Raw genomic sequence first — 57,671 nt, 5'->3', positions numbered from 1 at the left:
TAACAGTTTTTAGAAGCCTTTCGATATGCTTTGCTCCTGACGGGTGTGAACTCGGCAGGACTAATAAAAAAGTTTTCATCAATGGCTCATAAAAACCTCTTTAACATGGCGTCCCCCTCTTGTAGCGAGAGGGGGACGTTTTTTCCATTAAATCATTTCACATCAATATTTCGCTGTTATAACGGCTTTTGTTAAAAAACGCCGCATTTTTGTTATAATTAATAGTTATTTCATTGACATTGCGCAGTAAATATGGTATAATAAAACAAATATAAATAATATATAATGTAGAAAGAAGGCGGTAATATGGCAGATAAGGAAGTTCAGACCACAGTCGGCGGTTTACGGGCTGTTGAGCTTAATTACCGCAGTATCAGGGAGATATCCAGCGGTCAGACTGCTTTTTTTCAGTCCCGTACAATGCTCAATTCTCCCAAGCTGGGAGTGCTTTCTCCCGACAAGTACCGCGACGTATGCGAGATGACCAATCAGGCTGACCAGCTTTTCCGACTGGAGCTTGTACAGGCTCTTGAGGCAAATGCCACATTTGCGGAACGAGATTTGAATTTCGGCTGGCTTTCGGTGTATCTTCCCGTGAGAATGCTCAGAGAGAAGCGTACATCCAAGCTTGCGTCTGATTATGCGTCACGGCATCAGATACCGACGACGCGCATTTGCTTCGAGCTCTCTGAGAAGCTTCTCATGGAGAATGACGAGCAGGTGCCCTCAACTATACAGATAATGCGCAATCTGGGCTTTCACTTTATGCTGACCAATTTCGGTGCAAGCAACTGCCCGCTCATGCGCCTTTCTGATTTCCCCGTTGATTTTGTTATGCTCAGTCCCGAGGTCACAAACTACATCGGCAAGGGAGAGCGTTCGGACAACGCGGTCAGATCAATAATTTCATTCGTCAACGATATCGGCTCCGAGCCTGTTGCTGACGGAGTTTTCAACAGCCGACAGGCGGAAACGCTGTATTCATTTGAATGCTCGTACTGCGCAGGAAGCCTTTCGGGCAAGTATATGACGGAAAGATATGTCAGAAGGAGATCAGATTCTTGAAAAAATTAATAATGGATTGGAGAGTTCAGTGTGGATAAAAAGGTAATTGATGTCCTTGAACTCAGAAGAACCGCGAAAGAGGTCAAGCGCCATACCGTGCTTATGCGAGTCCTTGGACTGCTGGCGATAATACTTATACTGATCGTCGCCATAGCTTACGGAATATCGTATTTCTACGATAAATTCGGAAGCTTTACGGTAAAGGTCAACAAGTACGATATGGTAAAGCAGGGACTTTCCCTTTCGGAAGCGCCTGAATATGATAAGTCGATATCGGTGCTGAATGCTGATATCGTCTATGATATGACAAATATAAGCGGAGAAGACCTCCCCGATAATATAGATAAGGTAAACGGCAGTCATAACGGCGATAACTTCATCGCCTATACCTTCTACCTGATCAATTCGGGAGATGATACCCTGACTTATACAGGCGAGATGCTCATTGAGAACGTCACGAAAAACGTCGATGAAGCAGTCCGAGTCGCTGTTTATAAAAACGGCGTCAAGACTGTTTACGGCAAGACTAAATCAAACGGCGGCGGCAAGGAGAGCGACTGCGACAGTGAATTCCTGACTTCAAGCGTTGTTATGAGAACTTCTACGGAAGGCTTCAAGGCAAAGGATAAGGACAAGTATACCGTTGTGATATGGCTGGAGGGAAACGATCCCGACTGTATCGACGACATAATCGGCGGAACACTAAAGCTGAGTATGAGCTTTAAGATAACTGAATCTACGTAATAAAGGAGTAAAAACAATATGAAAAAGGTACTAAGAGTGACTGCAAATGTGCTTGCATGGATCGTGCTTATAATCGCATTCCTTGTCACTATAATAGTTTTCTCATCGGGAAAAAACAACGGAGTTGCAAATATCTTCGGATTTATCCCCATGACAGTAGAGTCGGACTCAATGAAGCCTACATTCAGCAAAAATGACCTCATCATCTGTAAGGAGATCGACGACATCAACAGTCTTAAATCGGGCGATGTCATCACTTTCTGGACCGTCATCGACGGCAGAAGAGTCAAGAACACCCATAGAATCGTAGAGGTCGAGGACACAGACGGTTCAAAGAGCTTCATCACACGAGGCGATAACAACCCCATAAACGATACAGCTCCTGCTTATTCGGGAGACCTTATCGGTAAGTGGACAGAAACAAAGATAGGCGGAGTAGGCAAGTTCCTCAACTTCATGCGTACAAAGAAGGGCTTCTTCATTTGTATCGTTATACCGATGGCTCTGTTTTTCCTGTTCGAGCTTTACAAGTTCATCGTTACTCTCATCGAGGCAAAGCGCCCCGAACCTGCCGAGCAGCTTGACGAGGAAGAGATAAAGAGACGTGCTATCGAGGAGTACCTTGCAAGCAAGGGTGAATCTGCCGAGAATGCGGCGGCAAAAGCCTCCGAGGCTGTGAGCGGTGCTGCCGAAAAGGCTGAGGATACTGCCGAAAAAGCCGCAGAAAATTTTGAGGAGGCAAAGAAAGAAGCCTTTGAAAAATTTGAAGCAGTAAAGCAAGAGGCTGAAAAACTTGAAAAAAAAGCAGCAGATGACGCCAAGAATATTGCGGAAAATGCGGCTGAGACCGCTGGGGCAGCAGCTGAAAAAGCAGGTGAGGCTGCCGAATAATACGCGATATATGGGAAAGCATTTGACTTTCGGAGTATATTATGAATGAATTCTTGAAATGGTTTTTTGCATTTATTTCTGAAATGCTCAAGGGCTATGCGGATATCGTAAAGGGCTTCGGGCACGGAATAAAGCAGATATTCAATATCAAAAACTATATAAATATCTTTAAGGAGCATTCTCAGGATTACAGCGCACTCAGCTGGGTGCTGTCGATACTGGCTATCATCATAGTCATCGCTATCTATGTGCTGATATTCATGATGATATTCCTCGGAATAAGGAAGTATATCCGTTTCCGTCATTCTATCGTCAGCAACGAGGACCTTCTCGAAGAGATAGGCGAGCTCCAGCGCAAGGTGCTGAAGATGACCAAGGAAAAGGACGAGATAATGGCTATGAAGGTCGCTCAGATGGGACTTCCTGCCGGTTCTGGCGCTCTTTCCCTTGCGGACGGCACTATGGCTGCTGAGGGCGCAGAGGGCGGCGGAGATGCTGCGGCTCCTGCTGTTGTGGAGAGCGGCGTTGTCCAGACCAACGAGCACAGATTCTCAAAGCTCATCGAGGTGGACACCTTCTACAAGACCTACGAGCCGCCTGCATATGACAATGAGATAGACCTTCCCGGCATTTGCGAGAACTTCCGCAATTTTGCCTGCTCGAGAATGCATCTTTACTACGAGCCCAAGATAATCTGGCTCTTTATGGCAGGTATGGCTTCCACGAAGCTCATTATCCTCCAGGGTATCTCAGGTACAGGTAAAACCTCGCTTCCTTACTCATTCGGTAAGTTTTTGCAGGTTGACACCACTATCGCTTCTGTACAGCCTTCATGGCGTGACAGAACGGAGCTTTTCGGATACTTCAACGAATTTACCAAGAACTTCAACGAGACCGAAGTTCTCAAGAGAATATATTCATCGGGCTATAACAACGATGTAAACCTTATCCTCCTCGATGAGATGAACATCGCCCGTGTCGAGTATTACTTCGCGGAAATGCTCTCTATCCTCGAAATGCCTAACGCTGACGAGTGGGAGCTGGATATCGTTCCAAACGTATGGAGCACCGATCCTGTAAAGCTCGATAAGGGCAAGATAGTTATCCCACAGAATATCTGGTATATAGGTACTGCTAATAACGACGATTCTACCTTTGCTATTTCAGATAAGGTATACGACCGTGCGCAGCCTATCAACCTTGACACCAAGGGCGTTGCATTTGACGCTCCCGATACACCGCCAATGAACCTCGGCTTCGATCATCTTGACAAGCTGTTCAAGGAGGCGTTCGACAAGTACCCGATCTCACAGGAAAATCTCAAGAAGATACAGCAGCTTGACCTCTGGGTAATCGAAAAGCTGAGAGTTGCCTTCGGTAACCGTATCCTCAAGCAGATGAACCTCTTTGTTCCTGTATATGTAGCCTGCGGCGGCGACGAGCTGGACGGCATCGACTACATTCTCGCAACAAAGATATTCCGAAAGTTTGAATCCCTCAACCTTGCAATGCTGAGAGAGGAGCTCCGCGAGCTCTGCGCTTACATGACCAAGACTTTCGGAAAGAATAAGATGAACGAATCTATAGCTTATCTCGAAAGACTCCAGAAGCTGTTCTGATTCGGATAAAGAGCAGGTGAGAAACAAGTGAACGACTTATACAGCAAATGGTACGAGCAGTTTGAGACTCTTTCCGAGACCTTCGGCAGCGATGAGTTATATCAGGCACTTGATTCTCTGCTGACCTCCAGCCGCAATACCTTCGCCTTTAACAGGAAGATAATGGAAAAGGCGATAGACGTATCATGGGTTGAGGCTATCGAAAACGGAATAAGCCATGTGGATAACTTCCTGAGAAATCCGCGTAAGACCATTGAGGACGTGGAGGAGATAGTGCCTATAGCGCTGTCGAGAAAAACTACAGTTGAATCGGTAAAGCACTTAGCACAGCATACCGACCTGATACAGAGCATTGACAAGAAAACGGGAAAGATAACTCCCTCAAAGATACTGAATGTCCATAAGGAGGAAAGTCTTTTCACCTATGAGAACAAGTTCGTCAATACTCTTATAGACAGACTTTACATATTCATAAATACAAGATACGAGAAGCTTGCGCAGGTATCCCGTGACGAGGAGGTATTCACCCTCGGATATGATACCGTCGTGGACGACGGCGCAGGCGGAAAAATGAAGATAGACGTAAAGATAGAGACCGTGGACAGCCTTGATACCTACGACGCCAACGGCTATACCGTATGGCAGCGAGTGGAAAAGCTGAAAACAGCTATTGAGGGCTACAAGGGCTCGGAGCTTTGCAGGGCTCTCGGAAACACCTATATCCGACCTCCTGTAATGCGTACAAACGCTATCATGAAAAACGTAGACCTGAAAGCTTGTCTTACTCTCTGGCAGTACATCGAGAGCTACGACAAGGTGGGCTACGAGATCAACGTGCAGAATACGGCAGTACAGCCCCAGCAGGACTATGTTGACGATTTCTACAAGCTGGTAGTTCTGAATCTCCTGCTTTTCCGTTCGTACATGAACAACGACAATGCGGATAAGCTGAAGGAGCTGAAATCCCACACCTCAAAACCAATGGCTCCTAAGTTCGTGAAGAAATTCGACAAGGAGCTGGCGGCGGACTACAGCGTATCATCGGAAACGGCGGCAGGCTATATCGCTGCCGAGGGAACATTCAGATTTGAAAAGCGACTTCCTGTTGACCTTAATGTAATGTTCGAGCAGCTGTCCGAGATCATAAAGATAGAAACGGCGTATCTTGCCGAGCTCGAACAGACAAGGGCAGAGGAGGAAAAGCGACGGCAGGAGGAGGAAGCAAGACTTGCCGAGCAGCAGCGTATCGAAGAAGCAAGACTGGCAGAGCTGGAGCGTATCCGAATCGAAAAGGAAGAGGAAGAACGCAGAGTTCAGGAAATGCTGGAAAAGAAACGCGCCGAGCAGGAAGCAGAGGAGCGGGAGCGCCAGCGGCTTGAAGAGGAGCGTCTTGCACGTCTGGAAGAGATACGGCTGCGAGAAGAAGAAAAGCGCCTGAAACGCGAGGAAGAAGAACGTATCGCTGCCGAGCGTGAGCGAATCAAGCAGAATAAGGAAATGGCTCGTAACGAGCTGGGCGAGGCGGAAGGTCTCGACGAAGAGGCTCTCCAGACCAGAGAGCCCGATCAGGAAGAGCTTGAAAAGCAGGCTTACAGCGAAGTCACTGATGAAGAGATCGCTGAGGCTAAGGCAGAAATGGAGACTGAGACAGAGGGCGAAGTCTTTGAGGATCCGAGAGCTGTTGCGGCACGAAAGAAGCTGGAGCAGCAGAGACTGGAAAAGGAACGAGCCGAGGCAGAACGGGCTCAGCGCCTGAAAGCCGAAAGAAAACGTCTCGAAAGCAAGCCTTTCAAGGAGATATACCGCGAATATTCGTGGAATCCTATATACGTTCTCATAAGACTTATACGGCATTTCTTAGCAGTGGTGCTGGGTATCGTGCCTGCGGACACGGATAACCCGAGGTACAGGCAGATACTTGCCGATAAGAAGAAAAAACAGGAACTCAAAGAGCGCGAAAAGCAGGAACGTCAGGACATGGAGGTCTACTACAAAAAGTATGCCCGCAGTGTTAAGTACGATTTACTGCGATTCATCAGCGATATGAAGTTCAAGCGCAGGAAGCGCAAGGCTGACAAGAACAAGCCGAAGCCTGCATATACTCCGCCTAACAGAACTCCGGAGGAGCAGAAGGCTATCGACCTTGAGATGAAGAGACTCTACAAGGAATATCACGTAAGCATCTTCAAGAAGATCGCACTTGCTGCTGCTGAACGCAAAAAGGAAAAGCTGGAGATAGAAAAGAGTATACGTGAGAGCGAAGCAAGCATAACCGGCGAGGGCGTAAATACAGCCGAAAAGGACGACGGATCAAACAGGATAGCAAATATCATAGTTGCTGTTATCACGGCAATAGCTCTTGTCTTTGTAATATACGTAATGGCTTGCTCGGCAAAGGGCAGGGCTGTAAACGTATTCGGCAAAAGTGTTCTTAAAGTCGTAACGGGAAGTATGGAGCCCTCGATACACGTGGGCGACTACATTGTCGTTGAAAAGACCGATACCAATGCGCTCTCAGAGGGCGATATAATCTCCTTCTATTCGGAGCAGAGCGATATAAAAGGACTTCTTGTGACTCATAGAATAGTGGGCAGGAATTCTGACGGAAGCTATATCACAAAGGGCGACGCAAATCCTGTTTCGGATACGGTAAGCGTATCGCAGGACAAGATAGTCGGAAAATATACAGGCAAGGCAAGGTTCTTTATCTGGGTGAACTCCTTTGTGAATGTAAAGAAGCTCCTTCTGCTGCTGGTAGTGATACCAATGCTGCTGATATCTATCTACGAGGCAAAGACCGTTGTGAAGATAGGCAGAGAGGCGGCGGAAAAGGATAAGCTCACTCCCGAGGAAAAACGCGAAGCCGCAATGCGTGAGGCTATCGAAAAGGAGAAGAAGCGCCTTGAGAAGATAGGCTTTGAGCCCGAAAACGAGGTGAATACGATTGAATCAAGAGAAACTGATGAAAAGGAGAATGATTAGAGCGATCATACTCTTTCTGATAACATTTGTAGCTCTTCTTGTATTCATCGCACTCTACATGGACGAGACTAAAAGAGTACAGGAAACATACCGCAAGCAGTACAAAGCGAATCTTACAAAGGTCGTTACCGACATAGATTCCTATACAAACGGCGAAGGCGATATGGAGCTGAGATATATGCGTATCGTCAGCGACATGAGCGCGGCAAATTCATTTGTATTCCTTATGGATTGTCCTGAAGAAAAAAAGAAAGCTATCAATGAAATAACCGCGTGCCTTATGAAGTATCCCGAGCAGATGAAAACAAAGCTTGAAGAGCTTAAAACGGCAGTCAATGATATCATTGACGAGCTGGACAAGGGCTACGACGAGGTCTCGGCAGTAGTCGGAGCGGTGGATAAACAAGGATATTAGTGCAGAGGAGGTTTTAAAATGGGTGAAAAAAGCCGTCTTAAAAAGGAAATAAAGCTCTGCATGAGCACTATTAAAGAGATCGAGCGAAAGCGTTCACGTTCACAGTCGGCTCTGGTACAGGCAATTCTTTTGCAGGAGCAGCCTGATGAAATGGACGTTGAGTGGTTCAACAAGTACACAGGCGAGATAACAGCCTGCCGTAATCATATGATAGAGCTTCAGAAGAAGCTTAAATCACTCGGATAAGCAAGGAAAAGCGGACGTCAGTGAAGAAACTGACGTCCGTTTTTTGTATAAGCGGCAAGCCGCCGCACCTTTTTTCACTGGAAATATTGCTATTTATGAGCTTATATGTTATAATATAGGCTGTAGAAAATTTTGGGTGGTGAATCTATGGCTGACGTAACAGTATACAAATGCCCTTCCTGCGGAGCTCCGCTGCATTTCGACATCAATGAGCAGCGTATGGTCTGCGGCTCTTGCTCAAACAGCTATGACCTTGAATATATACGTTCTAATTTCAATGAGGTAACTGACGAAAAGCCTGCTGATTTTAACTGGATAGAGCGTACAAAATATGTCTGGGAGCCAGATATGCTCGAACAGCTGGCGGAGTTCTCATGCTCCTCCTGCGGCGGAAACATCATTACAAAGAATACCTCGGCTTCGGCAAGGTGTCCGTTCTGTAATCATGAAGTAGTTATTTCCTCGAATTTTTCGGGAGATATTCGTCCCGACAAGGTAATACCGTTCAGAAAAAATGCTGAGGAATTTGCCGAAAAATACAGAGAGAAAATAGCAAGCGCAGGCTTTGCCCCCAAGGAGTTCAGAGATCCTGCTGTCACGGATAATATCGTGGGCTGTTATATCCCGATATGGCTTTACAGCTGTTCCTGCGGCTGCAAAGTGAATAATTACAGTGCAAAATATAAGGTGACCGATTATCCTATTCTGGGAACTGATATAAAAAAGGAGGCATTTTACTCCGTTGCACCCTTTTTGTATGATAAAGCCGAGGATTTCACCGAATCCTGTCTTACAGGCTTTTACGCAAGCAGGTACACCATAGGAGCTGAACACGTTCTGGATATTGTCGAAAAGGAAGTCAGACACGCCTGCTCTTCAAGGGCTTCTATTCTTGCAGGCGGAGACTATATCCCCGATTCACAGAACGCAGAAACTTCTCTCAGCGACTTGAAGCTTATGTATTATCTTGTGCCCGTATGGTTCCTGAACGTTACATATAAGGGCGAGGATTACACCTTTGCCATGAACGGTCAGACAGGTGAGTTCGCTTCTCCAAAAGTGCCTTTCAATTCCAAGAACAAGCTGCATTTCTGGGCTATTTTTCTTGTATGTGAAATTATAGCTTTCCTGCTCACATACTGTCTGGTAAAGGAAGACTATATGGATACATGGACAGGACTGTTTTTGACATTTCTGGTAACAGTATTCATATCAACTATCCCTGCTCACATAATAGCAAGTATCATACATCTGGTGCACTCTAAAAAGTACACCGGCGGACTGATGCCTGATAAGCCCTACAAAGTACAAAACGTAAACAGCTTTATCGAAGAGATGTAAGTCCGAACCGAATGAGCAGAAAATAAACGGCGAAAAGCTCCGCATTGCGGAGCTTTTTTCATGACTTCTGACAATATTAAGAAAAAATTAAGATTTTTGGCAGGGGAAAAATAAGAATAGCCATTTATAATATTGACAGAAGAACAGCAGAGCGGTAAAATATATAAGTACAATTAGTTTTTACTGCCGAAAGGACTTTTATCATGATAAATATCGAAAATTCTTCCATACTTGTGGTGGACGACGACCACGACATAGTAAACGCCATTGCGGCGCTTCTCTCACGGGAGGGGTATACTGTCTACAAGGCTTACAACGGACTTGAAGCCATAGACTCACTTATGCAGAACGACATACAGCTGATACTCATCGACGTTATGATGCCTAAGCTGGACGGCCTTTCGGCTATGATGAAAATACGCGCTACAAAGAATATCCCCATTATAGTGCTCTCAGCAAAGTCCGAGGACAGCGACAAGATACTGGGACTTTCCATGGGCGCCGATGACTACATCACCAAGCCCTATAATCCTATGGAGCTTGTGGCTCGCGTTAATTCCAATCTGCGCCGATATCTGAGCCTTGGTGCGGCAGACAGCGTCCAAAAGGAAAATGTGGTGCGCATAGGCGGTCTTGTTCTGGATAAGGACGCTAAACAGCTCTCTGTGGACGGCTCTCCCGTGAAGCTTACTGCTACCGAGTACAAGATAACGGAGCTTCTTATGACAAATGCAGGGCGTATATTCTCCGCAGAGGAGATATACTCCCGTGTATGGAATGAGGACTCCTATTCTATCGAGAACACCGTAATGGTACATATCCGACATATAAGAGAAAAAATAGAGATAAATCCCAGTGAACCGCGCTATTTAAAGGTAGTCTGGGGCATTGGCTATAAAGTGGAGAAACAATAGGAGTGATATAAATGATCCTTAAAAAGAGGCTGACGCGTATAATAGCGTTCATAATATCCTGCGTGCTTGTGGGAATATGTGCTTTTCAATGCGTATTCATTGTAAATGAGAACATGAAGCAGGTAGATTCACGCAGTAACCGCGATGATGTTATGGAAAGTCACGATTATACCCATGATATTAATCATCTGTTTGACCAGCTCTGGGCGGTAAGCAGCATATATCTGCGAAATACCGACAAGAACAGCAGATACACCTGCTCGAAGGAGTACGAAAAGTCAATAAAACAGGCAATGCAGGAGCTTGAGCTTATGGACATAAGCGGAAAGTTGACCATTGAAAACCCCCGTGATTTTGAATATTATGCAAGCTGCGGAGACAGAGTCCTCACCAATACCACAAAATCAGCAGAGGAACTTAAAAGTGACTACAGTATAGAATATATCAAGGGACAAACCAACTTTTTTCCTAAGGGAGTGAACTGGTATCATCAGGGCGAAAAGCGCTGGTATACTACAAATTATGGGCTGACTTACTATTTGATGTACGGCTCGCTGCCCAAGCAGGCAGTCGCACTGTATGACCTTGATACTACAGACTTAGAAAGCTATACCGACGACTTTGGGGCAGTTTTATATTATAAGACAGACGGAACTATGCCTGTTCCCGAGAATAATTACAGAAATAACGAAGAACTTGAATTCGAGCCTGCAAACAGAGAAGCATTCGAGCAGTTTGAACACGACGAGGAAAATGTATATTATGCACTTCCCGATGAAAGAAACGGATTTGAACCTAATGAAAGAGACATATGGTCAGAGGGAAAAAATGTGGAAAGTGTCGGAGATATGTCCGAGGTCACTGATACTGATATGTATATGTTCTTTGATGAGAACAGCCGAAACTGGATCAAAGTAAGCAAGGATAAATTTCAGAAATATGACGAAAAAAACAGCGATATAACAATTTATATCAAGCCTTCCGAAGCTCTTATCTCCGAGTATGAGCAGTATCAGACGATGCGCGGTAATATCGAGCAGGACTCTGTCCACAAGGCGATGCCGCTTATTCCCGTTGGCATAGCAGGCGCTATAATCGCGCTGCTTCTCCTTATTGCCTGCGGCTATGACGCAGAGAAAAAGAAATTCGTCCTTTCAATGCCTGACCGTATATTCGCAGAACTGCCTGTAGTATTCATCGCAGGGGCGGCAGCAGGCGTTTTTGCACTGCTTTATGGCATGGACGAGATCAGGACTGTCCTCGCGGAGTATTACACAAACGTGGATATGGGCGGGATAATCACAGGAAGTGCCTTAACAGCCTGTTATGCAATAGCACTTGGCTCACTGATAACACTTTCCACACGGCTTAAATGCGGAAGTGTCTTTAAAACTTCTCTCACAGGACGCATACTGGTTTTTGTATGGAAATACTTAAAAAAGCTTTTCTCTTTTATCCGTAAAAAGCTTGATCTTCGCAGTATAAGGCATATCGAGAAAAACTCCCTGAAAAAAGACATCTTTCTGCGAAGATTCCTTATCCGCACAGCCATAGCCGCTGCGGCAGAATTCTTTGTTTATATCGCAACTATCCCTTCAAGAGAGATCGAAGCGTTCCTTGTTTGCTCTGTATTTTTGCTTGTGCTGTATGTTATATTCAGTTTCCGCGACCATGCGGAGATAGCAGGCGTAGCAAAGCAGATAGCCGATATGAACGGCGGTGACTATTCACCGAGGACTGTTCCCGAGAAGTCTCCTGCATACGGCATGACAAATAACCTCAACAACATCTCCGACGGCATAAAAACAGCAGTTGACAAGCAGGTGCAGTCCGAGCGCATGAAGATAGAGCTTGTAACAAACGTATCCCACGATTTGAAAACTCCCCTTACGTCTATAATCAGCTACATCGACCTGCTTTCAGCAGAGGAGATGAGCCCTGCGGCAAGGGATTACGTGACTATCATCAGCCAGAAATCAGACCGCTTGAAAGCAATGGTATCAGACCTTTTCGACCTTGCAAAGGCTACAAGCCATACCGATGTAAGCAATGAGGAGATAGACGCAGTTATCCTCACTCAGCAGGTGATAGGTGATATGGCGGACAAGATAGCTCAGTCGGGTATGGAGGTCCGCACGGATATCAAGGCGCAGACTGCTCACATAATGGCAGAGGGCAGGAAGCTCTACCGCGTATTGCAGAACCTTATCGACAACGCGCTGAAATACTCGCTTGCAGGCACAAGAATATACGTAAATCTTGACAACGATGAGAAATTCACCCGTATTTCTGTCAAGAATATCTCCGCAGAGGAAATGGATTTCACTCCCGAGGAAATAATCGAGCGCTTTACCCGCGGCGATAAATCAAGAACTACCGAGGGCAACGGTCTCGGACTTTCCATAGCCAAGAGCTTCACCGAAGCCTGCGGCGGTAAGTTTGAGGTAGTCATCGACGGCGATATGTTCACAGCGAATGTGATACTGCCGCTTATAGAAAAATGATCTGTTTTGAATAAAATCAGAATACCTCTTGGGTTAACCGTGATACTCATATAGAAACTTATATTTATTTATCGGGGGAAACCTTTCTGAGGAAAGGTTCTCCCCCCATACCCCTTTCCAAAGACTTTTATCTGGTTTTTTCTCAGATAGGGCGCTCCATAAATGAAAAAATCCTGTAAAAATGCAGGTGCGCCCTATCTGAGAAAAAACAAAACGAAAGTTTTAGGGAGAGAGTTTGAGAGAAGCCCCTTTTTCAAAAGGGGTTCTCTCAATAATAAACATAAAACTTCTATATAAGTACTATGGTTAACCCGAGAGGTATTTTGCGTTTATCCGATAGAGTTTTTCGCCGCGGTTATTGCTATTTATATGCTGATATGTTATAATGAACTAAAAACATCGGGGAGCGTGAATCATGCATTTTGTGGAAGCAAAGGGGCTGTTGTCCTCAAAAAACGGAATGAATATCTACCGCGGCTGTACTCACGGCTGTATCTACTGCGACAGCCGCAGTCTTTGCTACAATATGACACACGCCTTTGAGGATATCGAGGTAAAAAGCAACGCTCCGCAGCTTCTGGAAAAGGCTCTGCGCTCAAAGCGCAGAAAATGCATGATAGGTACGGGCTCTATGTGCGATCCGTATCTGCCTATAGAGAGGGAGCTGAACCTTACGCGGAAATGTCTGGAGCTCATAGAGCAGTACCAGTTCGGAGCGGCTGTGCTTACTAAATCAGACCTTGTGCTGCGGGATACGGAGCTTCTTGCTTCAATCAATCAGCAGGCTAAGGCTGTCGTGCAGATGACCATGACTACCTATGATGACAGCCTTTGCAGTATCATCGAGCCTGCTGTCTGCAATACTCGCAGGCGCTTTGAAGTCCTCATGGAGATGAAACGGAATAATATCCCCACAGTTGCGTGGCTGACGCCCTTTCTGCCATATATAAACGACACAGAGGAGAATCTCCGCGGACTTCTTGATTACTGCGCCGAGGCAGGCGTAAAGGGCATAATATGCTTCGGAATTGGTCTCACCCTCCGCGACGGCAACAGGGAGTACTTCTATTCGGCGCTGGACAGGCATTTTCAGGGACTTTCCGACAGATACCGCAGGAAATACGGGCTCAGCTATGAGATAGTCAGCCCGAACCATGACAGACTAATGGGGATATTCCATGAGTTCTGCGAAAAATACGGCATTATGCGCAACAGGGAGTGCTTTGAGTATCTCAGTGAACTGCCAGAAAAGTACAGGCAGCTCACACTTTTCTGAGAAAGATGTGTGCAAAACGGCAAAATGGAAAATAGTACTTGATTTTCAAAAAATATGGTGATATAATAAGTTTACAGGGGAGCTTGTGGAACAGGCTGAGAGGAAGGTGATACCTTCGACCCTTCGACCTGATTTGGTTAATGCCAGCGTAGGGAGTATGCTTTATGAAATGCATTCGGGGAACTGCGTCAGGCGGTTTCCCGATTTTTGTTAGGAGGTAGCTATGGTAAAGATAAACGGAGAGCTTCTCGACAAGGACGGAAAAACTGTCACCGAAATGCTTGCTGATATGGATATAAGCGGTCAGCGCGTAGCTGTAGAGCTCAACGAGGAGATAGTCCCGAAGGCTAAGTACGGCGAGACTGTCCTCAAAGACGGCGACAAGATAGAGGTAGTGCGCTTTGTGGGAGGCGGCTGATACTGTGATACCCACAAGAGAAGAAATGTACAAGGCGCTTGAAGAGCGTCACGGTGCGGAGCTCCAAAGAAAGCTCAGTGCCGCTTCTGTAGCGGTATGCGGTCTGGGCGGTCTCGGCTCGAATATCGCGATTGCCCTTGCAAGGGCAGGCGTGGGAAAGCTCCACATACTGGACTTTGACAGAGTAGATATCTCAAACCTCAACAGACAGCAGTATTTTCCCGAACAGCTTGGACAGTTCAAGGCAGACGCCATGTACGATACACTAAAGCGTATCGCGCCATACTGTGATATTGTCAAGGAGCAGGTAAGGCTTGACGAGGAAAATATCCCGAAGCTTCTTGCTGAGGACGATATCATAGTCGAAGCCTTTGACAAAGCCGACCAGAAAGCAATGCTGGTGAACTGTGTGCTGGAGAATATGCCTGAGAAGTACCTTGTTTCAGGCTCGGGAATGGCTGGCATAGCGTCCTCAAATATGATAACCACAAAGCGCGTGACCAAGCGCTTTTACCTTTGCGGCGACGGAGTAAGCGACGTTGAAGACGGCATGGGACTTGTTTCGTCGAGAGTCCTTATCTGCGCAGGTCATCAGGCTCACGCAGTTATAAGGATGATCGCAGGAGAATTTGATATATAAGGAGAAAGAAAATGAAAGACGATAAACTTGTAATCGGAGGACATGAGTTCTCCTCACGTTTTATACTTGGCTCGGGAAAGTATTCCCTCAGTCTTATCGAAGCGGCTGTAAAGTACGCTGGCGCTGAGATAATCACTCTCGCTGTACGTCGTACAAACTCCAAGGAGCATGAGAATATCCTTGACTATATCCCGAAGAACGTAACTCTGCTCCCCAATACATCGGGCGCAAGAAATGCAGACGAGGCTGTACGTATTGCCCGTCTTGCAAGAGAGCTTGGCTGCGGAGACTTCGTAAAGATAGAGATAATGCGTGATACAAAGTATCTTCTCCCCGACAATCAGGAGACTGTCCGCGCTACGGAGATACTTGCAAAGGAGGGCTTCATCGTAATGCCCTATATGTATCCCGACCTCAATACAGCCCGTGACCTCGTGAATGCAGGTGCGGCTTCTGTAATGCCTCTTGCTTCGCCTATAGGCTCAAACAAAGGACTTGCTACAAGAGATTTCATACAGATACTTATTGATGAGATAGACCTGCCAATCATCGTTGACGCAGGTATCGGCAGACCTTCACAGGCTTGCGAAGCTATGGAAATGGGAGCTGCCGCTGTTATGTCCAATACAGCCCTTGCTACAGCAGGCGACCTGCCTGTAATGGCTGAGGCTTTCAAGCAGGCAATAGAAGCAGGAAGAAAGGCTTATCTGGCAGGTCTGGGACGTGTTCTTACAAGAGGAGCGTCGCCCTCGGATACGCTGACGGGATTCCTGCGCGACTGATAAGACGAAAATGAAAAAAAGAAATACCTGCTCTAAAAGAATCAGCGTAGCTTCAGATATATGTGCGGTATTAAATCTGATGACAGTATTGCTCATGACTGTAGGTTCAGGCTTTATAATACATTTTATCGGATTTGATATCGTTTCTGTATTTATTGGCTGTTTTGTTCTGTTCTGGGTTTATGCATGGATAGAGGAGCATTATCTTTCACGCTTCATTAATGCTGCCGTTGAAAAAATAATGAAGGTAGATATCAAAAGTAATAAAGGAAAGTGATACTGATGGACAATAATTATTTCGTGGATTCGGACAAGCTCTCCGAGGCTGCACTTAAAAAGAAGCATACCCTTGAGACTGATCCGTCCTCCCGTTCAAATCACATGGAGTACATGGAGGGCATGGAGCGTATCAAGTCCGATATCATGGACAAGGTTCTTACGGAGATGAATAATTACGATTATTCGCAGTATACCGCCCGTGACGTAAATGCTGCCCTTAATCACGATATCTGTACTGTTGAGGACTTCAAGGCACTGCTTTCTCCTGCCGCAGAGCCATTCCTTGAAAAAATGGCTGCAAAGGCAAGACTTGAAACGCAGAAGCACTTCGGCAATACGGTTTATCTGTTCACTCCGCTGTATATCGCCAATTACTGCGAGAACTACTGCGTTTATTGCGGCTTCAACTGCTACAACGACATCAAGCGTATGAAGCTCAATATGGAGCAGATAGAGCATGAGATGAAAGTTATCGCTGACAGCGGCATGGAAGAGATACTTATCCTCACAGGCGAGAGCCGTGCACAGAGCAGTGTTGAATACATCGGTGAAGCCTGCAAGCTGGCTCGCAAATACTTCCGCATGGTTGGTATCGAGGTATATCCGCTGAATACCGACGAGTACAAGTATCTCCACGAATGCGGCGTTGACTACGTTACGGTATTTCAGGAGACCTACGACAGCGACCGCTATGAGCAGCTTCATCTCCTCGGTCACAAGAGAATTTTTCCGTACCGTTTTGAGGCTCAGGAGAGAGCTCTTATGGGCGGCATGAGAGGCATTGCCTGCTCTGCACTTTTGGGACTTTCTGATTTCAGAAAGGACGCCCTTGCAAGTGCGCTTCACGTTTACTACTTGCAGAGAAAATACCCACAGGCTGAGATATCGCTGTCATGTCCGAGACTTCGTCCTATCATAAATAACGACGAGATAAACCCTCTGGACGTTCACGAGAAGCAGCTCTGCCAGATACTCTGCGCGTACAGGATATTCCTGCCATTCTGCGGTATCACAGTTTCCTCGCGTGAGAGCGAGACTTTCAGAAACGGTATCGTAAAGATAGCCGCAACTAAGGTATCAGCAGGCGTTTCCACGGGTATCGGCGACCATGAAAGCAAGTACACAGGAAAGGAGAGCGATTCGGCAGAGGGCGACGAGCAGTTCGAGATAAACGACAGCAGAAGCTTCGATAAAATGTACAAGGATATGTCCTCAGAGGGACTTCAGCCTGTGCTGAACGATTATCTCTATGTCTGATATCATTTGCGTTACTGCCCGTAATCTGTGCGGCGGCGATTTCTTGGAACAGCTTGCTAAGATAGCAGAGGCAGCTCCGAAATACATCGTTCTACGCGAAAAAGAACTTGACGAGAGCGAATACCGTGCTCTTGCAGAAAAAGCTATTGAGATATGCTCCAACAGCGAGACAAAGCTTATTCTCCATTACTACTGGAAAGCTGCAATTGAACTGGGCTCGGACAGCATACATCTGCCCCTGCATATACTGCGTGAGCTGGCGGCTGAATATAAACGCCGATTCAGCCTTATAGGAGCTTCCTGTCATTCGGTTGAGGACGCTCTTGAGGCAAAAGCTCTCGGAGCAGGCTATATTACGGCAGGTCATGTTTTTGCCACGGACTGCAAAAAGGGACTTCCGCCCCGTGGACTTGATTTCCTCCGCGAGGTATGTCAGAACGTGGATATACCTGTATATGCTATCGGCGGCATATCACCCGAAAACTTCTCTCAGGTCATGGAAGCAGGAGCTTCGGGTGCCTGCGTTATGAGCGGCTTTATGAAGTCTGCACAGCCGAAAGAGCTTATGAGTAAATTTAACAGGAAGTGAATATATGAAGTTTGATAAAAAGCAGCTTCTGCTCTATGCAGTTACCGAGAGAAGCTGTCTCCGCGGCGTGAGTCTTGAAGAAGCAGTTGAGCAGGCTATCCTCGGCGGTGTGACCTGCGTACAGCTCCGCGAAAAGAATATCACTCAGGAAGAAGTTATCGCAGAAGCAAAGAAACTTCTGCCCATTTGCCATAAATACAATGTGCCCCTCATCATCAATGATGACTACGAAGCCGCGCTGAAAAGCGGTGCCGACGGTGTTCACGTCGGTATCGAGGACGCTCCTGTAGCGGAGATACGTAAAAGAGCAGGTGAGGGCTTCATCATAGGAGCTACCGCAAAAACTGTTGAGCAGGCAAAGCTTGCCGAAGCATCGGGCGCTGATTATCTCGGCGTCGGAGCTGTATTCCCGTCGCCCACAAAAACTAACGCAATAAGGATAACTCCGCAGCAGCTTGCCGAGATATGCGGCTGTGTGGATATACCTGCTGTGGCTATCGGCGGTATAACGGCTGAAAACGTCCATGAGATAAAGAGCTGCGGTCAAAGCGGCATTGCTGTAGTGTCGGCAATTTTCGGAGCTGAGGACGTAAAAAAAGCTGCCGTTGAGCTTACAAAGGCAGTAAAGGAAACATTATAATTTCAGTGGACTTCGTCTCACGAAAAGATAAAAAAGCTGCGCAGAAAACGCAGCTTTTTTTCGTATGTGTGTTATTTGCAGCAGAAGCCGAACATATCACAGAGAATCTTCCAGATGTTGCACATAATAATATCCCTCCTGTAAGTATTTGTCCTCCGGTGACAATATCATTATAGCACGGGATATAGGGTATTTTCAATGCAAAGATATTGGAAGAAAAAACGGTATTATCTTCTGCTTAATTGATGAAGTAAATGGCAACTGCCAGATATGAAGCAAAGCCCAGCCATACAAGATAGGGGAGGTTCAGCTTTGCGGCAAGGGGAGATATTTTTCTGAATGAGAGTATCATTGCTCCAACAATGAAAAAAAGAATCACAGCCACGGCTGCTGCAAGAGCAAAGGCACGGAAGCGGAAGAAAATTATGCTCCATGAGAAGTTCACTGCAAGCTGTATGTAGTAGAGCTTCAGTGCAGATGAACGGCGCAGCTCGTTTTTTCTGTTGTTCCATATCATGTATGCAGAGGTTCCCATGAGAGCGTAGAGTATCGCCCATACCACAGGGAACAGCCACGCAGGCGGAGAAAGCGGTGGTCTGATGACCTCGTCGTAGAATGATGTGAAATTGCCTGCAAGGAGAGCAGATAGAGCTCCCACCAGCTCTGCCGTAACAACAAAAATAAGCAGATCCGTTAATTTGAATTTTTTCATAGTATTACCTCTTTTGATTTGATAGTAAATACTATGTCGGATCTGCTTATAATATGTCTATTTAAGTGGATAGAGGCAGTCATAGACTGCGTAGAATTTCAAGGGGATATGCTTGTCGATGTGGCATTTCCCGAAGAACCATTTTTTATAGGTGCAGTTCTTGATGATATCTTCAAAAAAAGCGTGTACCTCAAGGTGTTCCAGAACGTCTACTCCGAGGCATTCCTTGAGAGAAGCAGGGGGCTCATGGGTGATTACGTAATCCACCTTGTAGTTGTGCTCCTTGAGATTTGCGATACCGTCGAGTATCTCCTGATGAGTAGGCATCTCGCGCTCCCACCAGTCAACATTCCTGCGGAAGTCTATGTCCTGACTGTGACCTCCGCCGAAAGCGAATATCTTTTTCTTTTCAATGGTGTAGACCTGACCGCGTATCAGATGAAAAATATTTTTCTCGATAAGGTGTATCTTACCGCCGTTCCATTTGTCAACGGGGTATTTTTCCAGCAGGTCGTAGTTTTCGTGACAGCCGTCCACAAAAGCTATTCTGAAATTCTTCTCGGCGAGCCTTTTCAGCGCGGCTTTTTCCTGTTTTGAGTCATTCCAGATGAAACCGAAATCACCTGCTATGATAAGGGTATCGCCTCGGGATAATTTCTTCATTTCAGAGCTTTTAAAACGTGTGATGTCTCCGTGGGTGTCTCCTGTTACGTAGATCACATTAAAACCTCCGTTCTTTTGTTCAATTTTTAGCAGCTATTTTTTTCTGTGCTGCTTTCTGTGATTATTATTGTAGCATATTTTTTTATAAACGTAAAGGGGGCACAGAAAAATTTCAGAAAATTTTAATAAAATTTCAGAAACCTCTTTTAAAACAGAAAAAAATCTGCTATAATATATTTTGGTGTTTTCTAAAATGAAATAATGCGAACATTTCGCTTGAATATAAAGGAGTATATATGAAGAGATTACTTTCCTTACTTGCTGCGGCTGTAATGGTACTGCCATTTGTGTGCTCAACTAAAGCCAAGGCTGTGAATTTTCCGCTGGAAGAGCCTATCCAGAGCGAATCGGCGGTGCTTATAAATCTTGATTCAAACATGGTCATACATGAGAAGAATGCTGACGTAAAGCAAATGCCCGGACCGCTTGTAAATATAATGACTGCTGTTGTCTGTCTTGAAAACTGCGAGGACCTTGATGAAAAGGTAACTATAGACGAGTCAATCTACGAGTATCTTTATAATTACGAATATCCCGATGACCTTAGATTCGCAGAGATAGAGGACGGCGACGTTCTTACCATGACCGACCTGCTCTATGCAATGATGCTGACTTCCTCTGTAGAAGCCTGCGAGACTATCGCTTACAAAATAGGCAAGGGCGATACAGAACGTTTTGTGGAGATGATGAACGAAAAGGCTGCCGAGCTTGGCTTGTTCGATACTCATTTCACCAATCCCACAGGCTTGTACGATCCGAATCAGTACACGACTGCAAACGATATGACAAAGCTTACCATGTACGCTCTTGATGTTCCGATGTTCGAGACTATAGCTACTACCTACAGCTATACTCCCTCTAATCCTAATCCCGAGCACCATGACGATCCGAATTCATGGATATGGACTCATTCAAATGTTATGATGGATTCCGACGGCGACTATGCCTACAGCGGCACAAAGGGCATAAAAACCGCAAACCTTGATATGGCAGGCAGAAATATCATAACTATGGCGAGCCGTGACGGAAACAAATATCTTGCGGTGCTTCTGAAGTCTCCGCTGAAATCATCAAGCGGCGATATTGCGTATTTCCATATAGTTGACGCTATGTCCCTTTTTGACTGGGCGTTCGGACACTTCTCATACAAAACTATCCTTGCGGATACCGCAGAGGTAGGAGAGCTTCCCGTTGAGCTTGCAGAGGGCAATGATTATGTCCTTGCAAAGCCCAAGGAGGAATTCACCCGTATCTGGTATGATGATATAGATATCTCTACCATAAGCCGCGACAAGGTTGAATGGTACAAGACTTCCTTGCAGGCTCCCGTAGCAAAGGGCGAACCTCTCGGCAAGGTAACGCTGGAGTATTCGGGCGAGGAGCTGGGAACAGTTGAGATAGTTGCCGTAAGCAATGTTGAGCGCTCAGTATCCAAGTATAATATTTACGTTGCAAAGATGTTCCGAAAGTCAAGGTGGTTCAACAGAGCGCTGATGATATCGTTCCTGCTCTGCGCGATATATATTCTGGTCTGCATTTATGCATATGTGGTCTTCAAGAGCAAATCAAAGCCTATGAAGCCGATATATGCCGTTCCGAAGGTGAATAAAAATGACAGGCGCAGACGCCGTTCGCAGAATGATGATGAAAAATAACGAAAAAACGTACAGCAATTGCTGTACGTTTTTCTTTTACAAAGTTATATAATCGCTGCTGGAATAGCCGCTTATACCGTTATAGCTTACCACATACCAGCCGTTGGTCTCGCCGTTTATCATTACTGTGGCACCGTCGGGCATAGAGCCTATTATCTTTCCTGCAAGGGAGGGATAGCTTCGTATATTGAGGTTGCCTCCGTCGGTAGTGACAGTTCCCCAGCGGACTGCACCTGCGTTCACAAAGGGGATACCGAAGTAATTGCAGAGAGAATTCGTAATATTCTTAGCTATGGCTTCAAGATTGTTTTTCAGCCATGCTTCGTCGGCGTAATTATCATGGTAGCCCAGCTCGCACAGCACAGCCACAGCCTTTGTACGGAGCACCTCTCCCAGTGAGTAGGTTGGCACAGCTCTGACCTTGTCGGGGAGAGGATATATTGATTTGAGGTTATTGGCGATAATATTTGCAAGAGTTTCGCTGTAGCTGCTCTTAGGAGCAAAATATATATCTATCCCTCTCAGCCTGCCTGCGAGGTTTTCGGGAGCGGCGTTGGAGTGGAGGGCAAGGTGCACATCGTAGCTGCCTGCGTTTGAGTCTGCAATAGCTCCCGTAACGTTCCTGACGGGATCGTTGCGGACAAAGCTTATGCCGCAGGAGCGGAGATAGGGCTCCATACGGTCCGCAAGGAGATTCATGTACAGCTCCTCGTTGCCCTCAGTGGCATACTGGTTCCATTCCTGAGTAGAAGGACTTAAAAATACCTTTGGCATAAAAACATTCCTTTCCTGAGATTTGAGAAAGCTCTCCTTATATTTTATGCAGGAGAGAGAAAAATGTTTTTAAAGCTATTGACTTTTGCTATTTAAAGTGTTATACTTTAAATGATAAAAGATTCGGGAGGAAATTTTTATGAATATTCTTGTTGTTGGACTTGGACTTATCGGCGGTTCACTTTGTAAAGCACTGAAAAAATACACATATCACACTGTAACAGGCTGTGACCTCAACCACGATATCGAGAACGCCGCACTCCGCGACGTTGCTCTTGATAACGTATTTGACGGCAGCTTTGAGGGATATGACCTGATTATAATCGCTCTGTTTCCGCAGGGCTCGGAGATATTTTTCAAGGAAAATGCTCCGAAAATAAGCAAAAACACCCTTATAACCGATGTATGCGGCATAAAGGGCGAGTTTTCCGACAGAATGAAAGCTATTGCCGAAGCTAACGGGCTGAGATACGTTGGCATCCACCCAATGGCAGGCAAGGAGTTCGGCGGCTATTACAACAGTACAGCAGACCTTTTCGTAAAGGCTAACTTTATTATCGCTCCATTTGAGGACAGCGAAGAAAAGGACACGGAGCTTCTGAAAACTGTAGCTACTGAGATAGGCGCAGGCAAAATAGTCGTAACAAGTCCCGAAAACCACGATAAAATGATAGCATACACCTCACAGCTGGCGCATATCGTTTCCAGTGCATATGTAAAGAGTCCCGAGCTTGGTCTTGAATGCGGATTCAGCGGCGGAAGCTTTCAGGATATGACCAGGATCGCTACTATGAACGAGAAGATGTGGACTGACCTTTTCATGCAGAACAGGGAGAATCTCCAGTACGAGCTTGATACCCTTATCGCTAACCTCAACAAGTACAGCGAGGCGCTGAAAAGCGGAGATAAGGACAAAATGAGAGCCCTCATTGCTGAGGGCAGAGAGCTCAAGGAAGAGAATCTTCGTCACAGAGTCGGTCAGCCTAACTAAAGAATCTGACCTCGAATTCAGGCTTTGGAGCTGTTATATCGAGCTTGTTGAGATAGCTCACCGAGGACTCCTCGGGAAGCTGGAATTTCAGCTTATATGCGCATAAAGCCTGACGGAATACGCCGTATCTCTTGTTTACAGCTGTATTTCCGTATTTCCCGTCACCGAGAATGGGTGCTCCGATATGAGCAAGGTGAGCGCGTATCTGATGAGTGCGTCCCGTGTACAGTGTGACTTCCACAAGAGACAGGGGAGCTTTTTCGGCAATAACGTGGTAGCCTGTTTTAATAGGCTTAAAGCCGTCACATGGCGAGTCAAGAATTTTAACGAGATTTCTTGACTCGTCTTTTTGATGATAGGCGGTGATTATATCCTCTTTTTTCGGCAGAGGAGCGGCAGTTACGCAGTGATATATCTTATGGACGTTGCCGCTTCGTATAGCTTCATTTATATCGCGGAGAGCCGCGGCAGTCTTTGCGGCTGTCACAAGTCCGCAGGTGTTTCGGTCAAGGCGGCTGCAAAGTGCAGGCGCAAAGGAGCTTTCGCTTTCGGGGGAGTATTCGCCCTTATTATATAAGTAGTGTTTAACTCTGTCGATAAGAGTGTCTGTTAGCGGACTTCCGTTTGAATGGGAGTCAAGTCCTACAGGCTTGCTGACAATAAGCACGTTTTCGTCTTCGTAGACAATATCAAGGTCTGGAGGGCAGTTAAGAAAGCTCATATCGTGCTGTTTTACTTCAGAAACGTCATCTTTGACGTAAACAGTGACGATATCCCCTGTGTTTAGCCTTGAAGCTATATCACAGCGTTTGCCGTTTATTTTGATATCCTTTTTGCGTATCAGGCGGTACATCATGCTCTTTGGCATATCAGGAAGAGCTTTTGTCACAAATTTATCTACTCTCTGACCACTGTCATTGTCATTTATTACAAATTTTTTCATTTTTTATCTCCTGATTATTACATAGAAGTATCTATAAGTTACAAAAACATTTCTAAAATTTCTTCAAACCATACAAAATTATGCTTCTTTTTATATTTTTTAGACTGTAACGGTTGAAATAAATTGAGAAGTATGTTATAATTTACAAAAAGCTATGTAACAGTTATTTCTTTTTTGTAACGTAAACGAAAGGGAGTTTGATCGGATATGAGGATATATAAGAGCCTGCTTTCTGTACTGATGGCTTGTTCTTTCATCGGTTCAAGTGCAGCATTATCACCCTCAGAAGCTTTCGCCGAAAACAATATAAGCTGCAATATATATGATACCACAATTGAGATCGAAAGTAAAGAGGCTTCGGGCAGTATCTCGGCTGATACCGCAGAAAGCGGCACTGTAGAGGCTGCCGGTATCACGGAAACGCCGTTTAATGTTTTTGATATCTATAATGCTCACCAGACCTATGTAAAGATGCATTCGGGCGATAAGAGCCTTATGTACAAAAAGGCAGAGGGTATAGATGTTTCTTATGCACAGGGAAAGATAGACTGGCAGGCTGTCAAGGACAGCGGAATAGATTTTGCGATCATCAGGGCAGGCTTCGGCAATGCTGACAAGTATCCCTATCAGAAGGATACATGGTTCCAGTACAACATAGACGAAGCTCAGAAAGTCGGCATGGATATCGGTATTTACTGGTACAGTTATGCTTACAGTCCCGAAGAGGCGCGTGAAGAAGCCATATCCTGCTACAATATCATAAAGGATTATGACTTGAAATACCCTGTTTACTTTGATATCGAGGAGGAAGGTCAGAAGAAGCTTCCTATCTCAGAGATATCTGCGATAATCGACGTTTTCTGCTCTACTATCGAGTCAAAGGGATATTCCGCAGGCGTATACAGCTTCTCAAGTCTGCTTACGTCTAAGGTGTATCAGCAGGTGCTGGATAAATATGCTGTATGGGTTGCCCACTGGGATGTTAAGGCTCCCGGATATACCGGAGATTACGGTATGTGGCAGCACAGCGACAAGGGCAGAGTGAACGGAATCGACACTGTTGTTGATCTGGATCACTGCTATGTGAATTATCCGTACCTGATATCTCCAGATACATATGAGCCCGACGGCACTGAAACAGACCAGACCGTCAATATTCGCCCCGTCAATATAAACAAGGGCGTTGCAAGCGGTATCGATGTTTCGGTATGGCAGGGCAAAATGGACTGGGACAAGGTCAAGGCAAGCGGTATCAACTATGCGATGATACGTGCAGGCTACGGTAATCTTGCATCGCAGACAGACAAGTACTTTGAAGCTAACATTGAGGGAGCAGAAAAGGCTGGCATCGACTGCGGAGCTTACTGGTACAGCTATGCTGAGTCTCCCGAGGACGCAGTTCTCGAAGCAGAGGCTTGCTTAGAGGTCATCAAGGGACATAAGTTCGCTTATCCTATATACTACTGTGTAGAGGATCAGTGCTTTGCTTCAAAGAGCAACAAGGAGATATCCGATATAATCAAGGCTTTCTGCTCAACTCTTGAGAAAGAAGGATATTATGTAGGCGTAAAGAGCTATGCAAATTTCCTCAATTCAAGAGTGGACGAGTCTATATTCGCTGATTTCGACGTCTGGGTAGCTCACTACGGAGTATCAAAGCCGGGATTCGGCAAGAACTACAATATGTGGCAGTATACCAACGACGGAAAGGTAGACGGTCTCGGCGGCAGCTTCAATCTTGATTACGCTTATCTTAAATTCCCTGAGATAATGAAAAAGAACCATTTGAACGGTTTCTGATAACGAAGATCAATATGCATACCGTTTTTCGCGGTATGCATATTTTATGTAAAGAAGGAATTTATGGTTGAATTTATAACAGGTGCGGCTGGCTGTGGAAAAACCACAAGAATGTTCGCAAAGATACAGAAAAAATGCGGTGCGGCAGAGAAGCTCTGCATAATAGTTCCCGAGCAGTTTTCGCAGGATTTCGATAAAAAGCTATATTTCTACCTTGGCGCAGAGAACTTCAACGAGCTTTTCTCACTGAGCTTTACAGGTCTGGCAAGACAGCTTTTCCAGCTCTACGGAGATCCTGACCGCAAGGGCGAATTTGCCGACGATATGGCGAAAATGATCCTCATATATCAGGCTGTGAACGCCGCGCTGTCACGTCCCGAGTCTCTCAGCAGCTTCCGCAGACAGAGTCAGCAGAGCGGCTTTGCCGAGGAGATAATGACGCTGATACGCGATATCAAGCGCTCGGGCATATCTCCCGAGGAGCTTGTACAGCGCTCCCGTACTCTCGACAAGAGACTTATGGACAAGACCGACGATGTGGCGGCTATTTTCCTTGAGTATCAGCGCCTTATGGCGGAGTACGGCTTCAAGGACGAGCTTGACAATATCCGCGAAGCCGCAAAGATAGCGAATCTCCATGAGTATTTCAAGGGAAAGACGGTTTTTCTTGACGAATTTGAGAGCTTTACCGCCGACCAGTACGAAATGCTCCGCGTTATGATATCTTCCGCAGAAAATGTGTGCATAGCCCTCAGAACAGACGACGTCAACGCAGGAGCGTACACACTTTTTGAGACCGTAAACGACACCTACAGGAAGATAATGAACATCTGCCGCGAGATCGGCGCGGAAACGTCCGTAGAAAAGTGTGAAAAGTGCTGCAGATTTAAAACTCCCGACCTTGAATATGTCAGCAGGAGAGCCCTTGTGAACTTGAGAAACGAAGCCGATAAAGCTCCGAAGGCTGAGAATATCCATATTTTCGAGGCAAGGGATATGTACGACGAGGCGGAGTTCGTTTGCGCCGCTATCAAGCACCTTGTCTATGAGGACAGGTCGCTGATGTACAAGGATATTGCCATAATCTCCAATGATATCGCGGTTTACTCCGACGTGCTGAAGGCTTCATTCAAGAGATACGATATCCCGTATTTTCTCAGTCTTGAAAAGGATGTCGCCCATACCTCGGTAATGGTGTTCTTCACGTCCATGCTCGATATATTATCGAGTCGCCGTATACGCTCTGAGCAGATATTCCGATTCCTCAAAAGCGGACTTCTGGACGTTACTCTCACCGAGGTGTCTCTGCTGGAGAATTACTGCTATAAATGGGACGTTGACGGCGACAGCTGGCTGGAGGAATTCACTGCCGAGGACCAACAGCTGGAGCTCCTTGAAAATATCAGAAAAAAGACTGTAGTTCCGCTTATTAAGCTGAAAAAGAAGCTGAATAGCAAGAACACTGCCGAAAAGCTGTGCGGTTTGCTTTATGACCATATAGTTTACTGCAACGGCGAGAAAAATACCGCAAAGCTCATGGGACAGCTCATCAAGCAGGATAAGGACTACGAAGCGGCGGAGCTTAAAAGGCTCTGGGGCTGCCTTATGGATATACTGGACAGTCTTTGTGATACACTCGGCGGCAGGGAGATAAGCTTTGCCGAGTTTTCACGAATTATCCGCTCTATGATAGGGCGTATCAAGTATTCCGTGCCGCCTCAGACTCTTGACGCTGTTACGGCGGCTTCTGCGCGAATGGCAAGACTTGATTCTCCGAGAGTTGTATTCGTTATGGGAGCCAACGACGGGGATTTCCCCAATCAGATAAGTCTCCACGGACTGTTCTCCGAGGCTGAGAAATCGAAGCTTTCCGAGAACGGCATTGAGCTTTCAACACCTCTTGCGGAGCTTATCGCTTCGGAGCGCCTTGTAGTATACAAGGCTGTATCTGCGGCTTCGGACAAGCTATATATAACCTATCCGCTGTCCGATCTATCGGGACAGGCGAAATATCCTGCCCAGATCGTTGACAGGATAATCGCTATGTTCGGCGATGAGAGCATACGTATGACAAGCGGCAGTATTTCCACTGACTATTATGCGGCTACGCTTCATTCTGCGTTCTATCACTATATGCAGGAGCGCAGGAGCAATGACACCGCTGTTGCTTCTGTCAAGGAGCTCCTCATGGGCGCTCCCGACTACAGGCGCAGACTGTCCTATGTAATGAGCAGGGGCTATCACACCCAGAGCTTCAGCATTGACAGGGATATCATGGAAAAGCTGCAAAGCTTCGAGCCGCTGAAGCTGTCGTCATCGGGGCTTGAGGAGTACAACCTCTGCCATTTCAAGTATTTCTGCGACAAGTGCCTGAGACTTCACCTGAACGAAAAGGTTGAGCTTGACGCAAGGATCGCAGGCGAGCTGACTCACAGGTGCTTTTACGGTATTCTCGGAAAGTACAGCAAATCGGAGTTCGTGAATCTGTCCTGTGAAGCTGTAAAATCAGAGATAAGCTCCTGTGCCGAGGAATACCGCAATGAGGCGCTTGCAGGAGATTTCGGCAAGGACGCCAAGTTCGACCTTATCTTCAATAAGCTGACGGAGCGTATGTCCGAGGTATTCATGTATACCCAGCAGGCGCTTATGGCTTCGGATTTCGTGCCCCACAAGTTCGAGCTTGACCTCCGGGACAGCCATTCCGTTATACTGCCATTCGGAGACGGCAGAAAGCTCAGCTTCGGCGGTATAGTTGACCGAGCTGATGTGTGCGACATGGAAGGCGAGAAGTATCTCCGCATAATCGACTACAAGAGCAGCCGCAAGGACATAACTGCGGAAACGCTTGCCTGCGGTATCAATATGCAGATGCTGCTCTATCTCTTTGCTTCCACGGACAAGGGCGGCATATACGAGGGCTATTCGCCTGCGGGAGTACTCTATTCTCCCGTAAGGATATCCGAGGTACATCTCGAATCCCATAAGGTGGATTCAAAGAATACGGGAGCTGTCAATTCGGCGCTCCGAACCAGCGGACTTGTCCTTGGTGACAGGGATATTCTTGAAGCTATGGAAAAGAACGTCCGCGGCGAGTTCATACCCGTAAAGCTTGACAAAAACGGAGTTCCCGACAAGAATTCCGCTTGTATCTCCGCAGAGGGCATGACATTGTTGAGAAATTACACCTACGGCAAGCTGAAAAGCATGGCGGAGTCCCTTCTTGCAGGCGACGCCGAGGCCGTGCCGCTTCTTATGGGGAATAAGCTGCCCTGTACCTACTGCGAGTACATGAATATATGCGATAATTCAGAGCTTGAACGGCAGAGAACTCCCGATGAGAGCGCGGTTGCCGAGGCTCAGGAGATACTGGGCAAGAAATACAAGGGAGAGGAGGAGTAATATGAGCTGGACACAGCAGCAGCAGAACGCAATAGACGCGAGAGATACGTCCCTTATCGTATCCGCAGCCGCAGGAAGCGGCAAGACGGCAGTCCTTACGGAGAGACTGGTTCAGCTCATAGCCGACAAGGATTCGGGAGTCCGCGCAGACAGAATGGTAGTTGTAACATTTACCAACGACGCCGCAGCGGAACTGAAAAAGCGCCTTGACAGCAAGCTCCGCGCTCTTATCAACGAGCACCCTGATGACCGTCATCTGCTAAAACAGCAGATACTTCTGCAAAGTGCAAGGATATCGACGATAAACTCCTTCTGCTTTGACCTTATAAGGGACAATATAGGCGAAAACGGCGTGACCTCGGGATTCAGCGTTCTTGATGACACTGATAACAAGGTCCTCAGAGCCCGCGCTCTTGAAGAGCTTATCAACTATTACAGCGCCAATGAGTACGACAAGATATCATTTATGTACGACCGTTTCTGCATAAAAGACGAGAAAAGGGTTGTGGAAGTCATCGAAAGGGCTGATAATTTCCTTTCTTCCGTAGCAATGTCCGATAAATGGCTTGAAACAGCGGTGGATAACTACAATACCGACTTTGAGAGCTCGGTCTACTATCATAAGCTTATTGAAACTCTTACCCGTCAGCTTGAAAGGGCGCTTAAAGCGGCTGATGATAATATGGGCATGATAAGCCGAATTTTCCCCGATATGGCGGCTGCGGCGGCAGTGAAGTCCTATGAGCAGGCAGAGAATGACTACGATAACGTGTCAGACCTGCTGGCAGTATTCAGAAGCGGACGTATCCCCACGGCTGAGGAATGCGCTAAGGCTGAGGACTTCGCAGACCTTGTGAGAGTGGGAAAGACTCCCCATGACAAGGCGCTGAGGGATATCTTCAAGAAAAAGCGAGACATCATCAAAAAAAGCGTTGCCAAGGTCATAAGCAGTATCACCTCCGTTGAGAGCGATTTTGCCGAGAGCGGCGAGGTGACTGCTGTTCTTGTGGATATGCTGAGAAAGTACCACGAGATACTGTGGGAGAAGAAGTGCGAGAAGAACGCCCTCAGCTTTGATGACGGCGAGCGCCTTGCGCTGGATATTCTTGCTGCCGAGGACGAAAACGGCAGGATAATACAGTCCGAAGCTGCTGAAAAGATAGCCGACTTTTACGATATAATCATGATCGATGAGTATCAGGACTCCAATAACAAGCAGGACCTGATATTCAAGCTCATATCCAAGAACTATAAGCTCGGAGAAAACGGCGAGCCCCTCTACGGCGACAATGTTTTCCTTGTAGGCGACGTGAAGCAGTCTATCTACCGTTTCAGACTGGCGAATCCGCGGAACTTCATAAACACGCTGAAAGGTGCGGACAAGTATTCCGCAGACAGCGACAGCAAAAATCAGTATATCACCCTTAACAAGAATTTCCGAAGCTCACCGCAGGTCATAGACTTCGTAAACTATGTTTTTTCTCAGATAATGAGCGAAAACTGCGGCGATATCGGCTATAACAGCGACGAAATGCTCTATTTCGGAGCACAGCACTTCACTGAGAGCGGCGGAAGTCAGCGTATCACCCATATCTCGTTTATTAACGACGAGCCCTGCGAGGAGGACGAGGAAAGCGTTAATATCAAGGCTGACCGAGAAGCGGTATTTACTGCTCAGAAGATAGCTGATATGCTGAAAAATGGCGTTCTTGTCACCGACAGGGACGGCACTCAGCGTCCGTGCAGACCGTCGGACTTCTGTATCCTTGTGCGAAACAACTCCTACATCAACGTCTATGCCGACGAGCTGAACAGGATAGGCGTGCCTGCAAAGGGCAATGAGGAGGCAGGCTACCTAAAATCCCGTGAAATAGCCGTTCTTATCGACTTGCTTAGAGTTATCAGCAATCCCTTGCAGGATATCCCCATGGCGGCAGTAATGACATCGCCCATGTATATGTTCAGTATATCCGACCTTGCGGTGATAAAGTCCCTCGACAAGCACAGAGCGCTTTTTGCGATAATCCGCGGTCTGGCAGAGGGGGAATATGAGGAATGCACTGATATGTTCCTGAGAGAGCACTGTATGGAGTTCCTCGAATCACTCGACGAATTCAGGCTTGACTCCGTGACTATGACTTTAGGAGAGCTTATCGGCGAGATATACGATACCACGGACTTTATCTCAGTTATGCAGCTCTACAGCGACGGCGACCAGAAACGTGCAAATCTCCGTGCGCTTATCCAGTACGCTCAGAACTATGAGAGCTCCGCCGCATTTGACGGCACAGGCGGACTTAACGGATTTCTGCGCCACCTTGACAGAGTCATGGAGAACGGCGACTACGCACAGGGCAAGATATCGGCTTCAGCAGGGGATTATGTCAACGTGCTGACGCTTCACCGCTCCAAGGGACTGGAGTTCCCCTTTGTTTTCATTGCTGAGACCTCTGTGAACTTCAAATTCGACTCAAAAACTGTCATGTGCAGCGATGACGGCAGGATAGGCTATGTGCTTTATGAGCCTAATCTGTTCCGAAAGTACAGGACTTTCCAGCAGACAATGCTCTCAGCCGAGGAGGAAAGAGCTACACGCAGCGAGGAGATGAGACTTCTCTATGTCGGACTTACAAGAGCTCAGCAGCAGCTTTTCATCAATCTGAAATGCAGCGAAAAGGCTCTGAAACGTGTAAACTCTCTCATTGACAGCTGTATGCTCCACAATGACGACATAACCGAGTGGGTGTCGGAGGCTAAGAGCTTTTCGGACTGGCTGTGGGCGGCTGTTGTACGCAGTAAGGAGTTTGCGGATATCGCAGAGCAGCTTGGGCTTGACGTCAGCAGGCTGGGAGCAGGCAGTGAAGCTGATACGCTCTTTGAGTACGAAATAGCTGAGACAGCTTCGGCTGAAACTGAGGAAAGCGAAGATGAAGCAGAGGAGGCTGCGGCTGACGAAAGACTCATCGCAAAAATGCAGGATATAATAGAATTTCAGTACGACAGGACGCTTTCCGAGACTTCTGCAAAGCTGAGCGTTACCCAGATAACCAAGAAGCTGAAAGAGAACGACGACAGCTTCGATTTCAGACTGAAACGCCCGAAGTTCAAGTCCGAGGGCACAAAGCTGACAGGTGCAGAGCGCGGAACGGCGATACACACATTCTTCCAGTACTGCGACTTTGACAATGCTATTAATGCTGCCGAAGCCGAGATAGCAAGCGTTACGCAAAAGGGCTATATCAGCAGGGCAGAGGCGGAATCCATAAGCGTTGAGAACGTTGCGGCGTTCTTCAAAAGCAGTCTCTATGGCAGGATAAAGAGCTCCCTGCGCTATGTCAGGGAGAAGAAATTCATGGTGGCGGTCTCTCAGCTTGACATCGAGAACGAAACTCTTGACAGGCTGAAAAAGTCCGACGGCATGATAAAGGGTATCATCGACCTCATGTTTGAGGAGCCTGACGGCATAGTTATCGTGGACTACAAGTCCGACAGGGGAGTGTCTCTTGCGGCACTGAAAGAGCGGTATGCTATGCAGCTGAGGCTTTACAAGGCGGCTATTGAGCTGACCACAGGTAAGCAGGTAAAGGAAACTTTGCTTTATTCCTTTGAACTGAAGGACAGCATTACAGTTGAACTTTGATGAACAGGCTCTCCAAAGGGGGAGCCTGTTGTGCTGTCTGTATAAGATAGAACATAGTTTTTGTACAATTCGCAGAATATGAAAAAAATGTTGACAAGGATTTTTTTCTGTACTATAATAGAAAATACAGAGATATATAATATTATGGTGTAGAATGAACAAAAGAAGGAAACAATTTTCGCAATGCTGAATAAAAATATACTGGCACGGCGGTTTTCCTTTAAGAGTTCTAATATTTTTCGGAGTCGACAGCTGAGGCTGACTACAGTTATATGCAGACGTACTGTTCTGCATATATTGACGTTAGTTTAAGCTGACGCAAAAGGTGTCGCACCTTTGTATCCGGGTTACTACAGAACAGGCAGGGAAACAGCAGTGTCTTTTTTATTTTTCCCTTGCGGCGGACAAGTCGGGGGAAGCTGCTCTAAAGACAATTTGGCTGAAATGCTATTCTGATAATAAATAATACTCGGGCGTATGCCTGAAAAACGATAGAAAAATAAAGAAAAAAAGAACCAAAGTATTATTTTATGATGTAGAACAAAACAATCGGAGGATATGGTCAAAATGCAGGAGCCAAAGAGAAAGAAGCTCAGGTTCAGCAGAGTTCTGCTGACTATGGGCGCTATTGTAATAACGCTTTCGGGTGCTGATACCCTCAGAAGAAGTCTGGCAAGTCAGCAGCCTTTAAATCTTACAATAAACGGAAACTTCCGTAATGCCGAAACACCGACGGAAACTCCTACAGGCAGCAGCCTTTCGCTGGGCACAACCGACGAGAGCACAACTGCTTTTGAAGGAGTAAAGTATCTGGGGTATTCGGAGTACGAGTTATCGAAAAATGAACTTGCAGAGGGTGTACTTGCAATATATACGGAAAGCGCTCCGGCAGAAGAAGATTACAGCAGGGCTATGGTAGACCTGTCGGATGAGAAGAACGAATTCTATACCCTTGTTGACGAGAAGGTTGAGCTCAACGAGGACGCGGCAGAGGCACTTAACTCCATGATGGAGGATTATGCCAACCAGACAGCTTTAGCTGATTTTATCGTATACGGAACTACCGATACATATACAGACGAAGATTCATACTGCCCAAAGGCTTTCAGTGAGTCCAAGGCGGGATACTGCGTAGACCTCGCATTGAACGCTTATGGCTCTGTGATGACATACGACGGATATGACACAGAGGGCTGGATAGGTGAGAACTGCTGGAAGTATGGATTTATAGTAAGATATCCACAGAATAAAAAGGACAAAACAGGCAAAGAATACTGCCCGTGGCATCTCAGATACGTGGGTGAGATACACGCAGCAATAATGGAAAAGAAGCAGATGTGCCTTGAGGAGTACGTTGATTTCCTCAAGCAGTACACCTTTGATGAGCCATACAGCCTTACATTCAACGATAAGGGATATCAGATCTACTCAGTTACCGGAAACGATGAAAAGTACAAGACGAGAGTACCGATATCGGGTAATTACGAGATTACAGGCGATAATAAGGACGCGTTCATTATCACCGCTTTAAAAAATGAATAAAAAGGAGATAAAGGAGCAGCTTTTGCTGCTCCTTTTCATTTTTTGTCATAAAACCGCATATTATCCTTTGAGGTGATGAATATGCTGAAAAAACTGAGAAATATAGCTGTTATACTGGCTTTTGCGGCGCTTTCGGCGCTTTTTATGGGAGCGAATGCAAAGGAAGAGCCCGAACCGCAGGCGTATGTGCTTATGGAAGCTGAGACACACACGGTCCTGAATGAGCTTAACGCCGATAAAAGGCTGAATGCAGGCTATCTTACCAAGCTGATGAGTGTACTGCTCATAGCCGAGGACATACGGAACGGGGAGTATGCTTTTGCTGACGAGCTCACAGCCTCCGAGAGCGTCACCAATACCAAAGGTGCAGTCATATGGCTCGAAAGCGGCGACAAAATGACCGTTGAGGAGCTTCTTAAAAGCGTTATCATCGGAAACGCCAACGACGCTATGACGGTTCTTGCGGAGAAGTCCTCGGGAAGTATTGAAAGCTTTGTCATGGACATGAATGCAAAGGCGTTTGATTTAGGTCTGCGTGATACGCGGTTTGTCTCGCCCTATGGCTATTATTCCGCAGAGGAGTACACTACAGCCCATGATATGGCGGTCATCTGCTGTGAGCTTGCAAAATATGACTTTCTGACGCCTGCGTTTTCAACATGGCGCGACTTTGTAAAGGGCGGCAAAACAGAGCTTGTCAGCGAAAACAGTCTGACGCGGACTTATGACCGCCATATCGGCTTCAAAGCCTGTCATTCCGACGAGGCAGGGTACTGCGCTGCCGAGGGCGGACGGAATGAAAGCGGCAGTGTCTTTGTATCGGTAGTTCTGGGGGCGGAGAACGATGGTATATCTTTGGGCACGGCGAAAAAGCTCATTCGCAGCGGCTTCAGCGGATATAAGGTGACTTTTACGATGTTTCCCGATGAAATGCTTGCTCCTGTCAAGGTAAAAAACGGGACTTCTTCGGCTGTGGAGATATACCTGAATGAGCAGGGAAAAGCTGTTGTGCCCAAGGGCTCGGGGGAGCTCCGCGCGAGAGTAGTAATACCCGAATATCTGACGGCTCCCATAAGAATTGGTCAGCCAATCGGCACAGCAGCCTTTTATAACGACGATACGCTGGTATATGAGAGCGAATTGCTTGCGAAAAGCGCTGTTCCGAAACTGAGCTATAAATATATTTTATATAAGCTGTTAGATAAAATGATGGAAAAGTGAGTATATAATTGTTATAAATATACAAATGTTGAAATTGTTACGCAAAGGACTTGAAAAAAATCCAAAAATATAGTATCATAAAGATGGTAAATTATATTTGTATGGCTTACCATACATATTGGAGGTAAATTCTAATGTCTTTAAAACTCAACACCAAATACTTGAAGGACTTCGTCAATGCTGACGAAATGGCTGGTATCAAGGCTCAGGTAGAGGCTGCTGCTCAGTCACTTCACAGCAAGTCAGGTCTCGGCAATGATTTTTTAGGCTGGGTAGAGCTCCCTACAGCCTATGATAAGGAAGAATTCGCACGTATCAAGGCAGCTGCCGAGAGGATCAAGAAGAATTCAGATATCCTTATCGTTATCGGTATCGGTGGTTCATATCTCGGCGCAAGAGCAGCTATCGAGCTCCTCAAGTCGCCTCTTTACAACAATATGAAGAAGGATACACCTGATATCTACTACGTTGGCAACAGCATCAACCCTGCTTATCTCAACGAGATCATTGCTCTCTGTGAGGGTAAGGACTTCTCTGTAAACGTTATCTCTAAGTCAGGTACAACCACAGAGCCCGCTCTTGCTTTCAGAATCTTCAAGAAGATGGTTGAGGATAAATATGGCAAGGAAGAAGCTAAGAACCGTATCTTCGCTACTACAGACAAGGCAAGAGGAACTCTCAAGAACCTCTCAGACGCTGAGGGCTACGAGACATTCGTTATCCCTGACGATGTAGGAGGACGTTTCTCTGTTCTTACAGCTGTTGGTCTTCTTCCTATTTCAGTTGCAGGCTGCGATATCGACGCTCTCATGAAGGGCGCTGCTAAGGCACAGGCTGACTTCTGCGCAGATTTCGACAATAACGATTGCTATAAGTACGCTGCACTCAGAAATATCCTTTACAGAAAGGGCAAGTCAGTAGAAATGCTGGTTTCCTACGATCCAAGCTTCGTAATGATGTCTGAGTGGTACAAGCAGCTCTTCGGCGAGAGCGAAGGCAAGGACAATAAGGGTATATTCCCGTCAGCAGCTGTTTTCTCAACAGACCTTCACTCAATGGGACAGTATATCCAGGACGGTGCAAGAATACTCTTCGAGACAGTTGTTGACATCAAGAAGCCAAAGACTGACCTCTTCCTCGAGCCCGACGCTGAGAACCTTGACGGTCTCAACTTCCTCACAAATCAGAATATGTCAGTAGTAAACAGAAAGGCTTTCGAGGGTACTGTTCTCGCTCATACAGAGGGCGGAGTTCCCAACATCATTCTCGAGCTTGACGATACTACAGAGGAAAATGTAGGCTACATGATCTATTTCTTCGAGAAGGCTTGCGCTATCTCAGGCTATGTTCTCGGTGTTAATCCTTTCAACCAGCCAGGCGTTGAAAGCTACAAGTCCAATATGTTCGCTCTTCTCGGCAAGCCGGGTTATGAGGGCGCAAAGGCAGCTCTTGAAGCTAAGCTCGGCTGATAGTCCGTTTAGCTCATAATACAAAATATAATACGTCACAAATGCCGCAAGGCACGGAAGGAGTAAATTATGATTAAACTTATTACAGGTAAAAAAGGCACAGGTAAGACAAAGATACTTATCGACCAGATCAACGAAGCTGTAAAGTCAACAAATGGCAACCTCGTTTGCATCGAAAAGGGCGATAACATCAGACGTTCTATCAGCTTCAGAGTTAGATGGTGCGATACAGAGAGCTTTGCTATCGAGGGCACAGACGCTTTCTATGGCTTCGTAGCAGGTATGCTCGCAGGCAACTACGATATCAAGGACGTTTTCGTTGACGGCATCCTCAAGATCGTAGGCAGAGATTACGACGCTCTCGGCAAGCTCTTTGAGAAGCTCGACAAGCTCACAGGTGAAGAGGCTACTATCGTATTTACAGTTTCAGCTGACGATTCTGAGCTTCCTGAGAGCGTAAAGCAGTTCATCAAGTAATTCAGCGGAAAAATTTGAAATTTTTACACCGAAGTATTGACAGATAAAGTCAATTGGTGTATAATATATCTTATAGTGCTCTGAAGGATTGTTGTATGAAGATCAATTTAAAGCAGATATTCAATATTGTCGGAGAGAAAAAAGATTTCTCATATGAGATAGCTCCAGAGGAATTCGGTGATATCAAAGGATTTTCATTCGGTTCCGATGTGAGTCTCAGCGGAAAGCTCTATAACAGGGCAGGCGTAGTCTACCTTGACTATACTGCTGTATTCAAGCTTCTTCACACCTGCGACAGGTGTCTGAAAGAGTTTTCCAGAGATTATGATCTTTCCTTTGACCATATTGTTGTTCCTTCCGTCAGCAACGACGATAACGATGATTATATCGTAGCAGACGGCGAGAGCATTGAATTGAATGAAGTTGCGCTGAATGATATTCTCCTCAGTTTGCCGACTAAGGTGCTTTGCAGGGAAGACTGCAAGGGACTGTGCATGGTCTGCGGCTGTGACCTGAATGAGACTCAGTGCGATCATCTTAATTAATCTGAGCCGTGAGGCTCTGTAAGGAGGTGCCACAATGGCTGTACCAAAGAGAAAAACTTCTAAGGCAAGACGCGACAAGAGACGTTCTGCTGTTTGGAAGCTCGAAGCTCCTGCAATGTCCAAGTGTGACAACTGCGGCGCATATAAGGCTCCCCATAAGGTCTGCAAAAACTGCGGATTCTATAAGGGCGTTGAGGTCCTTAAGATCGACGCTGAATAATCGGCTTGATCCGATAAAAGAGAAGGAGAGGAGGAGAGAATCCTTCTCTCCTTTTTAAGTATCTGAATTTCGTATCAAAGGATCGTTTTGTTGACTTTGGGAAGAAAAAACGTATTATCGAAGAATTTCAGCAGATATTCCTCGACAATACTGCGTTTCAGAGCTGAATAACGTGTATCAGCTCACAGGGGGGAATATGGAAAAGAGCAGACTTAAAGTCATAAACCGCGACGTGATAAAGTATATCATCATATTTTTCATGTTCTGGGGACATCTTTTCGCATGGCTGAGCATTGATGATACGCCGCCTGACGGACTTTTTGCCGATTGTCCCTTTTGGCAGAGGATATTCATTCGGCTTAGTCTGATGACTCCGCCTGTAATGTTCTTTTTCATTGCCGACGGCTACAAATACACTCGCTCTGTTAAGAAATACGCACAGAGGCTTTTTATTTTTGCCTGTATAACGCAGGTCCCGTTCACTATTTTGTGGGGACCTATAACGGGCTGGTGGGGCGCAAACATCATGTTCACCCTGTTTTTCAGCCTGCTTGCTTTATGCGCATGGGAGAGCCATTTCAAGCTCTGGCAGCGTATCGCCCTTATAGTGCTTATATGCGGCGTTACTACAGCTCTTGTGTCCGAGTGGTTCATATTCGGACCGCTTATAGTGCTGGGGCTCCATATCTTCCGTGAAAAGCCGAAGGCAAGGCTGATATGGTATGCTTCTGTCTGGGCAGTATATATCCTCGTATCGGAGATACCGCTGTATTTTGAGGGATTCTCGCTTATAAAGCTCGAATCGACAGCTATGCATATATTCGATTTTGCGGCGGCATATGCCCTTATGACAGTGTTCTACAACGGCAGAAAGGGAAGATTCCCTAAGTTTTCAAAGTGGTTTTTCTATATATTCTATCCTGCCCATTTATGGCTGGCAGTGATACTGAGACTTGTTTTGAAGTAAAGAGAGAAAGGAGAGCAATACAATGTCATTACCGATAGTTGCAGTTGTTGGACGTCCTAATGTAGGAAAGTCCACACTTTTCAACAAGCTTATCGGACAGCGCTTATCTATCGTAGAGGATACCCCCGGCGTTACAAGAGACCGTATCTATTCTAAGTGCGAGTGGCGCGGCAAGGAGTTCATGGTGGTGGATACTGGCGGTATCGAGCCCGAAAGCAATGATGTTATCCTTGCGCAGATGAGAAGACAGTCGGAGCTTGCTATCGAAAAGGCTGACGTTATCGTGTTTGTAACGGATATCAAATGCGGAGTTACCGCTGACGACTATGCCGTGGCACAAATGCTCCTTAAAAGCGGCAAGCCCATAGTTCTTGCTGTAAATAAAGTCGATAATCTCGGAGATCCTCCGCTGGAGCTCTACGAGTTCTATAATCTGGGACTTGGCGATCCCTATCCCATATCCTCTGTTCACGGTCACGGCACAGGCGATATGCTGGACAAGGTGTATGAGAGCCTGCCTGACGGTAAAGAGACTGACTACGGCGAGGATCACATCAAGGTAGCCGTTATCGGTAAGCCAAACGCAGGAAAGTCCTCGCTTATCAACAAGATAGCAGGCGAGGAGCGCGTTATCGTTTCCGATATCGCAGGAACTACCCGTGATTCAACAGATACCGTTATCAATAACGAGTACGGCAATTTCGTATTCATTGATACAGCAGGTATCCGCAAGAAGTCCAAGGTCACAGAAAAAGTCGAGCACTACAGCGTGCTTCGTGCTTATATGGCTGTTGACCGCGCTGACGTGTGCGTAATTATGCTTGACGCAGCCGAGGGCTTCACAGAGCAGGATTCCAAGGTTGCAGGCTATGCTCATGAGCAGGGAAAAGCCTGCGTTGTAGCTGTAAACAAGTGGGACCTCATCGAAAAGGACGACAAGACCATGCAGGAGTACAGAACTAAGCTGGAAAATGATTTCAGCTTTATGTCATACGTACCCTTTGTGTTCATATCCGCTAAGACAGGACAGCGTATCAACAAGCTCTATGAGCTCATCAAGTACGTTTATGAGCAGAACAGCATGAGAATATCAACGGGTATGCTCAATGACGTCCTTGCATACGCTACCACAAGAGTTCAGCCCCCGTCGGACAAGGGCAGAAGACTGAAGATATACTATATGACGCAGCCCTCTACAAAGCCTCCGACATTCGTTACCTTTGTAAACAGGGCAGACCTTTTCCACTTCTCATACAGAAGATACATTGAAAATCAAATACGCTCAACATTCGGACTTGAGGGAACTCCTGTTCGCTTTATCGTCCGTGAGAGGGGAGGAAATGATAAATAATGAAGGTGTTTTTCTCAATTATCGTCGCCGCAGGTCTTGGCTATTTCCTCGGCAGTATAAATTTCTCTATCATCGTCGTAAGAATGATGACAGGCAGAGATATCCGCGATATGGGCAGTAAAAATGCAGGACTTACCAATACTCTCAGATGTGCGGGCAAGCCCAGTGCGCTTCTTACTCTCATAGGAGACCTCTTAAAAGGCGTAGTGGCAGTTTTCCTTGCAAGAGGCTTCTGTCATCTTCTCCATGCAGGAATGCTCCCCGGCAATGATACACACTATATCGGCTATATAGCAGGCTTATTTGCAATAATAGGTCATGTTTTCCCCATATATTACGGATTCAAGGGCGGAAAGGGCGTACTTGTGGGCGCGGCTTCGTTTTTAGCTGTCGACTACAAGGTGTTTCTTGCACTTCTGGCTATTTTCGTTGTTATTCTTGCAATTTCCAAGTATGTTTCACTTGCTTCAATAATTTCGACAGCATACTGCCCGCTGGCAACACTGCTGATGTCATGGATAGTTGACGGCTATTCATTCGGAAGAAGCTGTCTGTATATGCTTCTTTCACTGCCAATGGCGGCAATGGTAATATTCATGCACCGCTCAAATATCCAGAGACTTATTGACGGAAATGAGAATAAATTCACATTCAACACCATAGATATAGGCAGAGAATGATTTATCGTAAGGAGTGATCTTCTATGGCAAAAATAGTTATACTCGGTTCGGGCGGTTTCGGTCTTGCACTGGCAATAATGGCTGAACACTGCGGAAAACATGATGTTACAGTATGGTCGAAGTTCCAGTCGGAAATAGATGATATCCGCTCTCACGGCGAGCACGTTCAGAAGCTCCCGGGAGTACCTATCTCCGAGAGTATTGCCCTTACAAGCGATATCTCTTGTATCAGGGGCTGTGATATGCTTGTATTCGGTATCCCGTCATCATTTGTCCGCAGCGTGGCAAAGGAGGCTGCTCCCTACTGTGACGACCATATGGTCATTGTCAATACAGGCAAGGGACTTGAAGAGGGAAGCCTTAAAACTCTCAGCGAGGTCATACGCGAGGAGATACCTACCGAAAAAATGGTAGTTCTCTCAGGACCGTCTCATGCTGAGGAAGTTGCAAGATGTGTTCCTACAACTGTAGTTGCTGCATCTGAGAATCACGACGCTGCTGAGTACGTTCAGCGTGAATTCGGCAATAACTTCATGAGAATATATCTCAATGACGATGTAAAGGGCTGCGAGATAGGCGGAGCTCTCAAGAATATCATCGCTCTCTGCGTTGGCATATGCGACGGTCTGGGCTACGGTGACAACACCAAGGCTGCCCTTATGACCAGAGGTATCCACGAGATAGCTCGTCTCGGCAAGGCGGCAGGCGCCAAGCCTATAACCTTCAGCGGACTTACAGGCATTGGCGACCTTATCGTTACCTGTACAAGTATGCACAGCCGCAACAGACGTGCAGGCATACTTATCGGTCAGGGAGTTTCTCCCGAGGAGGCTGTTGAGCGCGTTGGCACAGTTGAGGGCTATTTCTGCTGCAAGGCTGCATACGACCTTTCAAAGCGTCTTGGCGTGGAGCTGCCTATCACAGAGCAGCTTAACGAGGTGCTTTTCAACGGCGGAGACGTCAGAGACGCACTTGGCGCACTTATGAACCGTCCCCTTATCTACGAAGAAATATAAGCTACACTATTACGAGGTGAATTAAATTGATTAATATCTGCGATTACAGAGGTCATATCAGAAACTGGAGAGGTCTTTGCAAGGAATTAGGCATTGATGATACACTTTCCCGTGAAGAGCGTGAAAAGGCTATTATCGTCAAGGCTTACGAAAAATGGGGCAGGGAAATGGCAGACCATTTCTACGGAATGTTCGCATTTGCTCTCTATGATACCGAGAAAGACAAGTATTTCTGCCTTAGAGACCAGTTCGGCACAAAGCCTTTCTATTACTATATCACAGCCGATAACAAGCTCCTCTGCGGAACAAATATCAGTAAGATAATCGGTCAGGAGGGCTTCGTCAAGGAGCTCAATGTGGATATGCTCCAGATATACATGACACTGACCTATGTTGCAGGAGAGGATACGTTCTTCAAGGGCGTGAAGAAGCTCATGCCGGGACATTGGCTGGAATTCGAGGGCGGAAAGCTGACAGTTCAGCGTTACTGGACTCCAACATTCAAGCCCGACGAGAGCAAGTCTCTTGACGACTGGGCAAACGAGATACATGATACTCTGACAAAGATATTCCCCGAGGTCAAGGACGATGACGAGGTTGCAGAGTCATTCCTTTCGGGCGGCGTTGATTCATCTTACGTGCTTGCAATGAGCGACGCTAAGAGAGCCGATTCATGCGGTTATGACGAGGAAAGATTCGACGAGTCAAGAGTTGCCGCCAAGACTGCGGAGCTCCTTAACGTCGAGCACAGCGTTGCAAATATCCAGCCAAAGGACTTCTTTGATATCGTTCCTTTCGTTATGTACAATATGGAGCAGCCTTTAGGCGATGCTTCTGCTATAGTATTCACTCTCGGCTGCAAGGCTACTGCCGAGCATACAAAGCTCTGCTACTCGGGCGAGGGCGCTGACGAGTTCTTCGGCGGCTACAATATGTACCGCAATGCCGAGCGCTACGGCGACAACCTCAAAACCTTCTATGTGGGCAATACCAATATCATGAAGGAAGAGGAAAAGCAGAAGATACTCAAACACTACGATCCCAATGTGCTCCCCATAAACCTTGTGAAGTATATCTACGATGAGACAGAGGGACTTGATCCGCTGACAAAGATGTCCGATGTGGATATCCAGATATGGCTTGAGGGAGATATTTACCTCAATGTCGACAAGATGAGCACAGCCTGCGGTCTGGAGATCCGTATGCCCCTCACAGACAGAAGAATATTCGATATTGCTTCGCGTATGCCTTCAAAGTACAAGGTGAACGAGGAGCAGAACAAGGTGGCATTCAGAACCGCTGCTGCAAAGGTTCTCCCCGAGGAGATCGCTTTCAGAAAGAAGCTGGGCTTTATAGTTCCTGTAAGGATATGGCTTGCTGACGAGCGCTATAATGCAGATGTACGCGCTAAGTTCAACAGCGATATGGCTGCACAGTTCTTTGATGTCGACGAGATAAACGCTATCTATAAGGACTATGTGGGCGGAAACTCCGATAACTGGCGCAAGGTCTGGACAATTTATACATTCCTTGTATGGTATGAGGAGTACTTCGTAAAGAGATAATGAAAAAAAGCCCTCTGTGCTTCAAAACACAGAGGGTTTCTCATGGATAATAAAACAGTCACAGCGGAGAGAGGAGTTGTGACCGGAATAATCGCTTACGCTAATTTCAGCTGAAGTCTTATCTTATCCGTTACAAGTGCTATGAATTCCGAATTTGTGGGACGTCCGCGGTAATTGTCGATAGTATATCCGAAAAAGCTGTTTATTACCTCGGAATCGCCTCTGTCCCATGCTATTTCGATAGCGTGACGGATAGCTCGTTCAACGCGAGATGAAGTGGTGTCGTACTTCTGTGCCACACAAGGGTAAAGAAGCTTGGTTACACATTCCATGAGCCTGCTGTCCTCAATTGCACTGAGTATAGCTGTACGAAGATAGTGGTAGCCCTTTATATGAGCAGGTACGCCAAGCTTCTGTATTATCTCTGTGACCATTATTTCAGTATCGGTACAGGTGCTTGTAAAGGGAATCGTGCATACGGATTTGATTATTGATGGCAGACTCTGTACATCATACGGTCTTGTAAGATAATATGATGCCCCGTTTTCCAAAACCTGACGCTCGATGAAGTTGTTCTGGATATCAGATACGATAATGAAAGCAGGTATCTTTACAAGTGTCCCTTTGACGCGCTCCATAAGGCATATGGCATCAGTGTCCTGTAGAGTGAGGTCGATAATGACAGCATCAGGGACGTCATTGATTATGGAATCAAGTATCGCTCTGCTGTTTTTCTTTCGGGTAAACGCTGTTATGTCGTTTTCCCTGAGTATTGCAGCTGCTTTTACTCCGTTTGATGCTGAATCGTCACCGATCAATACTTTGATTCGTTTGTTTTCCATAGTTTAGGTTTAACTCCTTTTCTTTTAATCTACAAACACATTGTACATCACTTTTAAAGTTTTTTCAAGGGGTGTTTTTAGCGTAAAATGTCGAAAATCAAGAAAATTTATGAGTGATTATTTTAATTTATTATTCCTTGACTAAATTGAAGACTTTTTGTTATATGAAACGCCTTATTTTGTAATATGATAAATATATATTGAAGCCTATTGACTTTTTTTTCGATTTGCTGTATAATATTAAAGTACTTTGCGAGTGTGCTGGAATAGGCAGACAGGCACGTTTGAGGGGCGTGTGTCGAGAGACGTATGGGTTCAAGTCCCATTACTCGCACCAAGGGAGACTTTTTCTAAGTCTCCTATATATATGGACAGATGGCTGAGCTGGTCTAAGGCGCACGACTGGAACTCGTGTATACGTTAATAGCGTATCGAGGGTTCGAATCCCTCTCTGTCCGCTCTTTTAAAGAAGCCTGTATTTCGAGGAAAACACCGAAATACAGGCTTTTCTCTTACCTGTATGAAACAGTTTTAAATGCATTTTTGCAGATTCGTGTGACTAATTTACAGTCAAAAATCACACAAAATCACACGAAAATCACACGACATTTACGGTGGTACAATGCTTGAATAATGCCAGCTCCTTACGGAGCTGGTTTTTCTTATATTCATGACTCTTCACATGTTAAAAAGTACGAAAGATAAAAGCAGACTAATTTAAAAAATATTAAAAACGGTGAAAAACGAAAGATAAGAGAATAAGCATTGAAATCTGCTTGACAAATGATAGAGAACGGTGTATACTAACAATGTTGGTGTACACTGTTCATTTACTGCTCAGGGAGGTGAATTAATGCCGAGAGACAAAACGCAGAGCCATGAAAGGATCATTGAGGCTGCCAAAAAAGAGTTTATGCAGTACGGCTTTACAGATGCTTCACTCCGAAGAATAGCAGCCGAGGCAGGTATCCAGGTGGGCGGTCTTTATAAGCATTTCGGGAGCAAGGAAGAAATGTTTGCATCGCTGGTTGAGCCTACGATAGAAGGGCTGATGGAGTGCTTTCACGGGATAGAGGACGATTATTTCGGTGAGATAGGCAAGGTTGCAGCTGAATCAATATGGGATAATAAGATGGAAACTGTCCGGTTTATGGAATACATCTACGATCATTTTGACGAGTTCAAGCTGATCGTTTGCAGATCTCAGGGTACAAAATATGAGAACTTCACTCATGACATAGCAAAGCTTGAGGAAGAAGTTACGATCAGATATATGAATGCACTGAAGAAAAGCGGAATTGCTGTCAATGACATAAACGAAAAAGAATTTCATCTGCTCGTGACGGCAAGTGTTGAAGCGATTCTTCAGGCAGTTATACACGATTTCACCAAAGATGAAGCCATACACTACGCTCATACACTTGAAAAGTTTTATCTTCCGGCATGGAAGTCGCTGTTTGGTCTTTAATAATTAAGTCAAGGGAAGCGTTTATCTGCGTTTCCCTATAAAACAATACATCTGTTAGCTTTTGCAAACGTATATGGAGGCGAATTTTAGTAATGAAAAAGAAACGCAGTCTATTATCCTGGGTAATTGAATTTGCAGGAAGAAAGAAAAGCTATTTCGGAGGAAGTGTTGTGCTTGCTATCTTTGGCGTAGCTGCATCATTTATCCCCTATCTTATCATGGCTGATATTGTAGAAGAACTTCTTGGTGGCAACAGAGAATGGGAATATTACTTGAAGCAAACGCTGCTTATGGGAGTATTCTGGGTAATAAGAATAACTCTGCATTCATTCTCTACTTCATTATCTCATGTGGCAACTTTTAATGTGCTGGGCAGCATCAGAAAACAGCTCTGTGAAAAGTTGTCAAGGATACCGCTCGGCTCGGTGCTGGATGACAACAGCGGAAGCTACAAGAACATTATCGTGGACAGAGTGGATTCAATGGAGACCACGCTTGCACATATCGTTCCTGAGTTTACGGCAAATCTCCTTCTCCCTGTCATCATGTTTATCTATCTGCTTAGTCTTGACTGGAGGTTAGGTTTAGCTAATATAGTAGGTGCATTAATTGGCCTTATATGCGCTGCAATCATGTTTTCAAGGAGCAAAGGCGGATATGAATTATCCGTTGAAAAGACCAAAAAGCTCAATGATACCGCTGTTGAGTATATCAATGGTATAGAGGTCATCAAAGCGTTCGGAAAGACAGGCAGCTCTTATAAAAAATTCGTAACAGCTGCAAGAGAAGGTGCTGATGTTTTCATTGACTGGATGCGCCGGTGCATCTGGCCGCAGTCGGGAACTATGGCGTTTCTGCCAGCAACATTTTTAGGCGTTCTGCCGATTGGTTTGCTGCTAGTAAAGAACAGCTCGCTGACTGCTGCGGACTTCATTACAGGTATCATTCTCTCGGCAGGACTGATAACACCGCTTGTGGTCGCATTTTCTTATATGGACGATATTCTGAAAATGCAAACGATCTTCGGCGAAGTAACTGAGATCATCGAACGTGAAGACATGGTAAGACCGACAGAGCTGAAAAAGAAGCCTGTCGGCTCGGACATAAAGCTCTCCGACGTGAGATTTACATACAAGGACAAGGAAGTGCTGCACGGTATCAATATGGAGATCAAACAAGGTGAGATCGCTGCAATCGTAGGTCCGTCGGGTTCGGGCAAGAGCACTATCGCAAGGCTTATCGACTCGCTGTGGGATACTGATTCGGGCGATATCACATACGGTGGAGTGAACATCAGAGAGCTGCCCCTTGATTACTACATGGCGCAGATATCATATGTGGCGCAGGATAACTACCTTTTCGATATGTCCATCATGGAAAATATCAGGCTCGGCAGAGCGGGCGCAACTGACGAAGACGTTATAAATGCGGCTAAAGCATCGGGCTGTAATGAGTTTATCATGGGGCTTGAAAACGGTTATGATACTGTAGTCGGCGGCGCAGGCGGACATCTTTCCGGCGGCGAGCTCCAGAGAATTTGTATTGCAAGAGCGATGCTCAAAAATGCGCCTGTAGTCATACTTGATGAAGCGACCGCATACACCGACCCCGAAAACGAAGCTCTTGTGCAGGCGAGCGTTGCAAAGCTTGTACAGGGCAGGACACTTATCGTTATCGCCCACCGTCTTTCGACTATCGTAGACGCAGATAAGATATTTGTCGTAAATAAGGGAAATATCGAGGCTTGCGGTACACAGCGTGAGCTGCTTGAAAACTGTGAGCTTTACAGAAAAATGTGGGAAGCGCACAGTATGGTCAGAGATAACGACAACGGAAAGGAGAACGCATATGCTTGAGATGATAAAAAAGTTCTTTGGGTTTTGCAGTGAAAAGAACAGAAGAAAATTCTACAAGGCTATCGTGCTTGGTGTCATTGAAGCAATGTTCACCGCCATGAAGATTCCAGCCGCATTTGTTGCCATAAAAGCGGTTCTTGACGATAATATCGACACAAAGGCGATACTGACCGTAATAGGTCTGATGCTGATAAGCACACTCGGCAAGACAGTCATAAGCCGCTTTTCCACGATGCTTCAGACAGAGGGCGGATATGATACTGCCGCACTAAAAAGAATAGAGATCGGCGAACATCTTCGTTATCTGCCTATGGGTTACTTCAATGATACAAGTCTCGGACATATCACTTCGGTCGCTACAAACACAATGGAGCAGATGGGAGACATTGCTACCCGTGCGATCATGCTGGTATTGCAAGGCAGCATCACGACTGTGGTCATTGCACTTTTCATGTTTGCGTTTGACATCCGTATCGGGTTTATCTCGCTGGCAGGCATAGGCGTTTTTATTCTGGTCAATCAGTGGACAAACCGCAGTGTCGCAAGGGTAGCCGATGAAAAGATCTCTGCTGACAGGGAAATGGTCGGCGTGATACTGGAATACATTCAGGGAATATCGGAGATAAGGAATTATAATATCATCGCTCTTAATCAGTCGAAGCTCAAAAACTCTATTGAGCGCAAAAAAAACGCTGATATCTCTGCCGAGCTTGCGGCGATACCTGCCGTTGGAGTTCAGAATCTCATCTGCAAGCTGATTGGTGTTGCGATAGCGGGAGCATCGGTCTACTTTTACCTGAACGGAAGTATGGAGCTTGTGTATACTATTACAATGCTGCTGTGTTCCTTCATGGTATTTGAGTCGCTGGATTCAGCAGGTATTTATACAGCCTTGCTCCGTGTTATCGGCAAAGGCGTTGATCTGGCATCTGAGATACTTGACATCGAGCAAATGGATACTGACGGTGAAAACATCACCCCCAAGAACAGGGACATTCGCCTTGACCATGTCAGCTTTGCTTACGAAAACAGAAAGATCATTGACGATGTATCGCTTGAGATAAAGGAAAATACAACCACCGCTATCGTAGGACCGTCCGGCGGTGGAAAGACTACCATAACATCTCTTATTTCCCGTTTCTGGGATGTTCAGGAGGGGCAGGTCACGCTTGGCGGCAGGAATGTCAAAGATTACAGCTTCGACAGCCTTATGGAAAATTTCAGCTTTGTTTTTCAGCGTGTATACCTTTTTGAGGATACTATCGCCAATAATATCCGTTTCGGCAGACCGGAAGCGTCTTTGGAGGAAGTGCAAGAAGCCGCAAAGAAAGCCGCCTGTCACGATTTCATTATGTCTCTTCCAAACGGCTATGATACAGTTATCGGCGAGGGCGGTGCAACCCTTTCGGGTGGCGAAAAGCAAAGGCTTGCCATTGCCCGTGCGATAATGAAGGACGCACCTATTATCATACTTGATGAGGCGACTGCAAACGTTGATCCCGAAAACGAAAAGGAACTTACAGAAGCCATAGAGAACCTGACAAAGCATAAAACTATCATCATGATCGCTCACAGGCTCAAAACTGTGCGTAATGCCGATCAGATCATCGTTGTGGACAAGGGGCGCATAGTTCAGCAGGGACGGCATGAAGAACTTATGGCACAGGAGGGCATCTACAAGAACTTCATCAGCGGCAGGAAACAGGCGGTAAGCTGGAAACTGGCGTAACCGCAAAAACGATAAGGAGAGTTTAATAATGAATGATAAGAAATTACAGGCAAAAGATTTTATCACAATAGGCATTTTTACAGCGCTTTTGTTCGTTGTAGAATTTGCCTGCGGAATACTGGGATTTATCCACCCTTACATCGTAGCGTCCTATGTCGTGATGATACCATTAGTCGGTTCTATCCCGATGATGCTGTTTTATACGAAGATAGAGAAATTCGGTATGCTGAGCATAATGTCCGTACTACTTGCTATCATCATGTTCGTAACAGGTATGGGGTATCTAGGTGCGCCGCTTATCATTGCCTCAGGTGTGATAGCAGATCTGATTGCAAAATCGGGCGGTTATAAGAGCTTCAAGAAAACAATCATAAGCTATGGTGTTTTCTGTCTGTGGATATGTGCCAACTATTTCCCTGTGGTTGTCTCTGCGGATTCCTACAGAAAGAACCTTATTGACGGCGGTTACTCTGTTGAATACTGCGACAACCTGTTCCGTGCTATTAATTCAAAAACCATAGCTGTATTGCTTGTACTATGTTTTGTATTTGGTTGTGTTGGAGCATTGATCGGAAAGACTATTGTAAAGAAGCATTTTGAGAAAGCAGGTATCGTATAATGAGCCTAAAACTCGACCCGAGAACCAAACTGTACATGATATTTGTGGTATCGGCAGTCGTGATGATGAGCGCTACAACGCCCTTCCTTTGGGCAGTCAGGATCACCATGACCATGATACCGATACTGCTGCTTATCGTTGAAAAGCATTATGCGGCTGCGTTTCGATTTCTGATCTTTTATGGGACAGCATTGCTGTTGACATTCAGGTTCCTTTCCGAACAATCAAAGGGATTTCTGTCGGCTTTTCTGGTAGGCTATTGCAGTATAATAGTACAGTTCATGCCTGCGATGATAACTGCGTGGTATGTGGTGAGGACCACAAAGATCGGCGAATTCGTCTGCGCTATGCAAAAAATGCACATCCCCGATGGCATAACTATCTCCCTTGCGGTCGTCATGCGCTTTTTTCCTACTATCAAGGAAGAATACGCCGCTATCCGTGACGCAATGAAAATGCGTGGTATCATGTTGGGCGGCGGAAACGCCGCAGGTATGATAGAATATCGTCTGATACCGCTGCTGTTTTCATGCGTAAATATCGGTGATGAATTATCCGCAGCCGCTGTTACAAGAGGGCTCGGAGGAAAGGTGAAAAGAACCAGTGTGCAGGTGCTGAAACTGAGCGTGGCAGATTATCTGTTGATGTTTTTCTTCACTGCAGCTCTTGCAATTTTCGTGGCTTCTAAATATATCAGATGATGCAGACGATAGCGGAGATAAACAATGTGACTCATAGGTACAAGGGAGCGGCTGAAAACTCTCTTGACAGCGTTTCCTTGTCGATAAAAAAGGGTGAAACACTTCTTTTGTGCGGTGCATCAGGTTCGGGAAAGACCTCAGTGATACGGCTGTTAAACGGACTTATCCCTCATTACTATCACGGCGATATGACAGGTGATGTCACGGTTAACGGGCTTGACATCGCCCAAACGCAGCTCTATGAGCTTGCAGGCGTTGTGGGCACTGTCTTTCAGAATCCGAGAAGTCAGTTCTTTTCAGTTGATACCGACGGAGAGATCGTATTCGGTCCCGAGAACATCGGGCTTGATCCCAAAGAAATAAACGCAAGGAAAGAGATCATAGCAAAACAGATGAAGCTTGACAAACTTCTCGGCAGAAGCTTATTTGAATTATCCGGCGGCGAAAAGCAAAGGATAGCCTGTGCTTCGGTGGCAGCACTTCTTCCTGAGATCATACTGCTTGACGAACCTTCATCAAACCTTGATATGGAAGCAATCGGAATGCTGCATGACATCGTCTGCGATTGGAAAAGACAAGGAAAGACAATAATCATTTCCGAGCACAGGCTTTGGTATCTGAAAGATTTAGTTGACCGTGTGATTTATATGGAAAAAGGCAAGATTTCCCTTCAGTGGTCAAGCAAGGAATTTGCAGAGCTTTCAGAAACAGAAACCAGATGCCTTGGGCTTCGTCCGACAAGAATCAATGAACACTATCTGGAATTACTCTCAGATCAAGAACATACAGAGTGCAGACAAGCGGATATCTCAGGCGGGATATTGCTGAAGGACTTTCATTTTTCCTATCATCACAAGCCATATCTCCTGTGTAAGAAGAAGTTTACAGCCGCAGACGGTGATGCACTGAGCCTGAGTATTCCTGAGCTGATACTTCCCAAGGGCAAGGTAACTGCTGTTATCGGCAGTAACGGCACAGGAAAATCCACTTTTCTTCGTTGTGTATGCGGACTGGAAAAGGACTGCACGGGCGTTATCATATCAAGCGGAAAGGAATACAGAAAGCGTCAGCGCATCGGTTTTTCATACATGGTCATGCAGGACGTGAACCACCAGCTTTTTACAGACAATGTGGAAAAAGAAGTGCTTCTTTCAATGAAAGATAAAGACGAAAAAAGATGTCACGAGATACTCGATAGGCTCGGTCTGATTGAATATAAAAACACTCATCCGATGGCACTATCCGGCGGTCAGAAACAGCGTGTTGCAATAGCATCTGCAATTGCGGCAGGAGCGGAACTGCTCCTTTTTGATGAGCCGACATCGGGACTTGATTACGCTCATATGGAAAAAGTCGGAGATTTTCTGCGACAGCTTGCGGATTCAGGCATCACTGTGCTTGTTTCAACGCACGATCCTGAGTTTATTGAACAATGCTGTGATTACACACTTCGGATAAAAAAAGGCAGATTGTTTTCATTTCAGGAGCGGAATAGGTAGTTTTCAAATGTCATCATATTCTTTAATTTTGTGCCTCCGTAAATGGAGGCACTTATCTATATTCTGTTGTATAGCCTGTAGTAACATGACTTTGAGATACCAAGCTCGCGCATAGCCTCAACGGGCTTTTTATTTCCGCAACGGACTTCTGCCAATACCTCACGCCAGTTATCAGGCAGAGGTTTTGAAGGGCGCCCGAAGCGGACGTTTTTCTTTTTGGCAGCTTCGATACCTTCACGCTGACGAGCACGTATCTTGTTACGCTCGTTCTCGGCTATAGCTCCAAGAACCTCTATGAGAATAGCATTTATCATCTCGAGTACCCAAGCCTGCTCCGGCGGAAAGTCTGTAAGTGTAGTAGGAATATCCAGTATCTTTACCCGAACTCCCATTTCTTTGAACTGCTCAAGCTCGCGTTTGATGTCAGACTTGTTACGGCTGAGCCTGTCCAATTCTTTGATAACAAGCGTATCTCCCTTACGGAGTATCTGACGTTTGAGATACTGATAGCCCTCACGCTCCGTGTCCTTTCCCGATGCTTTATCGATGATAATGTTCTGTACAGGTACCCCGAACTTCGTAAGTGCTTCGATCTGCCTGTCCTCGTTTTGTTCCCGCGTAGAAACGCGAGCATACCCATATACACGGTTATCCATTTTACCTCCAATCTGTCCCAAAAAGTGGTGGCGACTTTCGGAACGTCTCAAAAGTCAAAACACCACTTTTTGGAACGTTTTTTTAGCCGTTTTTTGAATGTCCCATAAAGTACACTTTTTAGAACACTCCACAGTACTCCTCATATATGCTTTCACCGCACATATACTTTACATCCTTGAGAGCGTCTCGGAGCAGGCTGTGATCTGTGAGCATGTCTTCAATTTCATCACATGTATAGCCGTATTCTAACAAGAGTTCCACGTCCGAGCTGTCAACACCGTAGCATCCACAGTAGGCGAGAAGTATTTCCTCGTGCATGTTATAGTAAGGGAGCTGCTGTTAATTAATAATAAAGTTATCATTCAAAGTTAAAGTATAATGGTTGTTTTTTCGATAAATATGATCGGCAATGCACTCAAAATGTCACCTGACAAAGAGCATCTTTGCGAATATGATTAATTTTTTATAGAAACAATTTAAATATATTTATACAGATATATTACTATGCTTGATAAATTATTGACAAAATTATCGTCTTGATATATAATTTTTGGATAAGGGTATAAGCCCTTAACATGATAGGAGGATTATTTATGTTATTCAAAAAAATGCTCGCAGTATTATCTGCAATCGCTGTTATAGGTACCTGTTCGGTATATAACAGCAGTTCATTCACAGTATCGGCTGAAACCGCAACTGTTTCGGATACTGATGCGGAGACCTGTATGGTAACGGTCTCGATGTCATCTTATTCTGAGCCTATCCCTGAAGATGCCCATATTAAGGCAAAGCTTGTAAGGTCAGGTGAAGAAGATGTTGTTATTGATGAATGGGAACTTACACAGGATGGGGCAAAAGAACTGAAAGGACTTGAATACAGCGAAGATTTCAGTTATAAGATCGTTATTGATGATGTGCCTAAGGATTATGTTCTCCCTAAATCAACAACTGTAATGCTTGATAAAAAAGGAGATAAAGATAATATCATTCTTTGCGGCAGAGATGCAGAACGCGCAGACCGTGAAGAGCGAGGCCTTTTTGACTGTATCGAAATAAATGCAACATCATATTACTATCTTGATTTTGTGTTTTTGAACAGTCTATACACTATCGACGAGCAATATATTGTTGATGAAAACGGGGCAAGATATTGCGGATTAGGCGGAGCAAAGCTTCCCGACGGCCATTATACTGCTTATGTCATTCCAAATCACAACTTAAGATTTGTTCAGCCTAATACTGAAGCAGCAGCAGTTATTATTGATTTTAAGAACGAATTTCATGAACAATTAAGTATGGATTACTTTGAAAGAGATTTTTCAAAGGGATTTGAGTTCGATGTTGTAAACGGAGAAACTGATACCCTTCTGGATTTCTTTTGTGAACAAAAACCTGATATAGCTGATGCTTGCTCTGCTGATATTTCTATTGTTGATAGTGAAACAAAAGAACCTATTGAGGGGATCAAACTTGCACTTAAAAATGATAAAATTTTCAAGAACACTCCTATAATCTGGAACAGCACCAACTCTAATCCTATGTCATTTGATAAATTACTTTGTTTGAAAGGTAATTATGTAGTTAGTCCTGTTAATACGTCAGAACTTTATTACATACCGAACACTACTTTCAGCTTCTCTTCAAAGGGACAGCACAAGAACATAGTTATTGAGGCAAGACGTAAAAAAAATATTGATGTGCCTAAGATAGTTCTTCCTGATGAGGCTCCTGTGCCTATAGATGGCAAGCATTGTGCTGCTACAATTGCAATAATGGACAATGACCGCAAACCTGTTGAAGGTGCAAAAGCAAGAATATACAAAAAAGTAGGTAAAGAAGAAATTGAACTTCTGAATTGGAATGCTGAAGAAGAACCTGTAAAAACTATCAACGACATTGAATTTGATGAAGATGCAAAGTATTATTTAGGTATAAGCGGAGAATCAGATGATTATTACAGATATTCTGATATTCAGCTTGCATTTTATAAAGGCGGAAGTGTAGACAGAGTTGTTCATCCTGTATATCCAATATCTATGAAAAGTGTAGTATGCCAGTGCAAAACTTACAGAATTATTAGTAGCAATGGGTTGGATATTAACAACAACGGATGGGAAGGTATCCAAGTTACTGATATGCAGGGATACAGATATCCATGCATATTAAACCAGATCAAGCTTCCAGACGGAGAATACAGGTTAAAGGCATTTCTTGATTCAAAATATAGGATAGTACAGCCTAATACAGAAATAGAATGGGCAATTCAGGGACACTTCCCATCATATATTAAAGGCTATTTCACAAAGTATTCTGAATACTATGAAGATGGATTCATATTTACAGTAAAGAATGGTGAATGTAATGAGAATATAAATTTCTCTGCCGAAGAAGTTCCGACTTCTAAAAATTCCTGTACAGCTGATATCAAGGTAGTTGATGAAGAAACAGAAGAAACTGTTGACGGCGTTACTGTTGTTATGAATTCAAGGTACAATTATGGATATCTGAGCTGGAATACCTCTGATACACCTGTGATGCACTTTGACTCTATGAGATTCCTTAAAGAAGATTACTGCTTTAAACTGACTAAACTGCCAGAGGGCTATGCATATAAATATGAAGAGCCGAAGATTACTTTCACAAAATATGGTGAACATCAGGATCTTGTTATAAAGCTCAGTAAAACAACAGCTAAAGGCGATGCAAACTGTGACGGCAATATAGATATGTCAGACATTGTTCTTATCATGCAGGCTCTCGCAAATCCTAACAAGTACGGTATTAAAGGTACCGACAGCAGACATCTTACAGATCAGGGTTCTATAAATGCAGATGTTGACACATCAACAGCAGGCATTACAGGAAATGACGCGTTAAAAATACAGAAATTTCTTCTTAAGATCATAAGCAGTCTTGATAAAAGCGAATAAACATGCGGGGATTATTAATACTTCAATAATTGAAAGAGAACAGCTAAAGCAGAAATTGTTTTCAATCTGAATAATTATATTCCACTCAATTATTCCACACGAAAATTATAAAAGGCTATAAATAGGCAAAAACAGTTCTTTAAAAATATTCGAATACCTCTCTGTCCGCTCTTTTAAAGAAGCCTGTATTTCGAGGAAAACACCGAAATACAGGCTTTTCTCTTACCTGTATTAAACAGTTTTAAATGCATTTTTGCAGTCTCGTGTGAAGAAAAAACAGGCATTTTTCACACGAATTCACACGAAATTCACACGAAGAAAAGGCGATATAATGTTATGAAAGAAGCCAGCTCCCGCAAGGGGGCTGGTGTTCTTATCAGTAATAAATCTATAGTTTCCACTTTTACTATCTGGAGTTCCGATTCAAAACGGGCGTGATGATCAGTATTGAAAAGTGAATAGATAGAGCTTTCATACAAAAGTAAAAACTTAGCTATTATAATACTTCAAACAGCTGTCCGAACTGTTTATCATTCTCCTTCAGACAGACAAGGAAATATCTCACCTCAGCCTCTTCGTCTGTAATGGGGACTTGAATGCGGTCTGAACTGTTCCCGAAAAACTCATTTGCAGTATCTGTGCTGAATGACGGGAGGACAGAGGCATTGACGATCTCGTCAAAAGTAAAGCGGTCATTTTGGATCAGAAATCTGGAATGCGGCATCTTTTGAAGTGTTATACTGAAAGAGCAGTCGACAAACACCCAAAAATCTGGTAGAATATAAATAACAAAACCGGAAAAGGAAAACGACTATGAAGTACAGTAAAGAATTCAAAGAAGAAGCATTAAAGCTCTCGGATGAGATTGGACTGAAAAAGGCTGCTCAGCAGTTAGGTATCCAGTATTACACACTATCAGACTGGCGTACAAAGCGAAATGCCGCTGCCAAAGCTAAAAAGTATCAGATGACCGACGATGAAGCAAAACTGCGTATTACGGAGCTTGAGCGTGAAAATGCCGAGCTTCGCAAAGCAAATGATATTCTCAAGGATGCACTCGGTTTTTTCGCAAAAGACC

The 57,671-nt window shown here is 45.4% G+C and carries 49 protein-coding genes, 2 tRNA genes and 1 riboswitch; of the genes, 44 read left to right on the top strand and 7 right to left on the bottom strand.

The features are described 5' to 3' along the window. Positions 1-306: 306 nt before the first annotated feature. From T497_RS0103495 to thiE, 18 genes are all read left to right on the top strand, one after another. Positions 307-1,065 (top strand): EAL domain-containing protein, encoded by a 759-nt coding sequence (locus T497_RS0103495; protein ID WP_028514418.1) that lies wholly within the window; start codon positions 307-309, stop codon positions 1,063-1,065. A gap of 30 nt (positions 1,066-1,095) precedes the next feature. Beyond that, positions 1,096-1,809, top strand: coding sequence for a hypothetical protein (locus T497_RS0103490; protein ID WP_242839965.1), 714 nt, complete (start codon positions 1,096-1,098; stop codon positions 1,807-1,809). Between the two features lie 18 nt (positions 1,810-1,827). Continuing rightward, positions 1,828-2,700, top strand: a complete 873-nt coding sequence (locus T497_RS17300) for a signal peptidase I (RefSeq protein ID WP_080693284.1) — start codon at positions 1,828-1,830, stop codon at positions 2,698-2,700. A gap of 41 nt (positions 2,701-2,741) precedes the next feature. After that, a complete protein-coding gene (locus T497_RS0103480; RefSeq protein WP_028514416.1) occupies positions 2,742-4,319 on the top strand; it encodes a hypothetical protein in 1,578 nt (525 codons plus the stop codon). Between the two features lie 27 nt (positions 4,320-4,346). Then, complete coding sequence (locus T497_RS0103475; protein ID WP_028514415.1) at positions 4,347-7,301, top strand: signal peptidase I; 2,955 nt, start codon at positions 4,347-4,349, stop codon at positions 7,299-7,301. Then, on the top strand, positions 7,294-7,716 hold the full coding sequence (locus tag T497_RS0103470; protein WP_037324386.1) for a hypothetical protein: 423 nt from the start codon (positions 7,294-7,296) through the stop codon (positions 7,714-7,716). The genes T497_RS0103475 and T497_RS0103470 overlap by 8 nt, the downstream gene beginning before the upstream one ends. A gap of 18 nt (positions 7,717-7,734) precedes the next feature. Continuing rightward, on the top strand, positions 7,735-7,962 hold the full coding sequence (locus T497_RS0103465; protein WP_028514413.1) for a hypothetical protein: 228 nt from the start codon (positions 7,735-7,737) through the stop codon (positions 7,960-7,962). Positions 7,963-8,109: 147 nt separating this feature from the next. Then, positions 8,110-9,303 (top strand): zinc ribbon domain-containing protein, encoded by a 1,194-nt coding sequence (locus T497_RS0103460; protein WP_028514412.1) that lies wholly within the window; start codon positions 8,110-8,112, stop codon positions 9,301-9,303. A gap of 203 nt (positions 9,304-9,506) precedes the next feature. Then, positions 9,507-10,217, top strand: coding sequence for a response regulator transcription factor (locus T497_RS0103455; RefSeq protein WP_196243007.1), 711 nt, complete (start codon positions 9,507-9,509; stop codon positions 10,215-10,217). Positions 10,218-10,228: 11 nt separating this feature from the next. After that, positions 10,229-12,721, top strand: a complete 2,493-nt coding sequence (locus T497_RS17295) for a sensor histidine kinase (RefSeq protein ID WP_051530501.1) — start codon at positions 10,229-10,231, stop codon at positions 12,719-12,721. Between the two features lie 415 nt (positions 12,722-13,136). Then, complete coding sequence (locus tag T497_RS0103445) at positions 13,137-13,997, top strand: SPL family radical SAM protein (protein ID WP_028514410.1); 861 nt, start codon at positions 13,137-13,139, stop codon at positions 13,995-13,997. Between the two features lie 65 nt (positions 13,998-14,062). Further along, positions 14,063-14,169, top strand: a riboswitch (TPP riboswitch). Between the two features lie 51 nt (positions 14,170-14,220). After that, entirely contained in the window at positions 14,221-14,415 is a 195-nt protein-coding gene (gene thiS / locus T497_RS0103440; protein WP_028514409.1) for a sulfur carrier protein ThiS, read from the top strand. A gap of 4 nt (positions 14,416-14,419) precedes the next feature. Continuing rightward, the gene (gene thiF, locus T497_RS0103435; protein ID WP_028514408.1) at positions 14,420-15,055 is read left to right on the top strand and encodes a sulfur carrier protein ThiS adenylyltransferase ThiF; all 636 of its coding nucleotides are present in this window, start codon (positions 14,420-14,422) and stop codon (positions 15,053-15,055) included. A gap of 11 nt (positions 15,056-15,066) precedes the next feature. Then, entirely contained in the window at positions 15,067-15,837 is a 771-nt protein-coding gene (locus T497_RS0103430; protein ID WP_028514407.1) for a thiazole synthase, read from the top strand. Positions 15,838-15,847: 10 nt separating this feature from the next. After that, positions 15,848-16,114 carry a hypothetical protein gene (locus T497_RS0103425; RefSeq protein WP_028514406.1) on the top strand — a complete coding sequence of 89 codons (267 nt, stop codon included), beginning with the start codon at positions 15,848-15,850 and terminating at the stop codon, positions 16,112-16,114. Positions 16,115-16,119: 5 nt separating this feature from the next. Then, complete coding sequence (gene thiH / locus T497_RS0103420; protein WP_028514405.1) at positions 16,120-17,373, top strand: 2-iminoacetate synthase ThiH; 1,254 nt, start codon at positions 16,120-16,122, stop codon at positions 17,371-17,373. Continuing rightward, the gene (locus tag T497_RS0103415) at positions 17,366-17,962 is read left to right on the top strand and encodes a thiamine phosphate synthase (protein ID WP_028514404.1); all 597 of its coding nucleotides are present in this window, start codon (positions 17,366-17,368) and stop codon (positions 17,960-17,962) included. The genes thiH and T497_RS0103415 overlap by 8 nt, the downstream gene beginning before the upstream one ends. Before the next feature lie 4 nt (positions 17,963-17,966). Then, the gene (thiE, locus tag T497_RS0103410) at positions 17,967-18,602 is read left to right on the top strand and encodes a thiamine phosphate synthase (protein WP_028514403.1); all 636 of its coding nucleotides are present in this window, start codon (positions 17,967-17,969) and stop codon (positions 18,600-18,602) included. 238 nt (positions 18,603-18,840) lie between these two features. Here thiE and T497_RS0103405 read toward each other — a convergent pair whose 3' ends face one another. Beyond that, entirely contained in the window at positions 18,841-19,314 is a 474-nt protein-coding gene (locus T497_RS0103405; RefSeq protein ID WP_028514402.1) for a TspO/MBR family protein, read from the bottom strand. A gap of 57 nt (positions 19,315-19,371) precedes the next feature. Further along, positions 19,372-20,034 carry a metallophosphoesterase family protein gene (locus tag T497_RS0103400; protein ID WP_028514401.1) on the bottom strand — a complete coding sequence of 221 codons (663 nt, stop codon included), beginning with the start codon at positions 20,032-20,034 and terminating at the stop codon, positions 19,372-19,374. A gap of 239 nt (positions 20,035-20,273) precedes the next feature. Here T497_RS0103400 and T497_RS0103395 point away from each other — a divergent pair, with 239 nt between their 5' ends. Then, a complete protein-coding gene (locus T497_RS0103395) occupies positions 20,274-21,692 on the top strand; it encodes a D-alanyl-D-alanine carboxypeptidase family protein (RefSeq protein WP_028514400.1) in 1,419 nt (472 codons plus the stop codon). Positions 21,693-21,728: 36 nt separating this feature from the next. Here T497_RS0103395 and T497_RS0103390 read toward each other — a convergent pair whose 3' ends face one another. After that, positions 21,729-22,466 (bottom strand): SH3 domain-containing protein, encoded by a 738-nt coding sequence (locus T497_RS0103390; RefSeq protein ID WP_028514399.1) that lies wholly within the window; start codon positions 22,464-22,466, stop codon positions 21,729-21,731. Positions 22,467-22,605: 139 nt separating this feature from the next. Here T497_RS0103390 and T497_RS0103385 point away from each other — a divergent pair, with 139 nt between their 5' ends. Beyond that, entirely contained in the window at positions 22,606-23,457 is an 852-nt protein-coding gene (locus T497_RS0103385; RefSeq protein WP_028514398.1) for a prephenate dehydrogenase, read from the top strand. On the opposite strand, the gene T497_RS0103380 is transcribed toward T497_RS0103385, so the two are convergent. Beyond that, a complete protein-coding gene (locus T497_RS0103380; RefSeq protein ID WP_028514397.1) occupies positions 23,450-24,400 on the bottom strand; it encodes an RluA family pseudouridine synthase in 951 nt (316 codons plus the stop codon). The two genes, T497_RS0103385 and T497_RS0103380, sit on opposite strands and share 8 nt — an antisense overlap. A gap of 207 nt (positions 24,401-24,607) precedes the next feature. Here T497_RS0103380 and T497_RS0103375 point away from each other — a divergent pair, with 207 nt between their 5' ends. The 14 genes from T497_RS0103375 to T497_RS0103310 all read left to right on the top strand — a co-directional run bounded on the left by T497_RS0103375 (position 24,608) and on the right by T497_RS0103310 (position 44,292). Next, positions 24,608-26,200 (top strand): glycoside hydrolase family 25 protein, encoded by a 1,593-nt coding sequence (locus tag T497_RS0103375; protein WP_028514396.1) that lies wholly within the window; start codon positions 24,608-24,610, stop codon positions 26,198-26,200. 63 nt (positions 26,201-26,263) lie between these two features. Continuing rightward, entirely contained in the window at positions 26,264-29,599 is a 3,336-nt protein-coding gene (locus T497_RS0103370) for a PD-(D/E)XK nuclease family protein (protein WP_028514395.1), read from the top strand. Between the two features lies 1 nt (position 29,600). Next, the gene (addA, locus tag T497_RS0103365) at positions 29,601-33,239 is read left to right on the top strand and encodes a helicase-exonuclease AddAB subunit AddA (protein WP_028514394.1); all 3,639 of its coding nucleotides are present in this window, start codon (positions 29,601-29,603) and stop codon (positions 33,237-33,239) included. A 558-nt stretch (positions 33,240-33,797) separates the two neighbouring features. Continuing rightward, positions 33,798-34,781, top strand: coding sequence for a M15 family metallopeptidase (locus tag T497_RS17290; RefSeq protein ID WP_080693283.1), 984 nt, complete (start codon positions 33,798-33,800; stop codon positions 34,779-34,781). Positions 34,782-34,862: 81 nt separating this feature from the next. After that, complete coding sequence (locus tag T497_RS0103355; protein ID WP_028514392.1) at positions 34,863-36,002, top strand: D-alanyl-D-alanine carboxypeptidase family protein; 1,140 nt, start codon at positions 34,863-34,865, stop codon at positions 36,000-36,002. Between the two features lie 134 nt (positions 36,003-36,136). Then, positions 36,137-37,471 (top strand): glucose-6-phosphate isomerase, encoded by a 1,335-nt coding sequence (locus T497_RS0103350; protein ID WP_028514391.1) that lies wholly within the window; start codon positions 36,137-36,139, stop codon positions 37,469-37,471. 69 nt (positions 37,472-37,540) lie between these two features. Next, on the top strand, positions 37,541-37,948 hold the full coding sequence (locus tag T497_RS0103345; protein WP_028514390.1) for a hypothetical protein: 408 nt from the start codon (positions 37,541-37,543) through the stop codon (positions 37,946-37,948). 95 nt (positions 37,949-38,043) lie between these two features. Then, positions 38,044-38,493: a YceD family protein gene (locus T497_RS0103340; protein ID WP_028514389.1), complete on the top strand. Its 450-nt coding sequence runs from the start codon at positions 38,044-38,046 to the stop codon at positions 38,491-38,493. 34 nt (positions 38,494-38,527) lie between these two features. Continuing rightward, on the top strand, positions 38,528-38,713 hold the full coding sequence (gene rpmF, locus T497_RS0103335; RefSeq protein ID WP_019678749.1) for a 50S ribosomal protein L32: 186 nt from the start codon (positions 38,528-38,530) through the stop codon (positions 38,711-38,713). A gap of 196 nt (positions 38,714-38,909) precedes the next feature. Continuing rightward, positions 38,910-39,680 carry a TraX family protein gene (locus T497_RS0103330; RefSeq protein ID WP_028514388.1) on the top strand — a complete coding sequence of 257 codons (771 nt, stop codon included), beginning with the start codon at positions 38,910-38,912 and terminating at the stop codon, positions 39,678-39,680. Positions 39,681-39,702: 22 nt separating this feature from the next. Then, the gene (der, locus tag T497_RS0103325; RefSeq protein ID WP_028514387.1) at positions 39,703-41,031 is read left to right on the top strand and encodes a ribosome biogenesis GTPase Der; all 1,329 of its coding nucleotides are present in this window, start codon (positions 39,703-39,705) and stop codon (positions 41,029-41,031) included. Further along, on the top strand, positions 41,031-41,711 hold the full coding sequence (gene plsY, locus T497_RS0103320) for a glycerol-3-phosphate 1-O-acyltransferase PlsY (RefSeq protein WP_051530499.1): 681 nt from the start codon (positions 41,031-41,033) through the stop codon (positions 41,709-41,711). The genes der and plsY overlap by 1 nt, the downstream gene beginning before the upstream one ends. Before the next feature lie 23 nt (positions 41,712-41,734). Continuing rightward, positions 41,735-42,727 (top strand): NAD(P)H-dependent glycerol-3-phosphate dehydrogenase, encoded by a 993-nt coding sequence (locus T497_RS0103315; protein WP_028514385.1) that lies wholly within the window; start codon positions 41,735-41,737, stop codon positions 42,725-42,727. 26 nt (positions 42,728-42,753) lie between these two features. Then, positions 42,754-44,292 (top strand): asparagine synthetase B family protein, encoded by a 1,539-nt coding sequence (locus T497_RS0103310; protein WP_028514384.1) that lies wholly within the window; start codon positions 42,754-42,756, stop codon positions 44,290-44,292. 95 nt (positions 44,293-44,387) lie between these two features. On the opposite strand, the gene spo0A is transcribed toward T497_RS0103310, so the two are convergent. Next, positions 44,388-45,134 (bottom strand): sporulation transcription factor Spo0A, encoded by a 747-nt coding sequence (spo0A, locus tag T497_RS0103305; protein ID WP_028514383.1) that lies wholly within the window; start codon positions 45,132-45,134, stop codon positions 44,388-44,390. A gap of 252 nt (positions 45,135-45,386) precedes the next feature. On the opposite strand from spo0A, the gene T497_RS0103300 reads away from it, so the two are divergent. The 8 genes from T497_RS0103300 to T497_RS0103265 all read left to right on the top strand — a co-directional run bounded on the left by T497_RS0103300 (position 45,387) and on the right by T497_RS0103265 (position 53,006). After that, positions 45,387-45,471: transfer RNA gene (locus T497_RS0103300), tRNA-Leu, on the top strand. A 32-nt stretch (positions 45,472-45,503) separates the two neighbouring features. Further along, positions 45,504-45,592 (top strand) — tRNA-Ser (locus T497_RS0103295). A gap of 395 nt (positions 45,593-45,987) precedes the next feature. After that, positions 45,988-46,602, top strand: a complete 615-nt coding sequence (locus T497_RS0103290; RefSeq protein ID WP_028514382.1) for a TetR/AcrR family transcriptional regulator — start codon at positions 45,988-45,990, stop codon at positions 46,600-46,602. Positions 46,603-46,694: 92 nt separating this feature from the next. Next, complete coding sequence (locus T497_RS0103285; RefSeq protein ID WP_028514381.1) at positions 46,695-48,458, top strand: ABC transporter ATP-binding protein; 1,764 nt, start codon at positions 46,695-46,697, stop codon at positions 48,456-48,458. Further along, positions 48,451-50,187, top strand: coding sequence for an ABC transporter ATP-binding protein (locus T497_RS0103280; protein WP_028514380.1), 1,737 nt, complete (start codon positions 48,451-48,453; stop codon positions 50,185-50,187). Before T497_RS0103285 ends, T497_RS0103280 begins: the two co-directional genes overlap by 8 nt. A 28-nt stretch (positions 50,188-50,215) precedes the next feature. Next, on the top strand, positions 50,216-50,806 hold the full coding sequence (locus T497_RS0103275) for an MptD family putative ECF transporter S component (protein ID WP_028514379.1): 591 nt from the start codon (positions 50,216-50,218) through the stop codon (positions 50,804-50,806). Then, positions 50,806-51,507, top strand: a complete 702-nt coding sequence (locus T497_RS0103270) for an energy-coupling factor transporter transmembrane component T (protein ID WP_242839964.1) — start codon at positions 50,806-50,808, stop codon at positions 51,505-51,507. Before T497_RS0103275 ends, T497_RS0103270 begins: the two co-directional genes overlap by 1 nt. Before the next feature lie 26 nt (positions 51,508-51,533). Beyond that, positions 51,534-53,006 (top strand): ABC transporter ATP-binding protein, encoded by a 1,473-nt coding sequence (locus tag T497_RS0103265; RefSeq protein ID WP_242839963.1) that lies wholly within the window; start codon positions 51,534-51,536, stop codon positions 53,004-53,006. A 56-nt stretch (positions 53,007-53,062) separates the two neighbouring features. Here the strand turns inward: T497_RS0103265 and T497_RS0103260 are convergent, their stop codons facing one another. Beyond that, positions 53,063-53,662, bottom strand: a complete 600-nt coding sequence (locus tag T497_RS0103260; RefSeq protein WP_028514376.1) for a recombinase family protein — start codon at positions 53,660-53,662, stop codon at positions 53,063-53,065. A gap of 118 nt (positions 53,663-53,780) precedes the next feature. Continuing rightward, positions 53,781-53,981, bottom strand: coding sequence for a hypothetical protein (locus tag T497_RS0103255; RefSeq protein ID WP_028514375.1), 201 nt, complete (start codon positions 53,979-53,981; stop codon positions 53,781-53,783). A gap of 275 nt (positions 53,982-54,256) precedes the next feature. Between T497_RS0103255 and T497_RS0103250 the strand changes: the two genes are divergently transcribed. Then, complete coding sequence (locus tag T497_RS0103250) at positions 54,257-56,593, top strand: dockerin type I repeat-containing protein (RefSeq protein ID WP_028514374.1); 2,337 nt, start codon at positions 54,257-54,259, stop codon at positions 56,591-56,593. A gap of 813 nt (positions 56,594-57,406) precedes the next feature. Further along, a partial coding sequence (locus T497_RS0103245; RefSeq protein ID WP_028514373.1) for a transposase occupies positions 57,407-57,671 on the top strand: 265 nt, incomplete at its 3' end.

It is taken from the genome of Ruminococcus flavefaciens MA2007 (genome assembly GCF_000621845.1).
GTDB classification, from domain to species: domain Bacteria; phylum Bacillota; class Clostridia; order Oscillospirales; family Ruminococcaceae; genus Ruminococcus; species Ruminococcus flavefaciens_E.
Note: the sequence above shows the minus strand (reverse complement) of the source record. Positions and strands in the feature narration are given on the sequence as shown.

Bases quoted from the DNA above. Each gene is read 5' to 3' on its own strand.
- T497_RS0103495 (WP_028514418.1), top strand. From the start codon at position 307: ATGGCAGATAAGGAAGTTCAGACCACAGTCGGCGGTTTACGGGCTGTT.
- T497_RS17300 (WP_080693284.1), top strand. From the start codon at position 1,828: ATGAAAAAGGTACTAAGAGTGACTGCAAATGTGCTTGCATGGATCGTG.
- T497_RS0103480 (WP_028514416.1), top strand. From the start codon at position 2,742: ATGAATGAATTCTTGAAATGGTTTTTTGCATTTATTTCTGAAATGCTC.
- T497_RS0103470 (WP_037324386.1), top strand. From the start codon at position 7,294: ATGATTAGAGCGATCATACTCTTTCTGATAACATTTGTAGCTCTTCTT.
- T497_RS0103465 (WP_028514413.1), top strand. From the start codon at position 7,735: ATGGGTGAAAAAAGCCGTCTTAAAAAGGAAATAAAGCTCTGCATGAGC.
- T497_RS0103460 (WP_028514412.1), top strand. From the start codon at position 8,110: ATGGCTGACGTAACAGTATACAAATGCCCTTCCTGCGGAGCTCCGCTG.
- T497_RS0103455 (WP_196243007.1), top strand. From the start codon at position 9,507: ATGATAAATATCGAAAATTCTTCCATACTTGTGGTGGACGACGACCAC.
- T497_RS17295 (WP_051530501.1), top strand. From the start codon at position 10,229: ATGATCCTTAAAAAGAGGCTGACGCGTATAATAGCGTTCATAATATCC.
- T497_RS0103445 (WP_028514410.1), top strand. From the start codon at position 13,137: ATGCATTTTGTGGAAGCAAAGGGGCTGTTGTCCTCAAAAAACGGAATG.
- thiS (WP_028514409.1), top strand. From the start codon at position 14,221: ATGGTAAAGATAAACGGAGAGCTTCTCGACAAGGACGGAAAAACTGTC.
- T497_RS0103430 (WP_028514407.1), top strand. From the start codon at position 15,067: ATGAAAGACGATAAACTTGTAATCGGAGGACATGAGTTCTCCTCACGT.
- T497_RS0103425 (WP_028514406.1), top strand. From the start codon at position 15,848: ATGAAAAAAAGAAATACCTGCTCTAAAAGAATCAGCGTAGCTTCAGAT.
- thiH (WP_028514405.1), top strand. From the start codon at position 16,120: ATGGACAATAATTATTTCGTGGATTCGGACAAGCTCTCCGAGGCTGCA.
- T497_RS0103415 (WP_028514404.1), top strand. From the start codon at position 17,366: ATGTCTGATATCATTTGCGTTACTGCCCGTAATCTGTGCGGCGGCGAT.
- thiE (WP_028514403.1), top strand. From the start codon at position 17,967: ATGAAGTTTGATAAAAAGCAGCTTCTGCTCTATGCAGTTACCGAGAGA.
- T497_RS0103405 (WP_028514402.1), bottom strand. From the start codon at position 19,314: ATGAAAAAATTCAAATTAACGGATCTGCTTATTTTTGTTGTTACGGCA.
- T497_RS0103395 (WP_028514400.1), top strand. From the start codon at position 20,274: ATGAAGAGATTACTTTCCTTACTTGCTGCGGCTGTAATGGTACTGCCA.
- T497_RS0103390 (WP_028514399.1), bottom strand. From the start codon at position 22,466: ATGCCAAAGGTATTTTTAAGTCCTTCTACTCAGGAATGGAACCAGTAT.
- T497_RS0103385 (WP_028514398.1), top strand. From the start codon at position 22,606: ATGAATATTCTTGTTGTTGGACTTGGACTTATCGGCGGTTCACTTTGT.
- T497_RS0103380 (WP_028514397.1), bottom strand. From the start codon at position 24,400: ATGAAAAAATTTGTAATAAATGACAATGACAGTGGTCAGAGAGTAGAT.
- T497_RS0103375 (WP_028514396.1), top strand. From the start codon at position 24,608: ATGAGGATATATAAGAGCCTGCTTTCTGTACTGATGGCTTGTTCTTTC.
- T497_RS0103370 (WP_028514395.1), top strand. From the start codon at position 26,264: ATGGTTGAATTTATAACAGGTGCGGCTGGCTGTGGAAAAACCACAAGA.
- addA (WP_028514394.1), top strand. From the start codon at position 29,601: ATGAGCTGGACACAGCAGCAGCAGAACGCAATAGACGCGAGAGATACG.
- T497_RS17290 (WP_080693283.1), top strand. From the start codon at position 33,798: ATGGTCAAAATGCAGGAGCCAAAGAGAAAGAAGCTCAGGTTCAGCAGA.
- T497_RS0103355 (WP_028514392.1), top strand. From the start codon at position 34,863: ATGCTGAAAAAACTGAGAAATATAGCTGTTATACTGGCTTTTGCGGCG.
- T497_RS0103350 (WP_028514391.1), top strand. From the start codon at position 36,137: ATGTCTTTAAAACTCAACACCAAATACTTGAAGGACTTCGTCAATGCT.
- T497_RS0103345 (WP_028514390.1), top strand. From the start codon at position 37,541: ATGATTAAACTTATTACAGGTAAAAAAGGCACAGGTAAGACAAAGATA.
- T497_RS0103340 (WP_028514389.1), top strand. From the start codon at position 38,044: ATGAAGATCAATTTAAAGCAGATATTCAATATTGTCGGAGAGAAAAAA.
- rpmF (WP_019678749.1), top strand. From the start codon at position 38,528: ATGGCTGTACCAAAGAGAAAAACTTCTAAGGCAAGACGCGACAAGAGA.
- T497_RS0103330 (WP_028514388.1), top strand. From the start codon at position 38,910: ATGGAAAAGAGCAGACTTAAAGTCATAAACCGCGACGTGATAAAGTAT.
- der (WP_028514387.1), top strand. From the start codon at position 39,703: ATGTCATTACCGATAGTTGCAGTTGTTGGACGTCCTAATGTAGGAAAG.
- plsY (WP_051530499.1), top strand. From the start codon at position 41,031: ATGAAGGTGTTTTTCTCAATTATCGTCGCCGCAGGTCTTGGCTATTTC.
- T497_RS0103315 (WP_028514385.1), top strand. From the start codon at position 41,735: ATGGCAAAAATAGTTATACTCGGTTCGGGCGGTTTCGGTCTTGCACTG.
- spo0A (WP_028514383.1), bottom strand. From the start codon at position 45,134: ATGGAAAACAAACGAATCAAAGTATTGATCGGTGACGATTCAGCATCA.
- T497_RS0103290 (WP_028514382.1), top strand. From the start codon at position 45,988: ATGCCGAGAGACAAAACGCAGAGCCATGAAAGGATCATTGAGGCTGCC.
- T497_RS0103285 (WP_028514381.1), top strand. From the start codon at position 46,695: ATGAAAAAGAAACGCAGTCTATTATCCTGGGTAATTGAATTTGCAGGA.
- T497_RS0103280 (WP_028514380.1), top strand. From the start codon at position 48,451: ATGCTTGAGATGATAAAAAAGTTCTTTGGGTTTTGCAGTGAAAAGAAC.
- T497_RS0103275 (WP_028514379.1), top strand. From the start codon at position 50,216: ATGAATGATAAGAAATTACAGGCAAAAGATTTTATCACAATAGGCATT.
- T497_RS0103270 (WP_242839964.1), top strand. From the start codon at position 50,806: ATGAGCCTAAAACTCGACCCGAGAACCAAACTGTACATGATATTTGTG.
- T497_RS0103260 (WP_028514376.1), bottom strand. From the start codon at position 53,662: ATGGATAACCGTGTATATGGGTATGCTCGCGTTTCTACGCGGGAACAA.
- T497_RS0103255 (WP_028514375.1), bottom strand. From the start codon at position 53,981: ATGCACGAGGAAATACTTCTCGCCTACTGTGGATGCTACGGTGTTGAC.
- T497_RS0103250 (WP_028514374.1), top strand. From the start codon at position 54,257: ATGTTATTCAAAAAAATGCTCGCAGTATTATCTGCAATCGCTGTTATA.